The 57094-nt window shown below is 71.6% G+C and carries 51 protein-coding genes and 3 pseudogenes; 33 read left to right on the forward strand and 21 right to left on the reverse strand.

Annotated elements, in window-relative coordinates; all coding sequences use genetic code 11:
- Positions 1-179: 179 nt before the first annotated feature.
- The 3 genes and pseudogenes from ACWC2T_RS15360 (at position 180) to argS (ending at position 3052) form a co-directional block, all read left to right on the forward strand.
- The gene (locus tag ACWC2T_RS15360; protein ID WP_450670855.1) at positions 180-827 is read left to right on the forward strand and encodes a helix-turn-helix transcriptional regulator; all 648 of its coding nucleotides are present in this window, start codon (positions 180-182) and stop codon (positions 825-827) included.
- A 149-nt stretch (positions 828-976) separates the two neighbouring features.
- A pseudogene (locus ACWC2T_RS15365) lies at positions 977-1331 on the forward strand (DSD1 family PLP-dependent enzyme); the annotation flags it as partial.
- A 59-nt stretch (positions 1332-1390) separates the two neighbouring features.
- Positions 1391-3052, forward strand: a complete 1662-nt coding sequence (gene argS / locus ACWC2T_RS15370) for an arginine--tRNA ligase (protein WP_450670856.1) — start codon at positions 1391-1393, stop codon at positions 3050-3052.
- A 110-nt stretch (positions 3053-3162) separates the two neighbouring features.
- Here the strand turns inward: argS and ACWC2T_RS15375 are convergent, their stop codons facing one another.
- On the reverse strand, positions 3163-3957 hold the full coding sequence (locus tag ACWC2T_RS15375; protein WP_450670857.1) for a PIG-L deacetylase family protein: 795 nt from the start codon (positions 3955-3957) through the stop codon (positions 3163-3165).
- A 102-nt stretch (positions 3958-4059) separates the two neighbouring features.
- Between ACWC2T_RS15375 and ACWC2T_RS15380 the strand changes: the two genes are divergently transcribed.
- The 10 genes and pseudogenes from ACWC2T_RS15380 to ACWC2T_RS15425 form a co-directional block, all read left to right on the forward strand.
- Positions 4060-4611: a YciI family protein gene (locus ACWC2T_RS15380; RefSeq protein ID WP_450670858.1), complete on the forward strand. Its 552-nt coding sequence runs from the start codon at positions 4060-4062 to the stop codon at positions 4609-4611.
- 238 nt (positions 4612-4849) lie between these two features.
- The gene (locus ACWC2T_RS15385; protein ID WP_450670859.1) at positions 4850-6514 is read left to right on the forward strand and encodes an alkaline phosphatase family protein; all 1665 of its coding nucleotides are present in this window, start codon (positions 4850-4852) and stop codon (positions 6512-6514) included.
- A 229-nt stretch (positions 6515-6743) separates the two neighbouring features.
- Positions 6744-7316 (forward strand): lamin tail domain-containing protein, encoded by a 573-nt coding sequence (locus ACWC2T_RS15390; protein WP_450670860.1) that lies wholly within the window; start codon positions 6744-6746, stop codon positions 7314-7316.
- 262 nt (positions 7317-7578) lie between these two features.
- Positions 7579-11718, forward strand: a complete 4140-nt coding sequence (locus tag ACWC2T_RS15395; RefSeq protein WP_450670861.1) for a molybdopterin-dependent oxidoreductase — start codon at positions 7579-7581, stop codon at positions 11716-11718.
- Positions 11719-11872: 154 nt separating this feature from the next.
- Positions 11873-12895 carry a cytochrome c oxidase assembly protein gene (locus ACWC2T_RS15400; RefSeq protein WP_450670862.1) on the forward strand — a complete coding sequence of 341 codons (1023 nt, stop codon included), beginning with the start codon at positions 11873-11875 and terminating at the stop codon, positions 12893-12895.
- A 66-nt stretch (positions 12896-12961) separates the two neighbouring features.
- Positions 12962-13621 carry a flavin reductase family protein gene (locus ACWC2T_RS15405; RefSeq protein WP_450670863.1) on the forward strand — a complete coding sequence of 220 codons (660 nt, stop codon included), beginning with the start codon at positions 12962-12964 and terminating at the stop codon, positions 13619-13621.
- 56 nt (positions 13622-13677) lie between these two features.
- Positions 13678-14973, forward strand: coding sequence for an FAD-dependent oxidoreductase (locus ACWC2T_RS15410; protein ID WP_450670864.1), 1296 nt, complete (start codon positions 13678-13680; stop codon positions 14971-14973).
- Between the two features lie 89 nt (positions 14974-15062).
- Positions 15063-15404 (forward strand): YciI family protein, encoded by a 342-nt coding sequence (locus tag ACWC2T_RS15415; protein ID WP_450670865.1) that lies wholly within the window; start codon positions 15063-15065, stop codon positions 15402-15404.
- Positions 15391-16629, forward strand: coding sequence for an RNA polymerase sigma factor (locus ACWC2T_RS15420; RefSeq protein ID WP_450670866.1), 1239 nt, complete (start codon positions 15391-15393; stop codon positions 16627-16629). Before ACWC2T_RS15415 ends, ACWC2T_RS15420 begins: the two co-directional genes overlap by 14 nt.
- 125 nt (positions 16630-16754) lie before the next feature.
- Positions 16755-17753: pseudogene (locus ACWC2T_RS15425) on the forward strand (glycoside hydrolase family 127 protein); the annotation flags it as partial.
- A 39-nt stretch (positions 17754-17792) separates the two neighbouring features.
- On the opposite strand, the gene ACWC2T_RS15430 reads toward ACWC2T_RS15425, so the two are convergent.
- The gene (locus ACWC2T_RS15430) at positions 17793-18377 is read right to left on the reverse strand and encodes a helix-turn-helix domain-containing protein (protein ID WP_450670867.1); all 585 of its coding nucleotides are present in this window, start codon (positions 18375-18377) and stop codon (positions 17793-17795) included.
- A gap of 119 nt (positions 18378-18496) precedes the next feature.
- On the opposite strand from ACWC2T_RS15430, the pseudogene ACWC2T_RS15435 reads away from it, so the two are divergent.
- A pseudogene (locus ACWC2T_RS15435) lies at positions 18497-19334 on the forward strand (EamA family transporter).
- Between the two features lie 226 nt (positions 19335-19560).
- On the forward strand, positions 19561-20268 hold the full coding sequence (locus ACWC2T_RS15440) for a B3/B4 domain-containing protein (RefSeq protein ID WP_450670868.1): 708 nt from the start codon (positions 19561-19563) through the stop codon (positions 20266-20268).
- Positions 20269-20437: 169 nt separating this feature from the next.
- On the opposite strand, the gene ACWC2T_RS15445 is transcribed toward ACWC2T_RS15440, so the two are convergent.
- The gene (locus ACWC2T_RS15445) at positions 20438-20596 is read right to left on the reverse strand and encodes a hypothetical protein (protein ID WP_450670869.1); all 159 of its coding nucleotides are present in this window, start codon (positions 20594-20596) and stop codon (positions 20438-20440) included.
- Positions 20597-21189: 593 nt separating this feature from the next.
- Between ACWC2T_RS15445 and ACWC2T_RS15450 the strand changes: the two genes are divergently transcribed.
- Genes ACWC2T_RS15450 through ACWC2T_RS15460 form a run of 3 tightly spaced genes read left to right on the forward strand, consistent with a single transcriptional unit; the run spans position 21190 to position 24192 of the window.
- Positions 21190-23259, forward strand: a complete 2070-nt coding sequence (locus ACWC2T_RS15450; protein WP_450670870.1) for a SpoIIE family protein phosphatase — start codon at positions 21190-21192, stop codon at positions 23257-23259.
- Positions 23260-23316: 57 nt separating this feature from the next.
- Positions 23317-23769 carry a MarR family winged helix-turn-helix transcriptional regulator gene (locus ACWC2T_RS15455; RefSeq protein WP_450670871.1) on the forward strand — a complete coding sequence of 151 codons (453 nt, stop codon included), beginning with the start codon at positions 23317-23319 and terminating at the stop codon, positions 23767-23769.
- 12 nt (positions 23770-23781) lie between these two features.
- Positions 23782-24192: an SRPBCC family protein gene (locus tag ACWC2T_RS15460; RefSeq protein WP_450670872.1), complete on the forward strand. Its 411-nt coding sequence runs from the start codon at positions 23782-23784 to the stop codon at positions 24190-24192.
- Between the two features lie 25 nt (positions 24193-24217).
- Here the strand turns inward: ACWC2T_RS15460 and ACWC2T_RS15465 are convergent, their stop codons facing one another.
- The 9 genes from ACWC2T_RS15465 to ACWC2T_RS15505 form a co-directional block, all read right to left on the reverse strand.
- The gene (locus tag ACWC2T_RS15465) at positions 24218-24484 is read right to left on the reverse strand and encodes a hypothetical protein (RefSeq protein WP_450670873.1); all 267 of its coding nucleotides are present in this window, start codon (positions 24482-24484) and stop codon (positions 24218-24220) included.
- A 94-nt stretch (positions 24485-24578) separates the two neighbouring features.
- Positions 24579-24917: an STAS domain-containing protein gene (locus ACWC2T_RS15470; RefSeq protein ID WP_450670874.1), complete on the reverse strand. Its 339-nt coding sequence runs from the start codon at positions 24915-24917 to the stop codon at positions 24579-24581.
- A 188-nt stretch (positions 24918-25105) separates the two neighbouring features.
- Positions 25106-26539 (reverse strand): aminobutyraldehyde dehydrogenase, encoded by a 1434-nt coding sequence (locus ACWC2T_RS15475; protein ID WP_450670875.1) that lies wholly within the window; start codon positions 26537-26539, stop codon positions 25106-25108.
- The gene (locus tag ACWC2T_RS15480) at positions 26532-27863 is read right to left on the reverse strand and encodes a flavin monoamine oxidase family protein (RefSeq protein WP_450670876.1); all 1332 of its coding nucleotides are present in this window, start codon (positions 27861-27863) and stop codon (positions 26532-26534) included. The genes ACWC2T_RS15475 and ACWC2T_RS15480 overlap by 8 nt, the downstream gene beginning before the upstream one ends.
- Positions 27864-27879: 16 nt before the next feature.
- Positions 27880-28959, reverse strand: a complete 1080-nt coding sequence (locus tag ACWC2T_RS15485; RefSeq protein ID WP_450670877.1) for an ABC transporter ATP-binding protein — start codon at positions 28957-28959, stop codon at positions 27880-27882.
- 3 nt (positions 28960-28962) lie between these two features.
- Positions 28963-29853, reverse strand: a complete 891-nt coding sequence (locus ACWC2T_RS15490) for an ABC transporter permease (protein ID WP_450670878.1) — start codon at positions 29851-29853, stop codon at positions 28963-28965.
- Positions 29850-30743, reverse strand: a complete 894-nt coding sequence (locus ACWC2T_RS15495) for an ABC transporter permease (protein WP_450670879.1) — start codon at positions 30741-30743, stop codon at positions 29850-29852. Before ACWC2T_RS15495 ends, ACWC2T_RS15490 begins: the two co-directional genes overlap by 4 nt.
- A 1-nt stretch (position 30744) precedes the next feature.
- The gene (locus ACWC2T_RS15500) at positions 30745-31869 is read right to left on the reverse strand and encodes a polyamine ABC transporter substrate-binding protein (protein WP_450670880.1); all 1125 of its coding nucleotides are present in this window, start codon (positions 31867-31869) and stop codon (positions 30745-30747) included.
- 173 nt (positions 31870-32042) lie between these two features.
- Positions 32043-33221 carry an aromatic ring-hydroxylating oxygenase subunit alpha gene (locus tag ACWC2T_RS15505; RefSeq protein ID WP_450670881.1) on the reverse strand — a complete coding sequence of 393 codons (1179 nt, stop codon included), beginning with the start codon at positions 33219-33221 and terminating at the stop codon, positions 32043-32045.
- 398 nt (positions 33222-33619) lie between these two features.
- On the opposite strand from ACWC2T_RS15505, the gene ACWC2T_RS15510 reads away from it, so the two are divergent.
- The 8 genes from ACWC2T_RS15510 to ACWC2T_RS15545 all read left to right on the forward strand — a co-directional run bounded on the left by ACWC2T_RS15510 (position 33620) and on the right by ACWC2T_RS15545 (position 41678).
- Positions 33620-34084, forward strand: a complete 465-nt coding sequence (locus tag ACWC2T_RS15510) for a hypothetical protein (protein WP_450670882.1) — start codon at positions 33620-33622, stop codon at positions 34082-34084.
- Entirely contained in the window at positions 34081-35337 is a 1257-nt protein-coding gene (locus tag ACWC2T_RS15515; RefSeq protein WP_450670883.1) for an NADH-ubiquinone oxidoreductase-F iron-sulfur binding region domain-containing protein, read from the forward strand. Before ACWC2T_RS15510 ends, ACWC2T_RS15515 begins: the two co-directional genes overlap by 4 nt.
- A gap of 67 nt (positions 35338-35404) precedes the next feature.
- The gene (locus ACWC2T_RS15520; RefSeq protein ID WP_450670884.1) at positions 35405-35596 is read left to right on the forward strand and encodes a ferredoxin; all 192 of its coding nucleotides are present in this window, start codon (positions 35405-35407) and stop codon (positions 35594-35596) included.
- A gap of 1 nt (position 35597) precedes the next feature.
- Positions 35598-37655, forward strand: a complete 2058-nt coding sequence (locus ACWC2T_RS15525) for an acetate--CoA ligase family protein (protein WP_450670885.1) — start codon at positions 35598-35600, stop codon at positions 37653-37655.
- 36 nt (positions 37656-37691) lie between these two features.
- On the forward strand, positions 37692-38864 hold the full coding sequence (locus ACWC2T_RS15530; protein WP_450670886.1) for an acyl-CoA dehydrogenase family protein: 1173 nt from the start codon (positions 37692-37694) through the stop codon (positions 38862-38864).
- 36 nt (positions 38865-38900) lie between these two features.
- Positions 38901-40073, forward strand: a complete 1173-nt coding sequence (locus tag ACWC2T_RS15535; protein WP_450670887.1) for an acyl-CoA dehydrogenase family protein — start codon at positions 38901-38903, stop codon at positions 40071-40073.
- Positions 40074-40108: 35 nt separating this feature from the next.
- Positions 40109-41002, forward strand: coding sequence for a 3-hydroxybutyryl-CoA dehydrogenase (locus ACWC2T_RS15540; RefSeq protein ID WP_450670888.1), 894 nt, complete (start codon positions 40109-40111; stop codon positions 41000-41002).
- A gap of 58 nt (positions 41003-41060) precedes the next feature.
- The gene (locus ACWC2T_RS15545; RefSeq protein ID WP_450670889.1) at positions 41061-41678 is read left to right on the forward strand and encodes a TetR/AcrR family transcriptional regulator; all 618 of its coding nucleotides are present in this window, start codon (positions 41061-41063) and stop codon (positions 41676-41678) included.
- Between the two features lie 66 nt (positions 41679-41744).
- Here the strand turns inward: ACWC2T_RS15545 and ACWC2T_RS15550 are convergent, their stop codons facing one another.
- Positions 41745-42452: a TetR/AcrR family transcriptional regulator gene (locus ACWC2T_RS15550; RefSeq protein WP_450670890.1), complete on the reverse strand. Its 708-nt coding sequence runs from the start codon at positions 42450-42452 to the stop codon at positions 41745-41747.
- A gap of 135 nt (positions 42453-42587) precedes the next feature.
- Between ACWC2T_RS15550 and ACWC2T_RS15555 the strand changes: the two genes are divergently transcribed.
- Positions 42588-43811: a saccharopine dehydrogenase family protein gene (locus ACWC2T_RS15555; protein WP_450670891.1), complete on the forward strand. Its 1224-nt coding sequence runs from the start codon at positions 42588-42590 to the stop codon at positions 43809-43811.
- Between the two features lie 53 nt (positions 43812-43864).
- On the opposite strand, the gene ACWC2T_RS15560 is transcribed toward ACWC2T_RS15555, so the two are convergent.
- Both ACWC2T_RS15560 and ACWC2T_RS15565 read right to left on the reverse strand, forming a co-directional pair.
- Positions 43865-45151 (reverse strand): ATP-binding protein, encoded by a 1287-nt coding sequence (locus tag ACWC2T_RS15560; RefSeq protein WP_450670892.1) that lies wholly within the window; start codon positions 45149-45151, stop codon positions 43865-43867.
- A 107-nt stretch (positions 45152-45258) separates the two neighbouring features.
- Positions 45259-45738: a MarR family winged helix-turn-helix transcriptional regulator gene (locus tag ACWC2T_RS15565; protein ID WP_450670893.1), complete on the reverse strand. Its 480-nt coding sequence runs from the start codon at positions 45736-45738 to the stop codon at positions 45259-45261.
- Between the two features lie 57 nt (positions 45739-45795).
- On the opposite strand from ACWC2T_RS15565, the gene ACWC2T_RS15570 reads away from it, so the two are divergent.
- Positions 45796-46737, forward strand: coding sequence for an amidohydrolase family protein (locus ACWC2T_RS15570; protein WP_450670894.1), 942 nt, complete (start codon positions 45796-45798; stop codon positions 46735-46737).
- A gap of 102 nt (positions 46738-46839) precedes the next feature.
- Here the strand turns inward: ACWC2T_RS15570 and ACWC2T_RS15575 are convergent, their stop codons facing one another.
- A complete protein-coding gene (locus ACWC2T_RS15575) occupies positions 46840-48084 on the reverse strand; it encodes an LmeA family phospholipid-binding protein (RefSeq protein WP_450670895.1) in 1245 nt (414 codons plus the stop codon).
- 255 nt (positions 48085-48339) lie between these two features.
- A complete protein-coding gene (locus tag ACWC2T_RS15580) occupies positions 48340-49206 on the reverse strand; it encodes a hypothetical protein (protein WP_450670896.1) in 867 nt (288 codons plus the stop codon).
- A gap of 848 nt (positions 49207-50054) precedes the next feature.
- Here ACWC2T_RS15580 and ACWC2T_RS15585 point away from each other — a divergent pair.
- The 3 genes from ACWC2T_RS15585 (at position 50055) to ACWC2T_RS15595 (ending at position 52508) form a co-directional block, all read left to right on the forward strand.
- Positions 50055-50342, forward strand: coding sequence for a hypothetical protein (locus ACWC2T_RS15585; RefSeq protein WP_450670897.1), 288 nt, complete (start codon positions 50055-50057; stop codon positions 50340-50342).
- Positions 50343-50912: 570 nt separating this feature from the next.
- Positions 50913-52061 (forward strand): carboxylate-amine ligase, encoded by a 1149-nt coding sequence (locus ACWC2T_RS15590; protein WP_450670898.1) that lies wholly within the window; start codon positions 50913-50915, stop codon positions 52059-52061.
- A 246-nt stretch (positions 52062-52307) separates the two neighbouring features.
- Entirely contained in the window at positions 52308-52508 is a 201-nt protein-coding gene (locus ACWC2T_RS15595; RefSeq protein ID WP_450670899.1) for a hypothetical protein, read from the forward strand.
- A gap of 33 nt (positions 52509-52541) precedes the next feature.
- Here the strand turns inward: ACWC2T_RS15595 and ACWC2T_RS15600 are convergent, their stop codons facing one another.
- Positions 52542-52736: a hypothetical protein gene (locus tag ACWC2T_RS15600; protein WP_450670900.1), complete on the reverse strand. Its 195-nt coding sequence runs from the start codon at positions 52734-52736 to the stop codon at positions 52542-52544.
- A gap of 213 nt (positions 52737-52949) precedes the next feature.
- Here ACWC2T_RS15600 and ACWC2T_RS15605 point away from each other — a divergent pair, with 213 nt between their 5' ends.
- Positions 52950-53345: a nuclear transport factor 2 family protein gene (locus ACWC2T_RS15605; RefSeq protein ID WP_450670901.1), complete on the forward strand. Its 396-nt coding sequence runs from the start codon at positions 52950-52952 to the stop codon at positions 53343-53345.
- Positions 53346-53458: 113 nt separating this feature from the next.
- Here ACWC2T_RS15605 and ACWC2T_RS15610 read toward each other — a convergent pair whose 3' ends face one another.
- Positions 53459-54646 (reverse strand): permease, encoded by a 1188-nt coding sequence (locus tag ACWC2T_RS15610; RefSeq protein ID WP_450670902.1) that lies wholly within the window; start codon positions 54644-54646, stop codon positions 53459-53461.
- A gap of 325 nt (positions 54647-54971) precedes the next feature.
- Between ACWC2T_RS15610 and ACWC2T_RS15615 the strand changes: the two genes are divergently transcribed.
- Complete coding sequence (locus ACWC2T_RS15615) at positions 54972-56144, forward strand: DNA gyrase subunit B (protein ID WP_450670903.1); 1173 nt, start codon at positions 54972-54974, stop codon at positions 56142-56144.
- Between the two features lie 55 nt (positions 56145-56199).
- On the opposite strand, the gene ACWC2T_RS15620 is transcribed toward ACWC2T_RS15615, so the two are convergent.
- Together ACWC2T_RS15620 and ACWC2T_RS15625 are read right to left on the reverse strand one after the other, a co-directional pair.
- The gene (locus ACWC2T_RS15620) at positions 56200-56622 is read right to left on the reverse strand and encodes a hypothetical protein (RefSeq protein WP_450670904.1); all 423 of its coding nucleotides are present in this window, start codon (positions 56620-56622) and stop codon (positions 56200-56202) included.
- Between the two features lie 87 nt (positions 56623-56709).
- Positions 56710-56865, reverse strand: a complete 156-nt coding sequence (locus ACWC2T_RS15625) for a hypothetical protein (protein ID WP_450670905.1) — start codon at positions 56863-56865, stop codon at positions 56710-56712.
- Between the last annotated feature and the right edge of the window lie 229 nt (positions 56866-57094).

Genomic DNA, 57094 nt, shown 5'->3' on the forward strand with positions numbered 1-57094 from the left:
CGCCCGGGACGGCGCAGGACCACCGGGTCCGGACGGACGGGTCCATACCTCATCCATGGCACAGACGATCAGCGCCCTGGCCGACACCTACCGTTGGGCCGTTGGACAAACACGGAGCCTTACCTAGACTGGGCATCCAGAGATGGAAAATCAGTCTAAGAACTGTTGGAGAGGCTCCCGTGGGCGAGGCGGAGGCTGACGAGCACCTCATCCGTGAGGCCGAGAAGATCGCCGTGGCGCTGGGGCGCATGTTCCCGGGCCTGTGCGAGGTGGTGCTGCACGACCTGCGGAATCCGGAGCACGCGATCCGGGCGATCGAGAACAACCTCTCCGGCCGTCAGGTCGGCGACTCCGCGACGGAGCTGGGCCTGGCCCGCATCGAGGACCCCGACTACCCCAGCGTCATCCAGAACTACCCCAATCAGTTCCCCGACGGCCGCCCCGCGAAGAGCACGTCCATCGGCATCAAGAACGCAGCGGGGGAGTACATCGCGGCTCTCTGCCTGAACCTGGACGTGTCCGTGCTGTCGCCGGTGACCCTCACCCTGTCCAACCTGGTGGCCACGGAGACCGAGCACCACGAGCAGCCCCTGGAGACGCTGCGCGACCGCACCGCCCGCGAGCTGCGTCAGGCGGTGGAGGCCCATGCGGCGGAGCGCGCCGCGACTCCCCGGTCGCTGAGCCGACAGGACAAGAAGGCGCTCGTACGGCAGTTGCAGCGGGACGGCTACTTCGACTCGCGCGATGCCGCGCAGACCATCGCGGACCTGCTGGGCGTGTCCCGGGCGACGGTCTACAACTACGCCAAACAGCAAGGCAGTTCATGATGAGTGCTGCCGCACCCCTCAGAAGAGACATGTCTCTGTGAACCCCCACGCCTCAAGGCCAGGGCCGACCGGCTCGAGGTCACGCTGCGCCCGCACGTGAAGACCGCCAAGAGCCTCGACGCCGCCGCACTCCTGCACTCCGGCACCGCATCGGTCACCGGCTCGAGCACGGGTGGACCATGACCGACGGCGGCTGGATGGCCATGTCGCGCGACCGCGGGACGGCCTCACAGGCCCCAGGACCAGGGCTACGGCCTGGTCACCGACCTCGCAGGAAACCGTATACCAGGCCTGGTCATGACGGCCGCCAGCCAGGAGCACGGCACGCTCACGGCCCGCGACGGCGCCGACCTGCCGCGGGGCACCCGCCTGCGCATCCTGCCCAACCACGCCTGCGCCACCGCCGCCCAGCACCGCGGTTAACACGTCGTCGACGGCACCCCGCCCACCGACGGCCCGGCACCGGCGCTCGAGACCTTCCGGGAACATGTCACCGGCTGGTGAGCACCGGAGCCCGGAAAACCGATGTCGGGAGCGTCGTCGGCTCCGCTAGCGTCGGCCCTGTGACCCCAGCTGATCTCGCGGCCGTCATCTCCGACGGCATCCACACAGCCATCCAGTCCGGACGCATCTCGGCAGAGGTGCCCGAGGACATCCGGGTGGAGCGCCCCCGGCACCGCGGACACGGTGACTACGCGACCAACGTCGCCCTGCAACTCGCCAAGTCCGCGGGCATGCCCGCCCGCGCCGTGGCCGAGGTGCTGGCGCCGCTGGTGAGTGCGGCCGCCGGGATCGCGAAGGCAGAGGTCGCGGGCCCCGGGTTTCTGAACATCACCCTGGAGAGCGCGGCGATCGGCGCGCTGGCCCGGGACATCGTCCTGGCCGGCGACGCCTACGGCCGCACCGACCGGCTGGGCGGCCTGCGGCTCAACCTGGAGTTCGTCTCCGCCAATCCCACCGGACCGGTGCACATCGGCGGAGCCCGCTGGGCGGTCGTGGGCGATGTCCTCGCCCGGCTGCTCGAGGCCGCGGGTGCGGACGTGTCCCGGGAGTACTACTTCAACGACGCCGGCGTGCAGATCGACCGCTTCGTCCACTCCCTGCGCGCCGCCGCGCAGGGCCTGCCGGTGCCCGAAGACGGCTACAGCGGCGCGTACATCGAGGAGATCGCCGACGCCGTGCTGCGTCGGCACCCCGGCGCCCTGGACCTGCCGGAGAGCGAGTGCGCCGCCGTGTTCCGGGCGGTGGGCACGGAGCTGATGTTCGCGGAGATCAAGACGTCGCTCGCCGCGTTCGGAACCCACTTCGACACCTACTTCAACGAGAAGGACCTGCACGACCGGGGGGACCTGGACGCCGCGGTCACCCGGCTGCGCGACGGCGGCCATGTCTACGAGGCCGAGGGCGCCGTCTGGCTGCGCACCACGGACTTCGGCGACGACAAGGACCGGGTCCTGCTGAAGAGCGACGGCACCTGGACGTACTTCACCGCGGACTGCGCCTACTACCTGAACAAGCGCTCCCGGGGCTTCGAACGGGTCGTCATCATGCTCGGCGCCGACCACGCCGGCTATGTCGGCCGGATGCGGGCCATGGCGGCCTGTTTCGGCGACGACCCGGACCGGCACCTGGAGGTCCTGATCGGCCAACTGGTCAACCTGGTCAAGGACGGCAGGCCGGTCCGGATGAGCAAGCGGGCGGGTACGGTCCTCACCCTCGACGACCTGACCGGGGCGGTCGGTGTCGACGCCGCGCGGTACGCGCTGGCGCGGGCCAGCGTGGACACGATGATCGACCTCGACATCGACCTGCTGACCCGGAAGTCGAACGACAACCCGGTCTATTACGTCCAGTACGCGCACACCAGGCCCTGCTCCGTGCTGCGCAAAGCGAAGGAAGCCGGCATCGACAAGGGCGCGCCGGAGGACTTCGACCCCACCCGGCTCACCCATGAACGGGAGGTGGACCTGCTGGGCATGCTGGCCGAGTTCCCGCAGGTCGTCGCCACCGCGGCCACGCTGCGCGAGCCGCACCGGGTGGCGCACTACCTGGAGGCGCTGGCCGGCACGTACCACCGCTTCTACGACGCCTGCCGGGTCCTGCCGCGGGCCGGCGAGGCCCCGGACGACCGTACCGGAGCCCGGCTGTGGCTGACGGAGGCCTGCAGACTGGTGCTGCGCAACGGACTGCACCTGCTCGGCGTCTCGGCACCGGAACGGATGTGAGCCCACCCGGCAACAGGCTCTCGAGCCACGGGCCGAGACCGACGTGACGAGGCCGGCCGGAAGGCGCCGCGTGGTCGGTCGGCAGACTCCGGAGGACAGGCCGGCACGCGCTACGAGGCTGGTCGGAAGATGTCGGCGACGGCGCCGGACGGCGCCGTCGCATGCGCCTCGACGAACCACTCCCGGCCGAACAGCCACCCGAACACAGGGGCCGGAACCCGCACCAGCACCCTCATCACCGGAGCGACCCGGCCCGCACCCGACACCTGTGAACGATGAGCGGCGAGAGCCGCCTGCTTCCGCGCCACGAACCGCCGGACGTCCACGGTGTGGGTGATGGCCGCGCGCGGGGTGTAGGCGGTGCGCACCAGGTCCGCGTCGAACCGGAACGGGATCCTGAGCACACGCACCAGCTTCACCAGGCGCGCCACCACATCGCGTGGGATGGTCGCCTCCAGCACACGGGGCACGCCCGCGAGGTCGGCGGCACGCCTGCCGACCTCGTGCACCCTGACGTGGTCGCGGTGGCCGTACCCGCCGCGCGCGTCGTAGCTGAGGAGCAGGCTCACCTTTTCCTCGCGGAGGATGGCGGCCAGCCGCTCGGCCGCCTCCTCCGCGTCCGCCCGCACGAAACGTGTCCGGTCCGGCGGATCCGGATAGAGCACCGCACCGTGGCCGCTGTCCGCGTATCCCAGATGCGCCACGCGCTGCACGCCCAGCACGGCAGCGCTCGCCCGAAGCTCGTCCAGCCGTGGCGCCCCGCCTTCCGGCACGGCACCCATGAGTCCGTCCGTCGCCACCACGATCACCACGCGGTGCCCCTCGGCCACGGCTCGCGCGAGCGTGCCTCCCGTCAGGAACACCTCGTCGTCCGGATGGGCATGAAAAGCCAACACGGTTGCCATGACCCCATCCTGGACCACCAGCCCGGTTCGTCTTCGACGCACTCATCGCCGAGCAGTGAAAACAGATGTGCTGCCGCCCCCCGGAACCGACACACTGCGGGCATGGAGTTCTTCTGCTACCACCGCGATCGGCAAGGCTCCCTGGCGCTGCGCAGGGAACTGCTGGAAGCGCACTGGTCGTACATGGACCGGTTCGACAAAGAGATGATCGCCCGCGGCCCGACCCTCACCGGCGACGGTGAAGTGCCCACCGGCAGCGTGCACATCGTCGACCTGCCGGATCCCGCCGCCGCCCGCGCCTTCGCCTTCGACGAGCCCGGCTACCAGGCCGGTGTGTACCGTGACGTCCTGCTGCGCCGATGGCGCAACATGCTGGGGCGCACCATGTGGGACTTCCCCGGAGGGCGGACCGGCGGCCGGCGGTATCTCGTGCTCGGCCTTGGTCAGGGCCAGGCCGCCGACCTCGCCGTGCCACCGGACCGGAACGAGCTGATCGCATACGGGCCCCTGCTGTCCGACGACGGCACCAGCTGGCTGGGTACGGCAGCGCTGGTCAGGGCACCGGATCCGGAGGCGGCACGTGCCGTGCTGACCGTGGGCCGGTACACCGACATCGAGGTCCACCACTGGCAGTTCGGCGGACGGCCGTCATGAACCGCCGTTGAGGCGGTGACCACCGCGCGCCCGGCAGACACCGCCCGGCGCACAGCTCGATCCCCGCGCGGCGGCTGTGGCCTGAGCGAAGGTCAGAGGGCGGAAGACTTTGCCTGGCCCGATGCGTTTCTTGGGCTGAACGCGGTATGACGGTCCGATTGCGTACATGTTCCGGCTCTCGGATGTCGGTGCACCCCCCGCAGCCTGTCGCCGACTCGACACAGTCCGAGGAGAAGTCATGTCCCGACGCCCGGCCCACCCCGCACGATCCGCCACCGCGGCCGCCGCCGCGCTGGCCGCGGTCGGCGCGCTCACCGCCGCGGCCGCGCCCGGCCCGGCGTACGCCTCCGCCCACCCGCACCGGGCTGCCCGGCACGTCCTGCTGCTGTCCGTCGACGGTCTGCACCAGTCCGACCTCGCCTGGTACATCGCCCGCCACCCCCACTCGGCGCTCGCCCGGCTCACCGCCGGCGGCGTGCAGTACACCCACGCGGCGACCACCAACCCCTCCGACTCCTTCCCCGGCATGGTCGGCCAGCTCACGGGCGGCGACCCGGGCACCACGGGCGTCTACTACGACGACACCTACAGCTCCGCCCTCCTGCCGGCCGGTACGACGAAGTGCACCGGCGCCAAGCCCGGCGCCGAGGTCGACCTCACCGAGGACCTGGACAAGAACCCCGACTCTCTCGACGCCGGCCAGGGGCTGAGCGGCCTGCCCGGCAGCATCCTGCAGATGACCGGCGACCCCGCCCGCCTCCTCGACCCGTCGAAGCTGCCGGTCGACCCCAAGACCTGCAAACCGCTCTACCCGCACTCCTACCTGCGCGTGAACACCGTCTTCGACGTGGTCCGCACGGGCGGCCTGCGCACCGCGTGGTCCGACAAGCACGCCGCCTACGACATCCTCAACGGCCCCTCCGGCAAGGGCATCCAGGACCTGTTCACGCCCGAGATCAACAGCAAGGCCATCGGGTACGCCGCGGGTGACTGGACGAAGGACAACGCCGCGACCGAGCAGTACGACGGGTACAAGGCGCAGGCCGTGCTCAACGAGATCGACGGCTACGACCACGGCCGTACCCACAAGGTCGGCACCCCTGCGGTCTTCGGCATGAACTTCCAGTCCGTCTCGACGGCACAGAAGCTGCCCAACTCCGATGGCATGACGGGCGGTTACGCAGCCAAGGGGGTGCCCGGCCCGCTTCTGGTGAAGAACCTCGACTACGTGGACCAGCAGGTCGGCGCCTTCCTCACCGAACTGCGCAAGCAGCACCTCGCCGACAGCACCACCGTCATCCTGTCCTCCAAGCACGGACAGTCGCCCACCGACCCCAGGGCACTGACCCGCATCGACGACGGCCCGCTGCTCGACGGCCTCAACTCCGCCTGGAAGGCCGCCCACCCGGGCTCCGGCGACCTGGTCGCCCACGCGGTGGACGACGACGCCATGCTGATCTGGCTCACCGACCGCTCCCGCGCCGCCACCGACTTCGCCAAGGCCTATCTGCTCGCCCAGTCCGGCACGGGCAACGACATCGACGGCAAGGCCAGGCCCTTCACCGCGAGCGGTCTGCAGACGCTCCACGCGGGTGCGGACGCCGCCCGGTACTTCCACGCCGCGCCGGGCGACTCCCGCGTGCCCGACCTGGTCGGCGTCACCCAGTACGGCGTCGTCTACACCGGCGGCAAGGGCAAGATCGCCGAACACGGCGGCGCCCACGCCGACGACCTCGACGTGCCGCTCGTGGTCTTCGGCGCCGCCACCCCGCACGGCGTCCGCGTCGACGGTCCGGTGCACACCACGCAGATCGCCCCGACCATCCTGCGGCTGCTGGGCTTCGACCCGCGGGACCTGGACGCGGTCCGCATCGAACACACCCGGGCCCTGCCCGTGCGCTGACCCCGCTGTTGGCCACATACGGCTGATACGGCACGAAAATTCCTTATTCAGGATGTAAACGGTCACTACGGCGGAAGTTATGGATTGCTGCTGGATCCGTAATGCCGTGCGCGTTACCCGCGCAAAACGGGGCGAAGGTTGCAGGGTGGGGCTGGGCGGCCGACCGGTCGCCGACTCGCGCATCCTCGCGAAGGGGGACTTTGTGTCCGCTTCTTCTTCCGTCCGCCGTATGACCGCTGCCGCTGCCGTGGCCGCTGCCGTGGTCGGCGCCGTGGCGCTCCCGGCCGCGGCCGCCGGCCACCAGCCGGGCCGTACGCAGCAGGCAGTGGTCCGCATCAGCGGCGTACAGCATGCCTGGCAGGGCCGGGACGACCGTTCCAACCGCTCGCTGAACAAGCAGTGGGTGGACATCACGAACAACTCCCGCCGGGCGGTGAACCTGGACAGCTGGACGCTGTCGGACCGGGACGGCCACACCTACACCTTCCGTCACGTGCAGCTCGCGGGCCGGGCCACCGTCCGTGTGCACACCGGGGTCGGCCGGGACACCAGGACCGACCTCTACCAGGACCGCCGTACGCGCGAGTGGGACGTCAACGCCGACACCGCGACCCTGCGTGACGCCCGCGGCCGCGTCGTCGACGCCTTCTCCTGGGGGCGCAGCCACCGCGCCGCGGACATGGGCCACCATGACGGGGCCGGCCGGCAGCACACCGGATTCCGTCACCACCGCGGCGTCGGCCACTTCCTCCACACCGTCGTCGACCACCACGCCGAGCACGTCGTCAGCCACCGCCACTGACCCGTCGGCCCGCGGCCCGCGCCCCGGGTCCACTCCCGCCGGCACATCTGCGCGGTTCCAGCCCCGGACGGCCGCCCGACCGACCGACCGGGGCTGTCCCCTGCCCGGCCGGCATCCCCCGGCTCCGCGCTCACACCCTGCTCCCGAGCCCTGTGCGCCGGGTGTAACCCCTGCTGATCAGGCGCGGAGACACCTCCGTAATGAGCGGTTCGTACGGTCACGAGGAGTCAGATCAGATCGAGCACAGCAGAGGGAGGCGCCCGTGACCGCGCCGGGCTCGCGGAGCGAGGGCACGACGAAGGTGCGGACGGTCTGCTCGTACTGCGGTGTGGGCTGCGGCATGGTCCTCGACGTCGGCAGGGGACCGGACGGGCGGCGTACGGTCCTGAAGGCGACGGGAGACAAGGAACACCCGGCGAACTTCGGCCGGCTGTGCACCAAGGGCGCGACCACCGCGGACATGCTCGCCGCCCCGGGCCGGCTCACCACCGCCCTCGTCCGGCCGGACCGCGGCGAGGAGCCACAGCAGGCGGCCCTGGCGGCCGCCGTCGCCGAGACCGCCCGTCGGCTGCGCACGATCATCGCCGAGCACGGCCCCGACGCCGTCGCCCTCTACGTCTCCGGGCAGCTGAGCCTGGAGGCGCAGTACCTGGCGAACAAGCTGGCGAAGGGCTTCATCCGCACCAACCAGATCGAGTCGAACTCCCGGCTGTGCATGGCGAGCGCCGGCACGGGTTACAAGCTGTCGCTCGGAGCGGACGGGCCGCCCGGCTCGTACCAGGACTTCGACAAGGCCGACGTGTTCCTCGTCATCGGCTCCAACATGGCCGACTGCCACCCGATCCTCTTCCTGCGGATGATGGACCGGGTGAAGTCGGCGGGCGCCAGGCTGATCGTCGTGGACCCGCGGCGCACCGCCACGGCGGACAAGGCCGACCTGTTCCTGCAGATCAGGCCCGGCACCGACCTCGCCCTGCTCAACGGGCTGCTGCACCTGCTGCACGCAAACGGCCACACCGATCCCGACTTCATCGCCGCGCGTACCGAGGGCTGGGAGGAGATGCCCGCCTTCCTCGCCGACTACCCGCCCGCCACCGTCGCCGGGATCACGGGGATCCCGGAGGACGACATCCGCGAGGCCGCCCGGCTGATCGGCGAGGCGGGGGAGTGGACGAGCTGCTGGACGATGGGCCTGAACCAGTCTACGCACGGCACCTGGAACACCAACGCCCTGGTCAACCTGCACCTCGCCACCGGCGCGATCTGCCGCCCGGGCTCCGGCCCCTTCTCCCTCACCGGCCAGCCCAACGCCATGGGCGGCCGGGAAATGGGCTACATGGGCCCTGGGCTGCCCGGGCAGCGCTCGGTCCTCGTCGACGCCGACCGCGCCATCGTCGAGGAGCTGTGGGAGCTTGAGCCGGGCGCCCTGCGGGCCGACGGCGTCGGCAGGGGCACGGTCGAGATGTTCCGGAAGATGGCCGACGGGGACATCAAGGCGTGCTGGATCATCTGCACCAACCCGGTCGCCTCCGTCGCGAACCGCAAGACGGTCATCGAGGGCCTGGAGGCCGCCGAATTCGTCGTCACCCAGGACGTGTTCGCCGAGACGGAGACGAACGCGTACGCCGATGTCGTCCTGCCCGGCGCGCTGTGGACCGAGACCGAGGGCGTCCTGGTCAACAGCGAGCGCAACCTCACCCTGGCCCGGCCGGCCGCCGATCCGCCCGGTGAGGCGACGGCGGACTGGCGGATCATCGCCGCCGTGGCCCGGGAGATGGGGTACGAGAAGGGATTCGCGTACGACAGCGCCGAGGAGGTCTTCGAGGAGATCAAACGCGCCTGGAACCCGGCCACCGGCTGGGACCTGCGCGGGGTGAGCTACGCGCGGCTGCGGCAGGCGCCCGTGCAGTGGCCGGCGGCGAGCGCCGACGGCCCCGACCGCAACCCGATCCGGTATGCCGGCGAGGACGGAACGGCCGGTTCGCCCACCTTCCCGACCGCGAGCGGCCGCGCGGTCTTCTATGCCCGCCCGCACATCCCGGCGGCGGAGATGCCCGACGACGACTACCCGTACGTGCTCAACACCGGCCGCCTCCAGCACCAGTGGCACACCCTGACCAAGACGGCCAGGGTGGCCAAGCTGAACAAGCTCAACCTCGGCCCCTTCGTGGAGATCCACCCGCAGGACGCGGCCCAACTGGGCCTGGCCGAGGGGGACTCGGTGGAGGTCGCCTCACGGCGCGGGCGAGCCGTGCTGCCCGCGGTCGTCACCGACCGGGTGCGGCCGGGCTGCTGTTTCGCACCGTTCCACTGGAACGACCTGTTCGGCGAGTACCTCAGTGTCAACGCCGTGACGAACGACGCGGTCGACCCGCTGTCGTTCCAGCCCGGGTTCAAGATGTGCGCGGTGTCGCTGACCAAGGCGGCCACCGCGGTCACGGTGAGGACTCCCGCCCCGGTGGGCGCTCTCGCCACCGCCTCCACCGCGGACACCCCGCCTCCCGCGACCCTGTCCACGGCCCCCGCAGCCGCCCCGTTCGGGCTGGACCCCGCGCCGCCACCGGTCCTGGACGAACACGAACGCCCCTATCTGAGAGGCTTCCTCGCCGGCATCCCGTCCGGCGCACCGGGCGTACCGGTCCTGCCGCCGGACGCCCCGTTCAGCCCGGAGCACGCCCTGTGGGTGAACGGCGTACTGGCCGGGATGTACTCCAGGACCGAGGCCACGCCGGCCCCCGCCCGCGGCACCGGCGGCACCGCGCAGCCGGTCACCGACTCCGCCCGCCGCCAGGTCGTGATCCTGTGGGCCTCCCAGACCGGGAACGCGGAGGACTTCGCGACCGCCGCAGTGGAGCGGCTGACCGCCCGCGGCCATACCGCCACCCTCCTGCCCATGGAGCAGGCGGACCCCACCGCGCTGCCGTCCGACTCCGACCTGCTGCTCATCACCAGCACCTTCGGCGACGGCGACGCCCCGGACAACGGCGTCGGCTTCTGGCACGCCCTGGCCTCGTCCGACGCCCCGCGCCTCAAGGGCAGGCGCTACGCCGTGCTGGCCTTCGGCGACTCCTCCTACGACGACTTCTGCGGCCACGGCCGCCGCCTCGACCGGCGCATGGAAGAGCTGGACGCGACCCGGCTGACCCCGCGCACCGACTGCGAACCCGACTACGAGACCGCGGCCGAAGCCTGGCTCGACCAGGTGCTCACCGCGCTGAAGAGCGGCGAGCAGCCGACGCCCGCCCCGGTACCCACCGCCCCCACGGCACCCCGGCCGGGCCGTCCCGCCCCCGTCACCGCCCGGCTCACCGGCAACCGCCTGCTCAGCCTGCCCGGCGCGGGCAAGGAAGTCCGCCGCTTCACCTTCGACACCCGCGACAGCGACACCCCGCTGGTCTACGAGGCCGGGGACGCGCTGGCCGTACACCCGGTGAACGGCCCGGACCTGGTGACGGAGTGGCTCGCCGTGACCGGCCTGGACGCGGACGCGGCCGTTGAGGTCAAGCACGCCGGGCAGGTGCCGTTCGCCGAGGCCCTGCGGCGCCACCTGGACATCACCCGCATCACTCCCGGCCTGCTGCGCTTCGCCGCCGACCGGGCCCGTGACCCGCGCGAGCTGCGCAAGCTCCTACGGCCGGACAACAAGGGCGAACTGGCGCAGTGGTCCTGGGGACGCCAGGCCGTCGACGTGGTCGCCGAGTTCGGGATCCGGGCGGGGGCACAGGAGTGGGCCGAGCTGCTGGGGTGCCTGCAGCCCCGCCTGTACTCCATATCCTCCAGTCCCCTCACGGACCCCCATCTGGTCTCGCTGACCGTCTCCGTCGTCCGGTACGAAAACTTGGCCGGTCGGCCCCGCCAGGGCGTCTGCTCGCCCTTCCTCGCCGACGCCGCGCCCGGCGCCCCGGTGCCGGTCCGCGTCCAGCCGGCACCGCACTTCCGTCCGCCCGCCGACCCCGCCACACCGGCGGTCATGGTGGGCCCCGGCACGGGCATCGCGCCGTTCATCGGCTTCCTTCAGGAGCGCCGGGCCCGCGGCCACCGCGCCCCGAACTGGCTCTTCTTCGGCGAACAGCACCGCGCGACGGACTTCTACTACGAGGAGGAGCTGACCGCGTTCCTGGCCGAGGGCACGCTCACCCGCCTGGACACCGCCTTCTCCCGCGACCAGCGGACCAAGGTCTACGTCCAGGACCGGATGCGCGAGCACGGGCCGCTGCTGTGGTCCTGGCTCCGCGACGGCGCCCACGTCTACGTCTGCGGCGACGCCTCGCGCATGGCCAAGGACGTCGACCAGGCTCTCCGCGAGATCGCCGTCGTCCATGGCGGCCTGGACGAGGCGGAGGCCGCGGCCTACGTCAAGCAGCTCGCGACCGAGAAGCGGTACGTACGGGACGTGTACTGACCCGGCCCGTACGAGCGCGGGTCCCCGTCGCTTCCCGGATTTCATCCCGGCGTGCGGCACCCCGATGCCTACCTTCGAGCCGCGGGGGACTAGCGTCGTGCCGTCATGGATCCGAGCCGGTTCTTCCCTGTCGAGCCGAAGGAGGACGATCTGCATGGATGGTCACGCGATGACCGAACTGCCGGCCGGCCAGCTCCCCGAGCTGACCACGGGACGTCTGCTGTCCACGTGGCACCTGGACGTCCCCGCGCTGCTGCTGGTCATCGCCCTGGGCGCCCTCTACGGCTGGGGCGTCGCGCGGCTGCGCGGGCGCGGCGCGCCCTGGCCGCCCGCCCGGGTCCTCGCGTTCGCGCTGCTCGGCCTGGGCGCGCTGGTGGTGGCCACGATGTCCGCCCTGGCTGTCTACGATCATGTGCTGTTCTGGCCCGCCGCCGTGCAGAACATCCTGCTCGACCTCGTCGCACCCCTGGGCCTGGCCCTCGGAGATCCGCTGCGGCTCGCCTTCGAGGCACTGCCGGAGGGCGCCGCCGGACGAGTGCGCCGGGCCATGTCCGGCCGCCTGGTACGCGTGCTGACCTTCCCGCTGGTCAGCACGGCCCTGGTGCTCGGCACCGAGCTGACGGTGTACTTCACGCCGTACTTCGAGACCGCCCTGCGCGTGGGCTGGCTGCACGAGCTGATGTATCTGCACCTGCTCGTGGCCGGCTGTCTGTTCGTCGTACCGGTACTGACCCACGAAGAGGCGCTGCCCGCCTGGTGCACCCACCCGGTGCGAGCGGCGCTGGTGTTCGTGGACGGCATCGTCGACGCCGTCCCGGGGGTCGTGGTGATGACGCACAGTACGCTGATCGCGGGCGCCTGGTACCTGCACCACGCGCCGAGCTGGTCCCCCGACGTCCAGCACGACCAGCAGATCGGCGGCGGTGCGATGCTGAGCATCGCCGAGCTGGTCGCGTTGCCCTTCCTGCTGGCGCTCCTGTTCCAGTGGGCGCGGGCGGAGCGGGCCCACGCCGCGGTCCTCGACCGCCGCCTCGACGCGGAACTGGCCCCTGTCGCGGCACCGTCCCCGTCCCCGGACCAGGGGCAGGCGGCCGCTGCCGAACGGGTACGCCCCTGGTGGGAGACCGAGCAGAACGAGGTGGCCGCGAGGATCCGGAACCAGCACCGGGAGCACTGAGCCTGCCATGATCGCGTGTGCACCGTTCGGCGCCCGCCGAACGGCCGGCACTCTACGGTCGGCCGTATGGACACCGCACCGCGCCGGGCCGGTCACCACGCCGGCCACCTGACCATCACCCCGAGCATCCTCTACTTCGGCACCCCCGTCGTGCTGCTGACCACGGAGAACGCCGACGGCACGGCCAACCTGGCGCCGATCTCGTCGGCCTGGGCGCTGGGGCAGGTGGTGGTGCTGGGGCTCGGACGGCAGGGCCAGACCGGTGCGAACCTGGCGGCCCGGCCCGAGCTGGTGATCAGTCTGCCCGAACCCGGGCAATGGGCGGCCGTCGAGCGCCTGGGGGAGCTCACCGGCCGGCCTGAGGCGGCCGGGCACGGCCCCCGCCGCGCCCGTTATGAGCCGGACAAGTTCGCCGCAGCGGGCTTCCGGGCCCAGGCCTCGCAGACGGTCCGGCCGCCGCGGGTGGCCGAGTGCCCGATCCAGCTGGAGGCGCGGGCGGTCCGCGTGGGAACCGACGTCGCCGGGGACTTCCTGATCGTCGAGGCCCGGGTGCTGAAGGTCCACGCCGACCCCCGCCTGGTGGTCCCCGGAACCCAGCACATCGACCCTGCGTCCTGGAGCCCGCTGATCTACAACTTCCGGCACTACTTCGGTCTCGGCCCCGAGCTCGGCCACAGCCGCGTCTCCGACACGCCCGGCAGGAGCGCCGTGCCCTCCGCCCGCTGAGGAGTAAAATATTCAGCGAGTGGTGAATTAATGGTCTCGTGAAGGGCAGGACTGCCATGGAACAGACCACGTGCTGCGTCGTCGGAGGCGGCCCCGCGGGCATGGTGCTCGCGCTGCTGCTGGCCCGGTCCGGTGTCCCGGTCACGGTGCTGGAGAAGCACGGCGACTTCCTGCGCGACTTTCGCGGCGACACCGTCCACCCCTCGACCCTGGCGCTGCTGGACGAGCTCGGTCTTGCCGAACGCTTCGCCGAGCTGCCGCAACGCCGGGTCCGCACCGTCCAGCTGCCGATCGGGACCGGCGGCTCGGCGGTCACGGTCGGGGACCTCTCGGTCCTGCGCGGTCCCTACAACTACGTGGCGATGGTGCCCCAGTGGGACCTGCTGGACCTGCTCGCGGACGAGGCCCGGCGCGAGCCGTCCTTCGAACTGCGGATGAACACGGAGGCCACCGACTTCCTGATCGAATCCGGACGGGTCAACGGAGTGCGCTACCGCACCGCCGACGGCCGCACCGGCGAACTGCGTGCCCTGCTCACCGTCGCCTGCGACGGCCGCGGATCACTGGCCCGCTCCCGCCCGGAACTCCGCCTGCGCCGCTTCCCCTGCCCGATGGACGCCTGGTGGTTCCGGCTGCCGCGCCGCGAGAGCGACCCGCAGGGGCTCTACGGCAGCGCCGGTGACCGCTTCCTGACCGCGATGATCGACCGCGGCGACTACTGGCAGTGCGCCGGCATCATCCCCAAGGGCACCGACACCCAGCGCCGCGCCGCCGGTCTCGACCGCTTCCTGGCCGATCTCACCGCCGCCGTCCCCTGGATCGCCGACCGCGCCCACGCCCTGCGCTCGTGGGACGAGGTCAAGCTCCTCGACGTACGCCTGGACCGCTTGCGCCGCTGGCACCGCCCAGGCCTGTTGTGCATCGGCGACGCCGCGCACGCGATGTCCCCGATCTTCGGCATCGGCATCAACCTCGCCGTCCAGGACGCCGTGGCCGCCGCCCGCTACCTCACCGAGCCACTGCTCCGCGGGAGAGTGGAACCACGTGACGTGCGCCGTCTGCAGCGCCGTCGGCGTCCCACCACGGTCGCCACACAGGCCCTCCAGCGGGTGGCCCACGCCCGGATCATCGCTCCGGTCCTGCAGGGCCGGCCACCCCTCGGACGTGAGAAGAGGGCCCGGCGCGCGGCACGCCTGCTCGCCGAGTCCCGGTGGCTGCGCAGGGTGCCCGCGTACTTCATCGGCTACGGCGCCCTCAGGGAACGGCCGCCGGACTCGGCCCTCCGCCGGGCACGGCCGGGCTCCGCGGCGCCGCCCGACGAGACGGAGACCGCCGCCGAGGTGTCTCCTTGAAATTGCCGGGACGTCCCTGTCCCGTCGGCGTCGGCTCGTTCGTCGTGAAGGTAAACACGCAGACAGGCAGGACGACCGAGGAGGACACCATGAAGTACGTACTGCTGCTGACCCGCGGCTCCTGGCAGGAGGAGAGCTCCGACCAGGAGCAGGCGGAGGTGTTCGGCGGGATCGTGGAATGGTTCACGAAGTACCGTGCCGACGGGACGATCGTGGAGGCGAACCAGCTGCAGGAACCCGGCACCGCCACGACGGTCGTGGTCGAGCGGGGCCGCTCCACCATGATCGACCGCCCGCTGCTGGAGGCCAAGGAGGCGATCGGCGGGTACGCGATCGTCGAGGTGCCCGACCTGGACGCCGCCCTGAAACTGGCGGCGAGCTTCCCGGTGCCCGACGGCAAGGTGGAGGTGCGGCCGATTGTCGAGCGCTGACCCGGCAGGCGCCCGGGAGACCCGGTCGCTGATCGAGCGGGTCTTCCGCGAGGAGGCGGGCCGGCTGACCGCCGCCCTGGTCCGCCTCGTGGGCGACTTCGACCTGGCCGAGGAGATGGTCGGCGAAGCCGTCGTCGAGGCGCTGCGGCGCTGGCCGGACAGCGGCCCGCCCGAGCGGCCCGGAGCCTGGCTGCTGACCTGCGCGCGCAACAAGGCCCTCGACCGCATCCGCCGCGAGGCCCGCTTCCATGACCGGCTCCCGCAACTCGCGGCCCGGATCGAGGCGCTGCCCGAGACGGCCGTGCGCGAGCCCGACGACCGCCTGCGGCTCATCTTCACCTGCTGCCACCCGGCACTGGACCCGGACGCCCAGGTCGCGCTGACCCTGCGGGCCGTCGTGGGCCTGACCACCACCGAGATCGCGCGGGCGTTCATGGTGCCCGAAGCCACCCTCGCCAAGCGGGTGACCCGGGCCAAACGGAAGATCGCCACGGCCGGCATCCCCTACCGCGCGCCCGAGCCCGAGGAGCGGGCCGCACGACTGCCCCAGGTCATGCGCGTGGTCTACCTCGTCTTCAACGAGGGCTGCTTCACCACCGGGGGAGACCTGGGAGTACGGCGGGAACTGGTCGACGACGCCGAATGGCTCGCCGCCCTGCTCGCCGGCTCACTGCCCAACGAGCCTGAACCTCTCGGCCTGCTCGCCCTCATCCGCCTGTACGCGGCCCGCTGGCCCGCCCGCCTGGACACCGAGGGGCGGCTGATCCCGCTCGCCGATCAGGACCGTACCCGATGGGACACCGGGCGCATCCGCAGCGCCACCGCCCTCATCGAGCGGGCGGCCAGGCTCGGCAGGCCGGGCCCGTACCAGATCGAGGCCGCGATCGCCGCCGTACACTGCGAGGCACCTGGCTGGAAGGACACCGACTGGCCCCAACTCCTCCGGCTGTACGACATGTTGCTGGCCGTCGACCCCTCACCGGTCGTGCGCCTGAACCGCGCCGTAGTGCTCAGCCACACCGCCGGACCGGCCACCGCGCTGGCCCAAGTGGACGCTCTGGCCGACCAGTTGGACCGCTACCACCTGTTCCACGCCACCCGCGCCGCACTCCTGCGCGACCTTGGCCGCGACACAGAGGCCACCGAGGCCGACCGCCAGGCCCTCCACCTCACCACCAACCCCGCCGAACGCTCCCTGCTCACCGCCCGCCTGGGGTATCGATGAAGGGGAGGGCCTTGGCCTCGCGTTCGTCGGAGGCCCAGCCGGAAGCCCACCGCAGCTGTCCGCCCAGGCGGCCCTCACCTCCGGTGGGAGTCCGATCACCGAACACCCAGCGCTGCCTTGGCCGGGAGGACTTCGGCGACCCGTACGAACTGCCCAACGAGCGCGCTTACTGCGAGACCTTTGCCGCCATCGCCTCCGTCCAGTGGAGCTGGCGCATGGCCCTGCTCACCGGCGAGGCCCGTTACTCTGGCCTGATCGAACGCACCCTCTACAACGGCTTCCTGGCCGGGGTGTCGCTGGACGTGGAGCGCTGGCTGTACGTGAACCTGCTCCACGTCCGCGACGGCCACACCGACCCCGGCGGCGACCAGTCGGTCCGCCGCACCCGCTGGTTCCGCTGCGCCTGCTGTCCGCCCAACGTCATGCGCCTGCTGGCGAGCCTGGAGCCCAACCTCGCCACGAGCGACGAGGCCGGCCTGCAGATCCACCAGTACGTCAGCGGCCGGTACCACGCCGGTCCGTACGCCGTCCGAGCCGAGACCGACTACCCGTGGCACGGCACCATCGCCCTCACCGTCGACCGGAGTCCGGCCGACCGTCCCTGGACGCTCTCGCTGCGCATTCCGCAGTGGTGCCAGGATGTCCGGATCCGGTGCGGGGACCGGACGTACGACCGGACCGACGCTCCCGTCACCGAAGGCTGGCTGCGCCTGGAGCGCACCTGGGAGCCCGGCGACCGGATCGTCCTGGAGCTCGGCCTCGAGCCCAGGCTCACCTCGGCCGACCCCCGGGTGGACGCCGTACGCGGCTGCCTCGCGATCGAGCGCGGCCCGCTCGTGTACTGCGTGGAGCAGGCCGACCACCCCGGCGGCGGACTGGACGCCATCGTCCTCGACACCAGCCGGCCCCTCGCCGTGAAGCACCGCCCGGACCTGCTCGGCGGCATCACCACGGTCGTGGCCGCGGGCCGGCGGCGGCATATTCCCGACGCGGGCTGGTGGCCGCACACCCCCGCCGCCCCCGGCCCGCAGGGTGGCGACCCCGTCGAACTCATCGCCATCCCCTACTACGCCTGGGCCAACCGCGAGGACGGCAGCATGCTTGTCTGGCTGCCCACCTCCTGAACGACGAGTACGCCCCCGGATGCCGGCCGGGGGCGTACTTCACATGGTGGTGGCGGGGCCGGGCGGCAGGTGGACCGTCATGATCAGATGGCAGGTCTCGGTGCCGGCGCCGCGGTAGGTGTGCGCGGTGTCGCCGTCGAACGTGGCGGTCTGGCCGGCGGTGACGGTGTGTTCCGCGCCGCCGACGATCAGGGTCATACGGCCCGAGGTGACGCTGACGGTTTCCACGACACCGGCCTGGTGGGGGTGGCTGGGATACTCCTCGTCCGGTTCCAGCCGCCAGCGCCAGACCTCGACCGGGGCGGGGCCGGAGGTCGTCAGCATGAGGCGGGCCTCACCCCCGCGGTCCCCGGTCCACAAGGGAGCCACGTCGTCGCTGGACACGACACGGACGCGCCCTTCGGGCGGGCCCTGCATCAGCGCGGACACCGAGATGCCGAGGGTGTCGGCCAGCCGGACCAGGGTGGCCAGGTTGGGGTTGCCCTGGGCCTTCTCCAGTCCCACGAGGGCGCCCTTGCTGACCTGGGCGCGCCGGCTGAGTTCGTCCAGGGACAGCCCGGCGCGGAGGCGGGCCGCCCGGACGTTGTGCGCGACCGACCGCAGGGCGGCGGCTGTCTCGGCCACCTGATCACCGTCCTTACCTATGCCTTGAGTACTGGAATGTACTGCACGGTCGTTTGATTGACACGAGATGGTCGATCCGTTGTACCGTGTGGTCGTTCCACTGACTCAAAGGATGTGCTGTGATCGCTCTGCTGCTGGCCCTGGGCAGCTCACTCGCGTACGGATGCGCCGACTTCCTCGGCGGCCTCGGCGCCCGCAAGGCCCATGTGCTGCGGACCGTGATGGTCGCGGCCCCGGCCAGTCTCGCGGTCGAGCTGCTGCTGTGGCCGGTGCTCGGTGCCTCGTTCAGCTTCGGTGCCCTCGCCTGGGGCGCCGCGTCCGGGGTCGCCTCGGCCGCCGCGTTCGCCCTGCTCTACCGCACCCTGGCGATCGGCCCGATGAACGTCCTGTCCCCGGTGACCGCGCTGGTCTCCGCCGCACTGCCCGTCGCCGTCGGCCTGCTGCAGGGCGAGCACCTGACCGTCGCCGGCCTGGTGGGACTCCCGCTCGCCCTGCTCGCGGTGGTGCTGGTCAGCGCCGGCCACGGCGCGGGCTCGGCCCGTCCCTCCCGTACGGCGCTCCTGCTGGCCTTCGGCGCGGGCGCCGCCATCGCCCTCCAGCTGGTCTTCCTGCACCAGACACCGTCCGACAGCGGCGTGGCCCCCCCTGATCACCGGCCGGGCCGTCTCCTCCGCGGTCACGCTCGCCGCAGCCGGCGTGCTGCGCCGCAGGCTCGGTCCGGAACGGCCGGCGTACGCGATGTCGGCGGCCGCAGGCGTGCTGGACTCGGTGGCCAACCTGCTGTTCCTGCTCGCCGCCCGCAGCGGGGACCTGACCGTCGTCGCAGTGATCACCGCCCTCTACCCGGCCGGCACCGTCCTGCTGGCCCGCGGCGTGCTCGCCGAACGCATCCACCGCGGCCAGCTCATCGGCCTGGGCACCGCCGCCGTGGCCGTCAGCTTCCTGGCCCTGACCTGAGCCCCGCCCCCGCCGCAGCAGCCGCGGCCACGCAAGGAGAACCGGAGGTGCGTCCAGCCGGAGGCCGACCGACCTGCTGCGCCGTAAGCCCGCCCCGGCCGCAGGGCCCTGGACGTACCCGCCGCGCGCCCGGAACCCCGCCGCCCGCACCGCATCGGCCCCTGAAAGCCCTGACCTCACGTACCCCACGCTCGCACGCTCGCCTTCAGGAAACGGAACCCCGCCCATGACCGACTTCCGTCTCGCCCCCGCCGTCGCAGAAGCCTTCCCCGACACCCTCATCGCGCTGGTCACCGCCACCGGCGTGCGCGGCCGCGAGCCCTGGCCCCACACCGCCACCGCGCTGGAGGAACTGGAGCAGCAGCTCGCCGAGGGCGCCTGGCATCCCGCCGACGATACCGACCCCCGCATCGGGGCGTGGCACACCGCCTACCGCTCCTTCGGCACCAACCCCCGCCGCATCCGCCCCAGCGTCGACGCGCTCGGCCGCCGCCTCGCCAAGAGGGGGAGCCTGCCGCGCATCAACCCCGCCGTCGACTCCTACAACTCCGTCTCCGTACGGCACGCTTTGCCCGCCGGTGCCTTCGACCTGGCCCATGTCACCGGCGACGTGGACATTCGCTACGCGGACGGCACCGAGTCCTTCACGCCGCTCGGCGAACCCGACACCGTCGAGAACCCCAAGCCGGGTGAGGTCATCTACGCGGACACCACCGGCGTCCTGACTCGCCACTGGAACCACCGGGATGCCCATCGCACCCGCGTCACCGAGGACTCCGCGCACATCGCCTTCCTCCTCGAAACCCTCCATGCGGACCGGGACGGCGACCTCCTCAAGGTCGCGGCCGACGAGTTGCAGGGCCTGCTGGCCCCGCACGCCGACCGCACCGCCGTGCACTACCTCAGCCCTGCCCAACCCCGTGCCACGGCCTGACCTCGCGCCTGACGCGCCGACCAACGGAGCGAGGGGGCCCGAGCAGGACCTCCTCGGCGACCCCCCTGACAGGGCCGGATCAGCCGCGAGGCGGCCGGGCCCGACTTCATGACCCGGTCGATGGAACAGCGTTACGGGGGCATGGACCGGGAGACCGGGAAAGGGGCGGTCACGCGAGACTCGGCTTGCGGGCCAACTCGTAGGCGTAGCTGACCGTTTCGACGAGGTGGTCGTCGGCCATGGACGGGCTGAGTGCCGCGGCGAGGTCTGCGTCGAACGCCCGCTGCCACGTCCGGGGGCCCGTCCAGGGGCCGGTCGACCAGGGCACGGGGGAGGCGGTGGAAGGCGTTGCCGATGACGATCAGCTTGAAGCTGCCGGTTCGGCGCCCGCTACCTGTGCGACTTCAGACGGCCGCCGCCCCTGTGCCGACGGGGGCGACGGCCGTGGCGCGAGCGTCGTGCCTCCCCCGACACGGGACTCGCGCGGATGTCCTCACGGTTCATGGGGCCGACGGGAGAACCACCCCATCTCGAACGAACCACAAGGACATGGCAGCGTCGGCCGGTTGACACCGCCTCTGAAGGATCCGGCCGCAGCTCCTGCTGTCGCATTGTCGGGGGGACCGCGCCGAGCCGACCACGGGGCTGAGCGGCCCCTGCCGAGGCCGAACGGCCCATGCCCACGCAGAGGGAAGTCCTTCCGTACCGGTCTCCGGCGGGCAGGCGGGCGTGGACCGTGGCCGCGGGGAGCGGGCGTGACGCCTCCGGCCCGGGCGGACGGGGGCCGGTGGCCGAAGCCGTGCAGCACCCTGCGGCGGCCCGTCCAGGTGTGTCCTGCCTCGTCTGGGACGACCATGGATGGAGGCAGCACGCCCGCCGGTACGGCACGAGCCGAGGCGCCGAGCGGGAGGGAAACGAGGCATGGGCACGACGGACTCCTCCGGAGCTCGCGACGAGTGGTCGGCGGCAGGCTTCGCCGCGCCGCCCAGTGGCCTGCTCGATCTGCTCAGCGTCGCCGCGGTGGTGCTGGATGCGCAGGGCCGGGTGGTCTTCTGGAGTGCGAAGGCCGAGGAGCTGTTCGGCTACACCGCATCGGAAGCGCTGGGGCAGTACGCGGCGCCGCTGACGGTCCACGAGGAGCACCGGGACGAGGTGATCAAGCTCTTTGCCGAGGTCATGGAGTCCGGCACCGACTGGGCCGGAGCCTTCCCGATCCGCCACAAGGACGGCAGCACCCGCTTGGTGGAGTTCCGCAACATGCGGTTGCTGGACGACCTCGGCGACACCTATGCGCTGGGCCTTGCCGCGGACCAGGCCGCAGTGGAGCGGGTCGAGCGAGATGCCGCCCTGGCCATGCGCCTGGTGTCCCAGTCCCCGGTCGGGCTCGCCATTCTGGATCCGGACCTGCGCTACGTGGCCGTCAACCCTGCCCTCGAACGCATCACCGGTCAGTCCGCCGCCGACCGCCTGGGCCGGCCGGTCGGCGAGATCCTGACCTACCTGGACACGGACCCCGAGGCACGTCTGCGCCGCGTCCTGGAGACGGGCGAGTCGGTCGTGGACCGGGACATCGTCTGTCGTCCCCCCGCCGATCCGGACCACGAGCACGCCTGGTCCGTCTCGTACTACCGGCTGGAGGATTCCGGTGGGCGGGTGCTGGGCCTGGCCTACTCCGTCATCGACGTCACCGAGCGTCATCGATCCGCTCTCGAGGCGGCACAGGCCCGGCAACGCCTGGCATTGATCGCCAGGGCTTCCGCCTCCGTGGGCACCACCCTCGATCTGGAGACGACGGCGCGCGAGCTCGCCGAGATCGTCGTACCGGTCCTGGCCGATGTGGCCGCCGTGGACATACTCGAAAGCGCCCTCGACGGCCGGACCGCCCCCGGTGAGGGCCCGGCCCTCTTCCACGCCCTCGCCGTCAGCGCGGCCCACTCCACCGAGGCGGTCCGCGCGGCCGCCCCGCCAGGAGGCGTCGCCCCCTACGACAGCGACCGCCTGATCACCCAGTGCGTGCGCACCTGCCAACCGATACTGGTGCCCCGCACCACCCGCGGGGACCTGGAGCGCATCGCCTGCCACGGCGAGGCCGCCTCCCTCCTCGAGGCGGCCGGGGTGCACTCCTACCTGGCCGTACCGCTGATGGCCCGGGGCCAGGTCCTCGGCGCTCTCGACCTCAAACGCACCCTGAACCCCGCACCGTTCGATGACGACGACGCCTTCCTCGCGTGCGAGCTGGCCGCTCGGGCCGCGGTCTGCATCGACAACGCCCGCGGCTACCAGGCCCAGCGTCATGCGGCCCTCACCCTCCAGCGCAGCCTGCTCCCCGAGCCCCCGTCGCACCTGGCCGGCCTGGAGGTCGCCTGCCGCTACCAGCCCGCCGGCGTCACGAGCGAGATCGGCGGCGACTGGTACGACGCCATGCCGCTGCAGGGGGACAGAACCGCCCTGGTCGTCGGGGACGTCATGGGCAGCGGCATCAAGGCCGCCGCCACCATGGGTCAACTCCGCAGCGCCGCCCGGGCCTTCGCCGAACTCGCCCTCGCCCCCGCCGAGGCCCTGAGCCACCTCGATCACCTGACCGAAGGTGTCGAGCAGGCCATCACCACCTGCATCTACTGCGTCTACGACCCTCACCGGGGCCAGTGCGAGATCAGCCTTGCCGGTCACCTGCCCCCGGCCCTGATGAGACTCGGCCACGCGGCGCAGCTGCTCGACCTCCCCACCGGCGCGCCGCTGGGCGTCGGCGGGGTGCCCTTCGAGACCACCACCATCGCCTTCCGCCCCGGCGACGAGCTGGTCCTCTACACCGACGGCCTGGTCGAAACGCGAAGCGAACCGATCGACGCCCGCCTGGACACCCTTCTCGACGCTCTCACCGCGTCACGTGGCCACGATCTGGACGACGCCTGCGACCGCATCCTGGACATTCTGCGCTCGCCCGGTGGAGAGGACGACGTGGCGCTGCTCATCGCCCGAGCCCGCTCCTGAGCGAACACAGCACTCGATTGCCTTGACAAGAGTTGTCGTGACAACGATGCTGGACGGGTGAGCAACACCAGTGGACTCCACGACCACCTCGGATACTGGCTCCGCCGTCTCTCCGACGAGGTGCACAGCCGGTTCGAGGCCGAGCTCGGCCGGCATGACGTCACCGTCTCCCAGTGGGGCGTGATGATCAGCGTCTTCCATGGGCACGACACGACCAAGGCCGTGGCCGCGCACATGGACATCGATCCCGGAGCCGTCTCCCGCCTGGTGGACCGCCTCGTGGCCAAGGACCTGGTCCGCCGCGAGCCGGACCCCGCGTCCCGGCGCACGGTCCGGCTCGTGCTGACCGACGCAGGCCGGGCCCTCGTGCCGGTACTGGCCGGGATCGCCGACCGCAATGACGCCCACTACTTCGGCTCGCTCGACGCCGCTCAGCGCCGACAGCTGGAGGAGTGGATCCGCAGCCTCGTGGGCGCGGCCCACCCTGCGGCGCCGCACCACACTCCCTGAAGGAAGCGCACGATGAGCACCCATCCCTCGATCACCAAGACCGTCAGCATCGACCGCCCCTGTGAGGAGGTCTTCGCCTTCCTCGCCGACCCCGCGAACTGGCCCGAGTGGGCCGTGGTCAACGTGCGGTCCATCGAGCCCACGGACGATCCCGACTGGTGGCTGATGTCCACCCCGGTGGGACCGGCCAGGCTGCGTCTGCGGGCCCATGCCGAGTTCGGCATCCTCGACCACGACTACGTCGACGAGGTCGCCTCCTGGAGCGTGCCGGCCCGTGTGATCCCCAACGGCGACGGCGCCGAGTTCATGATCACGTTCCACCGGCCGCCGTCCTTCACCGAGGCCTTCTTCAAGGAACAGACCGATCTGGTGGACACCGAGCTGGCCGCCCTCAAGCGGGTTCTCGAAAACGGCCGGGCGTGAGCCCGCGCGGCCCGGGCCGCCCACGTCACGCCGGGCGGACGAAACCGCGGTCGGTCAGGCACCGCTCGAGTGCCGTGCGCTCGGCGACGAGGCGGGTCCGCAGCGCGTCGGATCCGCCCGGGGCGAAGGCCGCGAGGGTGCGGTTGGCCATCCAGACGCGGATCTGGCTGACCGTGGTCCGGTCGAGCTCTCCGCCCGCGCGCCAATGGTCGACGGCCTCCCCGGCGAGGGACAGGCCCTGGGCGAAGAACCCGTCGATGAGGGCATGTGCCTGGACATCGCGGTCCTGCACGCAGCCCTTCCTCCGCGGCCTGTCCGTGCCGGGGCCCGGCGTGAGGCGGCACAGCCCGATGGTTGCCTCAAGAGCCTGGTCCGTCATGGCTTCCTCACAGTGTGCCGAGCGTGACCGCGTCGCTCAGCGTCCTGTGCACCTCGAGGTCATGCGTCGGCCTTGCGAGGCGCAGCAGCCTGCGCATGCTCCCCTCGGGGACGACCACGCGCATCGTGCCCCCGCGCCGGGCCGCCGTGTGGTGGGCTCCGATGAGCGCACCCAGCCCGTGCGCGTCGCAGAAGGTGACGGCGCCGAGATCGATGATCAGTCGGGGCATTCGGCCGTGGTCGGCCACGAGCACCGCCAGATGCCTGCTCAGTCCCGGCGCGGTGAAGATGTCGATCTCGCCCGTCAGGCGGGCGACCGTCCAGCCGTCGAGGCGGACCACAGACACCTTCAGCTCCCTGTTTCCATGCCCCCGTCGGTTCTCGCTGTCCATGGGGCACCTCCAGTCACGCCTCACCTGGAGCGTCAGCCTCCCGGCCGGGGACCGACAGGGGCGAGCGGTCCCCGCTGGGGGGAGCCGTCCGGCCCTGGTGCGATGGGCCGGTCGGCCCATGCCGCCGCAGTGGAACGCGCCCGTCACAGCATGACGTGCTTGGCCTGGGTGTACTCCAGCAGGCCGGTGAGGGAGAGGTCGCTGCCGTAGCCGGAGTGGCGCACTCCGCCGTGCGGCATCTCCGAGACCGTGGTGCCGTGGGTGTTGACCCAGACGATGCCGGTGCGCAGCTCGCGGCAGGCGCGCATGGCGCGGTCGTGGTCGCGCGTCCAGACGCTCGCCGCCAGCCCCTGGGGTACGGCGTTCGCCATCCGGAGCGCTTCGGACTCCTCGGCGAACGGCTGGACGGTGACGACCGGGCCGAACACCTCGCTCTGCACGATCTCGTCCTCCTGGCGAGCCCCGGCGATCACCGTGGCGGGGTGGAAGAAGCCGGGGCGGCCCAGGGGCGTGCCGCCGGTGACGATCTCACAGTGATCCGGGAGGCGGTCCAACAGGCCGGTCACGGAGCCGAGTTGGGCCATACTGACAAGGGGGCCGAAGTCGGCGTGCGCCTCGTGGGGGGCTCCGGGCAGCAGCCGTGCGGCCCGCTCGGCGAACGCGGCCAGGAAGGTGTCGTGGATCCGGCGGTGGACGAGGATCCTGGTGGCGGCCGTGCAGTCCTGGCCCGCGTTGTAGAAGGCGAGCGACGACAACTGCTCGACCGCGTCGTCGAGATCGGCGTCCTCGTGAACCAGTACGGGTGCGTTTCCGCCGAGTTCCAGGTGCAGCCGCTTGAGGTCGGCGGCCGCCGCCGCGGCGATCTGCTGCCCGGCGCGGACGCTGCCGGTGACGGCCACCAGCCGGACGTACGGGTGGGCGACGAGCGAGCGTCCGGTGTCCCGGTCGCCGCACACGACGTTGAGCACGCCCGGCGGGAGGTGTTCGGCGGCCAGCCGGGCCAGCAGCACGGCGGAGGACGGAGTCGTGTCGGACGGCTTCAGCACGACGGTGTTGCCGGCGGCGAGGGCGGGGGCGACCTTCCACACGGCCATCATCAGCGGATAGTTCCACGGGGTGATCTGGGCGCACACGCCGACCGGCTCGCGGCGCAGGAGGGAGGTGCGGCCCGGGGTGTACTCGGCGGCCACGGCACCCGGCAGGTTCCGCGCGGCTCCGGCGAAGAACCGCAGGACGTCCACGATCGCGGGCACTTCGTCCGTCACGAACCGGGCGCGCGGCTTGCCCGTGTCGGCCACCTCGGCGCACGCCAGCGCGTCGGCCTGCCGCTCCAGAGCGTCGGCGATCCGCAGCAGTGCGGTCTGCCGCTGCGCCGGCGTCGTGCCGGACCAGCCTTCGAAGGCGTCCTGCGCGGCCCGGCAGGCGGTGTCCACGTCCTCGGGGCCGCAGAGCGGCGCCAGTCCGTGGGGGAGCCCGGTGGCGGGGTCGATGAGCTGGAGGGTGGCTCCGGATGCGGCGGGCACGTCCTTGCCGCCTATGTGGTTCAGCACCGTCGTGAGCTCGGGGGTGTCAGCCACGGCGCAGTGCCTCCTCGGCGGCGGCGCGACCGGTGCGTACGGCGCCCTCCATGTATCCGGCGACCCACTGGTCGGAACCGCAGACGTAGAACGGCGGTTCGTGCGTGCCGTGCAGGGGACCGACGGCCATCACCTCGCCGGGCGGCCACTGGGTGACGTAGCCCTGCGTCCATGGGTCGGTGCCCCACAGCCGAAGGTGGCAGGCGGTCGGCGTCAGCGCCTCGTCGCCGAACAGGGCGGCGATCTCGGCGAGCAGTTCGGGGGCGCGCATCTGCGGCGGGGTGCCCAGCAGGACGCCGTAGCGCTCGGGCGGGACCAGCGCCGAGAGCACACCCTCGTTCTGCGGCCAGGTGCTGCCGAGGACACCCTCGCTCTCGGACAGGCCGTTCAGTCCGTCGGCGCGCCAGAAGGGACGGTTGTATACGGCCGCGAACTTCGCCGCCACGGCGTTGCGTTGCCGGTGCAGGCAGGCCAGCCGGGCGTCGCTCACCCCGGTCACCGTGACCGACCTCAGCGGACCCACCGGCAGGGCGCTCACGACGGCCGCCGAGGTGAGGACCTCCCCGGTGACCAGGCGTACGGTGCAGCGGTCGGGGCGTACGCCGACCGCGGCGACGGGCGAGCCGAGGCGGATGCGCGGGCCGAGCTCCCGGCCCATGACCTCGGCGAGCGTGGCCGACCCCGCCGCCAGCCGCAGTCCCTCCCAGTCGGCGTAGTCGTAGTCGCCCGTGCCGGGCACCGCGGCGCTCTTGCGCAGCGCGGCCAGCAGCGAGATCCGCTCGTACGAGCCTCCCGCCAGGCCCAGCTGGCCGATCTCCCACAGCCGTGTCACCGCGGGCGTGGCGTGGCGGGAGCGCAGCCAGGCGGCCACGGACAGCCGGTCCAGGGCCGCGGCCTGCGGATGCGACCAGGGGTCGTCGGGGTCGACCGTGGCGGCGAGAGCGCTGAACTCCCCGCCGAGCTTCTCGTGCTGGGCCGCGTCGCCGGGCCCGAACCAGTGGGGCGGGTCGCCGGCCGACCGGCCCTCGGGCGTGGCACGGGTGATACGGCCGGGTTCGGCGACATAGCTGGGAACCAGCTCCAGGCCGAGTTCCGCGGCGAGTTCGAGGTAGGCGGTGTGGGCACGGCCGACCACCTCGCCGCCCAGTTGGACGGTACGGCCGTCGGGCGTACGGGTCTGCTCGACCCGGCCGCCGACGCGGTCCCGGGCCTCCAGGACGAGCACGTCGGTGCCGGCGGTCGCCAGGTCCCGGGCGGCGGCGAGTCCGGCGAGACCCGCGCCGAGCACGATCACGTCGTGATGCATCGCATTCGCTTTCGTCATCCGGTCATGCAGTGGATCAGGCCAGGACCAGGCAGTGTTCGGGGCGCCAGCCGAACTCCACGGTCTCGCCGCCGCTCCAGCGGTCCTCCATGCGGGCGCGCGCCGTGTTCTGCTCCAGCACGGACAGCGTGACGCCCGGGGCGAGTTCGATGAGGTAGGTGGTCGTCGGGCCGCTGTAGACCGTCTCGCGAATCACCCCGGACAGGATCGACATGCCCGGTTCGAAGTCGGACAGCCAGATCTTCTCGGGACGCACGGACACGCTGACGGCACTGCCGTCCACGATGCCGGTCCGGGGCCCGACGGGCAGGGCGGGGCCCTGGTCGAGGGCGACCTCACCGCCGCGGTAGGTGCCGGTCATCAGGTTGGACGTGCCCATGAAGGAGGCCACGAACCGGCTGGCGGGGTGCTCGTAGACGTCCTCGGGGGTGCCGCACTGCTCGATGCGCCCCTCGTTCAGCACCGCGATCCGGTCGGACATGGTCAGCGCCTCGTCCTGGTCGTGGGTGACGAAGACGAACGTGATGCCGACCTCGCGCTGGATCTGCTTCAGCTCCACCTGCATCTGCCGGCGCAGCTTCAGGTCCAGGGCCGCCAGCGGCTCGTCCAGGAGCAGCACGGCCGGACGGTTGACCAGCGCGCGGGCCAGGGCGACGCGCTGGCGCTGGCCACCGGAGAGCGTCCGGGGCTTGCGGCCGGCGAGCCCGGTGAGCTGGACCAGCTCCAGCATCTCCCCGACGCGCCGGCGTATCTCCGCCTTGTCGACCCCCTTGCGTTTGAGGCCGAAGGCGATGTTGTCGGCGACGCCGAGGTGGTCGAACAGCGCGTAACTCTGGAAGACCGTGTTGACGTTGCGCAGATTCGGCGGCAGCGCGGTGACGTCCTCGCCGGCGAGCAGCACCGAGCCCTCGGTGGGATCACTGAACCCGCCGATCATGCGCAGCGTGGTCGTCTTGCCGCAGCCGGAGGGGCCCAGCAGCGAGAAGAACTGGCCGGCCTCGATGTCCAGATCGAGGCGGTGGACGGCGTAAGAGTCCGCGAACTGCTTGGAGATGCCGTCGAGCCGGACGGCCGGGGTCGTGTCGGTCGCGTCCATGGGTCACTCTCCGGAGAGGATGTCGAGGCCGCCGCGGCGGCCGAAGAGGCGCGGGATGAAAAGGGCCAGGGCGATCAGGACGATGGAGCCCGCGAGCATCAGCGTGCCGACGGCGTTGATGGTGGGCTGCACGCCGAAGCGGATCGCCGAGTAGATCCGGACCGACAGCGGCTGCGGGTCGACACCGGTGGTGAAGTAGGCCAGGACGAAGTCGTCGAAGACGAGCGCGAAGATCAGTACGGAGCTGGCCAGGACGGCGGGCAGCAGCGCGGGCAGGGTGACCAGGCGCACCGCCTGCCAGCGGGTGGCACCGAGGTCCATGGCCGCCTCCTCCACCTCCGGGTTCAGCGCGGCGACCCGGGAGCGGAGGATGACGGTGACGTAGGAGATGGAGAAGGTGATCTCGGCGAGCATCACCGTGCTGGTGGACAGCGCTATGCCCAGGCCCTTGAACAGCAGCATCGACGCGACCCCGGTGACGATCTCCGGGGTGATCAGCGGCACCAGCATGATCAGTCCGGCCAGTGAGCCGAGCCGGGTGCGGCAGCGCACCAGGCCGAGGGCGAGCGCCACGCCGAGGACGACCGAACCGGCCATAGCCACCAGCGAGATGCGCAGGCTGGTGCTCAAGGAGGAGATCAGGACGTCGTCGTGGCCGAAGGCGCGGTACCAGCGCAGGCTGAACCCGCCGAAGACGGTCAGCGACTTCTTGGAGTTGAAGGAGAACAGGGCGACGACGGCGATGGGCAGGTAGAGCAGTGCGAAGAACAGCGCGGTGACGGTGACGAGGATCCGCGGCCTGCGCTCGGCGTGGCCGCGTCGGGTGCGCGAGCGGGTGCGGCCGGCCGGCCTGGCGGGGGCGACTGCGGACGGGGTGCGGGGCAGGGTGGTCATCGGCGGGCCTCCGCCTCGTCCTTGCGGGTGCGCCGCAGGTAGCCGAACATCCCGAACAGCAGCACCAGCATCAGCAGCATGGTGAGCGCTGAGCCCAGCGGCCAGTTCTGGCCCTGGAAGAACTTGTCCTGGATGAGGTTGCCGATCATGATCTGGTCCGGGCCTCCCATGAGCTGTGCGCTGACGAAGTCGCCCATGGCGGGCAGGAACACCAGGACGAGCCCGGCCGCCGCGCCCTGCCGGGTGGCGGGCAGGGTGACGAAGAAGAAGGTGCGGACCGGGCCGCCGTACAGGTCGCGGCCGGCCTCGATGAGCGAGACGTCGAGCCGCTCCAGGGCCGCGTACAACGGGATGATCATGAAGACGACGAAGCCGTAGACGAGTCCGGCGATCACACCGGCGCTCGTGTTGAGGATCTTCGTGTTCCCGTCGGCGAGTCCCACCGCGCGCAGGGCGCGCAGCACGGGTCCGCCGTCGGAGAGGACCACCGACCAGCCGTACATGCGGACCAGGTAGTTCGCGAAGAACGGCACCACGATCGCCGCGATCAGCGCGTGCTTGTACCGCCCGCCGTGCAGGGCGATGGTGTACGCCACCGGGTAGGCGATGACCAGGCAGATCAGGCAGGTCAGCACGGCGTAGCCCAGGGAACGGACCATGACCTGCGTGTAGGCGGGGTCGGCGAGAGCGCGGACGCCGGACAGGTCGAAGCCGAAGCGCGGGTTGCCGAGGTCGTCGGTGGTGCCCACGGCGAGGACGGCGACGAGAACGAGCGAGGCGATCAGGAACCCGGTCATCCACACGGTGCCCGGCAGCATGAACCAGGTCCACATACGGTTGCCGTCGGCATCGCCTCGCTGGGCGCGCGAGGAGGAGCGGAGCAGTGCCATGTCAGCCCGCCTTCACATGGGTCCAGGCGGTGTCGCGGGCATCCTCCGCCGCGCGGCTGCCGTTGCGGAAGAACAGGTCCGCCTTCAGGTCGTCCTCGGTGACCATGCATGCGGGGAAGGGCTTGACCAGTTCGGCGTACGTCTTCTCGGTGCCGGCCACCGGCATCGGGTAGCCGATGTACTCGATGTTCTTCTTCACGTTCTCCGGCCGCAGCATGTAGTCGATGAACAGCATCGCGGTGCCGGGATGGGGGGCGTTCCAGGGGATGGCGTAGCAGTCGGAGTTGATCGGCGTGCCCTCCTTGGGGGCCTCGAAGCCGAACACCGAGGGATCCTTGGCCTGGTTGAGCATGGCGGCCATGTCGCCGCTCCAGGCCTGCGTCATGAGCGCGTTGCCGTTGAGCAGGTTGTTGTAGCTGTCGCTGGAGAAGCCGCGCAACCGGGGTCGCAGGGTGCCCAGCAGGGACGTGATGCGGTCGAGGTCATGGCGATCGCCGGTGCTGACGCCCAGGCCGAGTTCGAGGGCGCCCATGCCGAGCACCTCGTCCCGGTCGTCCAGCAGGAAGACCTTGCCCCTGACCTTGTCGCTCCACAAGTCCCGCCAGGAACCGCTCAGTTCGCCGATCCTGTCGCGGCGCCAGCCGATGCCGGTCTTGTACGCGGTGAAGGGGACGGTGTGGGCGGAGCCGGGGTCGTACCAGGGATCGGCGAAGTAGCTGTACGTGCCGAATATCGCCTGGGAGTTCGTCAGCTGGGAGTGGTCGATACGGCGCAGCCGGCCGGCCCGGACCAGACGCTGGGCCCACTTGGCGGAGGGGAAGACGACGTCGTAGCGATTGCCCGCGTTGAGCTTGGCGACCATGCCTTCCATCGAGTCGAAGTTCGACTGGATGACCTTGACGCCGTACTCCTTCTCGAAGCCCTTGAACACGGACGGGTCGACGTAGTCGGCCCAGTTGAAGTAGACGAGATCGCCGTCGACACGCGCCTTGACCGGGGCGAGCTGCTGGGCGCTGGGTGTTTTCGCGGGCATGAATCCGCAGCCGCCGACCGCGGCGCCGAGCAGGCCACAGGCTCCTGCCCGCAGCACGCCGCGTCGGGTCGGTGGAAGTACCTCGGGAGACACGGAACGTCCTCTTTCGTCGAGGAACGGCACAACTCCAGGGCTGGACCGGCTGGTCGGCTCACGGAGGCCCTGACTCCGCAGGAAAGACCGGTCTGGGGAGGGTGCGAGCGTGCGTCAGCGGGGGAGGGGTAAGCCGCTTTGGAGGCGTACGGCGTACGCGATGCGGGAGGACGTCACCGCCCGTCCCCCTCCAGGTCGTCCCGGACCCGGCGGGCGAACCAGCCGACGGCGGCCTCGCGCTGAGAGAGCGGACCGGGCTCGAAACCCGGCGTGGCCAGGCCGGCCTGCACGCGCTCCACCAGCTCGGCGTCCTCGTCGTTGGTGACCCAGCCGATGTGGATGTTCAGCCGGCGGGCCAGCCGGGTGCGGATCCCCTCCCCGTGTTTCGTGTAGAAGGCGCCGGGGATCGCCGCCCGGTCCTGGGCGGTGGGCAGGGCGGTCCACGCGAGCACGTGGTCAGGGTAGAAGTCGATCAGCGTGTTCGGATAGATCACGGCGTACCGCCACACCCGCCGGTCGGCCTCGGTCAGGCCCGGCATGGGGGTCGCCAGCCGCTGGTAGAGCCGCTCCGTCCAGTTCGAGGAGGGCTTGTCGCGCAGCGGAGACTCGAACAGGACGTAGTTCTCCCGTACGTCCACCGTGTACGCCTGGTAGTCCAGCAGCCGCATGAGCGCCGGGTGGGCGACGGGAACGTGGTATCCCTCCAGGTAGTTGTCGACGATCACCTTCCAGTTGGCGTTCTGCTCCTCGCCGCCCGCCAGGTCGTGGATGCGGTGCCTGCCGACGGGGACCAGGTCGGGCCCGGCATAGCGGCCGACCGCCTCGGCGAGCCCGGCACAGCTCTCGGTGAGCGGGGTCGCCTCCATGTCGAGGTTGACGAAGACGAAGCCCAGGAACGACTCCACGTTCACCGGGTGCAGGCCGAGCCGGGGCTTGTCCAGGCAGGGGATGCGGCGCGCCTCGGGGGCGCCGACGAGCCGTCCGTCCAGCTTGTAGGTCCAGCCGTGGTACGGGCAGCGGATCGCCTTTCCGGCGGGCTCGGGCCCGGTGACCAGGCGGGTGCCGCGGTGCCGGCAGACGTTGAGGTGGGCGGCGAGACCGCCGTCCTCGGTCCGGACGACCAGCACCTCACGGCCGGCGGCGGTCGCGGTCAGCCGGGCGCCCGGGCCGGGCAGGTCGGACTCGTGGCAGACCAGCTGCCAGGACCTGGCGAAGACGCGGTCGGTCTCGGCGGCGGCGATGGCCGGATCCGTGTAGAAGCGGGCGGGCAGCGCGTCCCCGGGGTGGTCGGGGGGCGGCGGCCCCGGCGAGGCGGGGCGTTCGGCGGCTGCCCGCGTGGTCGAGGCGTTCATGGGAGTCCTCCTCCGCGCCGCGGCGGCGGCGATGGGCGGTGAGGCCGGGCCGGCCTGGCACGGCGGGGCCGGCAGCGGTTTCCCGCGCCGGACCTGCCGTCCTTTCGGCTGACTGATTGGTTAGTCAGAGTGGGGATGGTGCGCGAGCAAGTCAAGACTTGTGGGCTGACTAATTAGTTAGTTAGTCTCGGTCGCAGGCGGACGGTCAGGGAGGTCCCGTTCCCTTCCGCGCCCCTCGCACCGGTTCGGACGTCACCGTCCCCGCGCCCGGCCACGGGCACTGAGCACAGCTCCCCGCCCTCGATCGTCCGGGCGCCGGAGGATCTCCCCTTCCCAGCCAACGCCACGCCGCCCCGCTTTCCCGGCCCTGCCGGAACCGGGTGGCCCCGGAGGCACGTATGAGCGCTCGCCGAAGTCTGCAATGGCTCGGCCTCACGCCGGAGCCCGAGCAGGAGCTGCCCGCAGCGGTGGCCGCCCTGCGGGCGCCGTCGGCCGGTCCACCGCCGTCGGCCCTGATCACGGCCGAGCGGCGGCGGATCGAGCGCCTGGTGCTGCGCGGCACGCAGCGCGGCTGGCTGCGCTACCTCCGCGAGGTCGCCGACCTGGTCGTCGAGGCCGCGGACCGGCCCTCGACCGCCGACCCCGGACCGGCCCTGCTGGCCGGCCAGGTCCTCCTCGACCACCACCGCATGCTGATCGGCCTGTCCGGCCCGGGCTACGTCGGCACCGCCACCCAACGGCGGGACCTGGAGCGGGCCCTGGCCCACCTGAGAGCCCGCCGTCCCCCCACCCTCTCCGGCCGCTGCGGCTCCTCCACCGCCCTTGGCCCCTCCGGCCCCTTTGAGCCCAGGAGCACCGTATGACCGGCGTCTTCTCCCTCCTTCCTCAAGGACAGCTCGGCCTGCTCCTGTCCCCGCTGTCCGGTGCGGAGCCGTACGGCGACACCGAGGACCTACCCCGGTACCTCGCCGTGGGCGGATACGCGCCGGTGCCCGCACCCGGCCGGCTGCTCGACTGGATCGCCGACGTCGGGCTCCGTGGCCGCGGAGGCGCCGGCTTCCCCGCCGCCGTCAAGCTGCGCGCCGTCCGCGACGCACCCGGCCGGCCCGTCGTCGTCGCCAACGGCGAGGAGGGCGAGCCCGGCTCGGTCAAGGACCGATGGCTGCTGCGCCACCGGCCGCACCTGGTCCTGGACGGACTGCGGCTCGCCGCGGCCATGACGGGCGCGGAACGCGGCTTCGTCTACCTCTCCGACGCTCCCTCCGAGCGGGCCGTCCGCCGGGCGCTCGCCGAGCGTCGCACGGGCCTGCGCGTCGACGTCGTACGGACGCAGCCCGCGTACGTGGCGGGGGAGGAGACGGCGGTCGTCCGGCGCATCGACGGCGGCCCCGCCCTGCCCACGCCGAAGCCCCCGCGCCCCTTCGAGAAGGGGGTAGGCGGCGCACCCACCCTGGTCGCCAACGTGGAGACGCTGGCTCGCATCGCGGTGCTGCACGCGTGCCCCGACGTGGCCGCCGCCGTCGCCGGTGCCCACCTGGTGACCGTCTCGGGCGGAGCCGGTACCGCCGCCGCGCTGGTCGAGGTGCCCGCCGGCACGCACCTGAAGCTTCCGGCCGACCTGTGCGGGCACGGCACGGCCGAGGCGGTGCTCCTGGGCGGCCTGTTCGGCGGGCTGTACGGCTCGCGCTGGACGGACCTGCCGCTCGACCGCGACCGGATGACGGCGGCCGGCGTCGCGCTCGGCTGCGGCGCGCTGCACTTCCTGCACCCCGGTGACTGCCCCGTCGCCGTGGCCGCCGAGGCCACCGCCTACCTCGCCGCACAGAGCGCCCGGCAGTGCGGGGTCTGCGTCTCCGGAACCGGGGCGCTGGCCGGCACCCTCACGGCGGTCGGGCGCGGTGAGACGGACGACGACGCGTGCGACCGGCTGCGCCGCTGGTCGGGGCAACTGCCGGGCCGGGGGGCCTGCGGGCTGCTCGACGCCGCCGCCCGCATCGTCGCCACCCTCCTCGTCCACTTCCCGGACCGGATCGCCGCACACCGCCGCGCCGCCTGCCCCGCGTGCGAGGCCGAGCGATCCGACGACGGCGGCCGCTTCACGGTGCCGGTGCCCTGACCCCGCCCTCCCCGATCTCCGCGCCCTCCGCGCCCACCGAACCCCCGTGCACCGAAAGGACCGCACCATGAAACTCCTGCTGGACTCCACCCGCTGCCAGGGTTACGGCCTCTGCCGGGAACCCGCCCCCGAACTGATCGACCTCGACGACTGGGGTTACGCGCGGGTGCGGGAGCAGAACGTGCCGCCCGCCGCCGAGGGTGCCGCCCAGGCCGCCGCAGCCGTCTGCCCCAACTCCGCCCTGAAGCTGGTGAAGTGAGATGGGACGCGACCTGACGGCCCTCTTCGACCCCGTCTCCGTCGCCGTCGTGGGAGCCAGCGACGACCCGGCCAAGTACGGCCACGCCATCGCCGCCCAGGCCCTCCGCGCGCCCGGCCGCCGCCCCGTCCACCTGGTCAACCGCCGCGGTGGCACGGTACTCGGCCGGCCCGCCGCGCCCAGCCTCGGCGCGATCGGCGAACCCGTCGATCTGGCGGTGATCTCCGTGCCCGCCGACGGCTTCGAGGCCGCCGTCGACGAGGCCCTGCGGTGCGGGGCCCGGGCGATCGTCGCGATCAGCGCCGGCTTCGCGGAGACCGGCGACGCGGGGCGCACCCGCCAGCAGGCCGTCGCCGAACGGGTGCGCGCCGCAGGGGCCGTGCTCGTCGGGCCCAACTGCCTCGGGCTGACGGACAACACCACCGACCTCTTCCTGGCCTCCGACACCTTCACCCCCGGCGGTGTCGCCCTGCTCAGCCAGAGCGGCAACCTCGCCCTGGAGCTCCAGCTCCGCCTCCAACCGCACGGCCTCGGCTTCTCCCGCTTCGTGTCCCTGGGCAACCAGGCCGACGTCACTCTGGTCGACCTGCTCGCCGACTGCGCCCGGCACGAGGGCACCCAGGCCATCGCGGTCTACGCGGAGGACTTCGCCGACGGACGCGCCTTCGCCGAGGCGGCGTCCGCCGCGGACAAACCCGTGGTGCTGCTCACGGGCGGGCGCGGCGACGCCTCCGCACGCAGTGCCCAGTCGCACACCGGGGCCCTGACCACCCCGGCCGACGTGGTGACCGCGGCGTGCCGGGACGCCGGAGTGGAACTGGTCGCCACACCCCGCGAACTGGCCGTCGTACTGGCCGCGTTGAACGGCGGACGACGCGCGGCCGGCCGCCGGGTCGCCGTGCTGACGGACGGCGGCGGCCACGGGGTCGTCGCCGCCGACGCAGCCGAGGCTGCCGGGCTGACCGTGCCCGAACTCCACGAGCCGACCCGGCAACGCCTCCGGGAGGCCCTGTGGGAACAGTCCGCCGTCGCCAACCCGGTCGACCTCGCCGGGATGGGCGAGCAGAACCCGGGCTCGTACGCGCAGACGGTCTCCGCGTTGCTGGCGGCCGAGGAGGCCGACGCCGTCCTGATGACCGGCTACTTCGGCGGCTACGCGGCCACCGACGGCGGGCTCGGGGGAGGGGGTACGGCACTCGCGGACGGGGAACAGCAGGCCGCGCGCCTCATCGCGGCCCGGCACCGGGCCACCGCGAAACCCCTGGTCGTGCAGTCGATGTATCCCGAGTCGCCCAGCTGCCGCACCCTCGCCGCAGCCGGCATCCCGGTCTTCGCCGCCACCGAGGACGCCGCCCGCGCCCTCGCCGCCACGGCACCCGGCGCACCACGCACCGGCCTGCCGCCCCTGCCCCCCGCCGCGCCACCCCTGCACGACGGCGGCTACCTGCAGACCCGCAGAGCCCTGGAAGCGGCCGGACTGCCCTTCCCCACCGCCCGCGAGGTCCACGACGAGACCGAACTGCTCGCCGCCGCCGGGGAGTTCACCGGCCCCTACGTCCTCAAGGCCCTCCATCTCCTGCACAAGTCCGACGCGGGAGGTGTGGCGCTGGGCCTGGCCGGCCCCGGTGAACTGCTCGCCGCCTTCCGCGACATGGACGCACGGCTCGGCGCCTCCTCGTACTCCGTGGAAGCCATGGCGGAGACGACGGACGGCGTGGAGCTGATCATCGGCGTCCGCCGGGACCCCCGCTTCGGCCCGGTCGCCATGGTGGGGCTGGGCGGAGTGCTGGCCGAGGCCCTGCGCGACGTCGCCTTCGCGCTGGCCCCCGTGCCCGCCGACGGCGGCGCCCTGCGCCTGCTGCGCGGACTGCGCACCGCCGCCCTGCTCGACGGAGTGCGCGGCAGGCCCCCCGTCGACATCGCCGCGGCCGCGGCGGCCGTCGAGACGATCACGGCGTTCGCCGCCGCCCACCCCGAGATCGCCGAGATCGAGGTCAACCCGCTGCTCGTCCGCCCGCACGGGGTCCTCGCCCTCGACTCCCGCGCCGTACTCGCCTGACCCACCCCCCTTGCGACCCGATTCGAAGAGGCCCCCATGGACATGCGCTACACCCCCGAGCAGGCAGACCTCAAGCGCCGCGCCGCCGACTACGCGCGTCTGCTGATGCGCTACGAGGACCAGTCCGAGCGGGCGGGCGGCCCCCTGCCGCAGCCGCTCGTCACCGAACTGACCCGGGCCGCCATGGACGCCGGTGTCTACGCCATCAACATGCCCGCCGAATGGGGCGGAGCCGGCCTCGGCCTGCTCGACCAGGTCATCGTGGAGGAGGAGTTCGGCAAGGTCACCAACTGCCTCTGGGACATCCCCTGGCGCCCCGCCAACGTCCTCGCGTACGGCGACGAGCGGCAGCGCGAGAAGTATCTGCTGCCCGTGATCCGCGGAGAGAAGTTCGACGCGTTCGCCGTCACCGAGCCGGGCGCGGGATCCGACCCCTCCTCCGGCACCTCCACGGCCACCCGCACCGACGGCGGCTGGCTGCTCAACGGGGAGAAGTGGTTCGTCACCTGCGGCGACATCGCCGACTTCCTGCTGGTGCAGGCGGACGCCGGCCCCGAGCGGCTGCCCACTCTCTTCTTCGTCGACAAGGCCGCGCCCGGCGTCGAGATGACCCGTGTGCCGCACTTCATGCACTCCGCGGTCAACGGGCATCCCGAGTTCACCTTCACCGACGTCTTCGTGGCCGACGAGGACGTGCTCGGCGGCGTCGGCAACGGCTACGAGCTGACCAAGGAATGGTTCACCGACGAACGCCTGATGATCGCCGCCCGCACCGTCGGCGCGGCCGAGCGCGCCCTCCAACTCGCCCGTGACTGGGCCGTGGAACGGGAGCAGTTCGGGGCGCCGATCGCCTCGTACCAGCTGATCCAGGGCATGCTCGCGGACTGCGCCGTGGACATCGCCGTGAACCGTGCCTACACCCACCAGGTCGCCTGGGAGGCCGACCAGCCGGACACCGACCGCAAGACGCTGCACGCCAAGGCCTCCACCGCCAAGCTCGCCGCCAGTGAGGCCGCCGGCCGGGTCGCCGACCGCTGTTTGCAGATCTTCGGCGGCCGCGGCTACGACCGCACCTACCCCGTCGAGCGCATGTACCGGGAGCTGCGGGTCGACCGGATCTGGGAGGGCACCTCCGAGATCCAGCGGCTGATCATCGCCAACGAGCTGATCAAGCGCGGCACCCGCGCCCTGGCCCTGCCCACCCCCTGAATCCGCCCCCTTCGTCAGCGAACCGTGAGGACCTCCATGGACTTCCGTCTCACCCCCCGCCAGGCACAGCTCAAGGCCGCCGCACGCGCCCTGACCGACGTCATCGCCGCCCATGAGATCCAGTGCGAGGAGAACAACGGCCTGCCCGCCGACATACACGCCAAGATCCGTGACGCGGTGCTCGACTCCGGCCTCCAGGCCGTCAACATGCCGGCCGAATGGGGCGGCGCCGGACTCACCATTGCCGAACAGGTCACCGTGCAGGAGGAGTTGGGACGCCTCACCGGCGCCCTGTGGGACATGGTGTGGCGACCCGCCAACGCCCTCCGCTTCTGCACCCCGGAGCAGCGCGAGCGCTTCCTCGTCCCGGTGATCAGGGGTGAGCGGCGCGACTGCTACGCCGTCACCGAGCCCGGCGCGGGCTCCGACCCGCAGAACCTCGCCACCACGGCGACCAAGAACGACCAGGGCTGGGTGCTCAACGGCGAGAAGTGGTTCGTGACGGTCGGCGACCACGCCGACTTCATGATCGTGCTCGCCGCGGCGGGACCGGAGCGCGCCCCGACGCTGTTCCTCGTCGACAAGGACACCCCCGGCATCGAGATGACGCGCGTGCCCCGCTTCATGCACACCTTCGTCTACGAGCACCCCGAGTTCACCTTCACCGACGTCCAGGTCGGCGAGGACGCGGTGCTCGGCGGCATCGGCGAGGGATACGACATCACGCGCTCGTGGTTCACCGAGGAGCGGTTGATGATCGCGGCGCGCACCACCGGCGCCGCCGAACGCGCCCTGGAACTGTCCCGTGACTGGGCCGTGGAGCGCGAGCAGTTCGGGGCGCCGATCGCCTCGTACCAGCTGATCCAGGGCATGCTCGCGGACTGCGCCGTGGACATCGCGGTCAACCGCGCCTACACCCACCAGGTCGCCTGGGAGGTCGACCAGGCCGCGGCCGCCGACCGCAAGACGCTGCACGCCAAGGCGGCCATCGCCAAGCTCGCGGCGAGCGAGGCCGCCGGCCGGGTGATCGACCGGTGCCTGCAGATCCACGGCGGCCGGGGCTACGACCGTACCTACGCCGTCGAACGGCTCTACCGCGAGCTGCGGGTCGACCGGATCTGGGAGGGCACCTCCGAGATCCAGCGGCTGATCATCGCGGGCGAGCTGATCAAGCGCGGCCCGGGGGTCCTGGACCTGCCCGCCGCCTGACATCACACCCGACAACGGATCGAAAGGAGGCCCGGATGACCGGCATCGAACGCATCGGAGTCGTCGGCTGCGGACTGATGGGCTTGGGCATCGCCGAGGTCTGTGCGCGGGCCGGCCTGCCGGTCACCGTGGTGGAACGCGACGCGCAGTCGGCCCGTGCCGGCCGCCTGCGCATCACCCGCTCGCTCGACCGGGCCGCCGCGCGCGGCAGGCTCACCGCCCAACGGCGCGAGGCCACCGCCGCCCGGATCACCGTGGTCGACCAGATCGAGGCGCTGCACGACCGCGACCTGGTGATCGAGGCCGTGGCGGAGGACGAGCGCCTCAAGGCCGACGTCTTCGCCCGCCTCGACGCCGCGGTCACGGGCGCCGACACCGTCCTCGCGACGAACACCTCCGCCATCCCGGTCATCCGGCTCGCCGCCGCGACCGGCCGCCCCGAGCACGTCGTCGGCGTGCACTTCTTCAACCCCGTACCGGTCCTGCGGCTGGTCGAACTCGTGCCGTCCCTGCTCACCTCGGCCGACACCGTGGCACGGGCCGAGACCTTCGTGACGGGCCGGCTGGGCAAGGAGGTCGTACGCACCCAGGACCGCGCGGGCTTCGTCGTCAACGCACTCCTCGTCCCGTACCTGCTGGCCGCCGTCCGCATGGCGGAATCGGGCACCGCGAGCGTCGAGGACATCGACCGCGGCATGGTCCTCGGCTGCGCGCACCCGCTCGGTCCGCTGGCCCTGACGGACCTCATCGGCCTGGACACCACGCGGGCCATCGCGGAGTCGCTGTACGCCGAGTTCCGCGAGCCGCAGTACGCGCCGCCCCCGCTGCTGTCCCGGATGGTGGAGGCCGGACTGCTGGGGCGGAAGTCCGGGCGGGGCTTCCACCGGTACGACGAACAGCCACAGCGTGAGACGGCACCACCGGGGTGAGGCCATGGTGAGGGAGAATGGCCACGGCGTACGACCACCGAACGAGGGGAGCGGCAGGGTGTCGACGAAGGTGCGCACGGCAGACACGCGCGAGCGCATCCTGACCGCGGCGTGCGAGGCGATCGCCGAGATCGGTTTCGAGAAGATCCGGATGCGCATGGTCGCCGAGCGGGCCGGCGTGTCCACGGCCCTGCTGCACTACCACTTCGACACGCGCGAGAAGCTGTTCACCGAGGCGATGACCCACTCCTTCGCCAACACGGCCGTCGACGTGGACCGGGACGCGGAGACGGCGCCGCCTGCGGTCACCCTGGCCCGCATCGTGCGCAACCTGCTCCCGACCGATCCCGAACTGCACCAGGACTGGCGACTGTGGCAGGAACTGTGGGTCCGCGCGCTGCGCGACGAGGCCACCCGGGCCTATGCCGTGGACCTGTACGCGCAACTGCACGCCTGGGTGGCCGGCGCCGTACGGCGTGGCATCGCCTCCGGAGAGTTCGCCCCGACGGACGTGGACGACCTGTGCACGCTCGTCCTCTCCCTGAGCGACGGCTACGGCATCCGCCTCATGCTGCGGGATCCCACTGTCACCCAGGACACCGCCCTCAGGTCCATCTGGCGCCATGTCTCTGCCGCGCTCGGCCTGCCGGACACCCTGCCCGAGCCGGCTCCTTGACCCGGCTGGTCCCGGCCCGCCCACTCCGCTCAACGACGGCACGGCACGCCGGCGGAGCCGCACACGTCATGCCCCCGGTGGGGGCAACTGCGCGGCGGTGTGTTCCAGGAGTATCTCCAGGGCGGCCGGATAGGCGCTGTGCGGCATGTACCGGGCGAGCAGGTGTGCCGTCGCGGCGATGTTCGGATGCGACTCGGCGGGCAGGCGGGCATAGGTGGAGTGCCACATCTCCTCGTCGCCCGCACGAGCCTCGTCCGCCAGCGCGAGGGAGCCGGCGTCGAGCGCGGCGAAGGCGAGACTCTGGTCGATGAACGCGTGGTAGACGCGCACCGCCACGGGGTCGGGCAGCCCCGTGCCGCGCAGGATGCCGAGGATGGTCTCGTCCACGGCGATCTCGCGAGGCCTTCCGGTGACCCGGCTGGCGGTGAGGACGGCGGCCTGGGGGTGGGCGAGGTAGGAGGCGTGGATGGCCCGGCCCAGCGCGCGCAGGTCCGTGCGCCAGTCCCCAGTGGCCGTCCAGCTGTCGAGAGCCCTGCCCATGAGCTCGTCCCCGATGGCCCAGGCCAGGTCGTCCATCCCGGCGAAGTAGCGGTACAGGGTGCTGGGATCGGCGCCGAGCGCCGCGCCGAGACGGCGTGCCGTCAGCCCGGTGCTGCCGTGCTCCCTCAGGACACGCAGGGCGGTGTGGACGATGATCTCCTCCGACAGCACGGTGCCGCCGCGCGTGGGCCGCCGCCGCTGACGTGCCGCCTCCGGCACCACCTGCTTCGCCATGTCGGTCGTCCTTCCGTCACCGGCGCCGTGCCGCCTGCTCCACCCTTATGCCAACGGGGTTGACCTTATCTCCCGGCGTCGCGTTGCATCGACCCCGTCCGGAGGCGCTCGCCTCCCGGGAGAAAGGTGTGTGACATGCGCGTACTTCTGGTGGGTGCGGGCGGCGTGGGAACGGCCGTCACCCGGATCGCCGCCCGTCGCGACTTCCTCGCCCACATGGTCGTCGCCGACTACGACCTCGCCCGCGCCGAGGCCGCGGTCGCGGCGCTCGGGGCGCAGGGCGCCCGCTACAGCGCGCGGCGGCTGGACGCCTCGGACCGGGACGCGGTCCGCCGGATGCTCGTGGAGGAGCGGTGCGAGGTGCTGCTCAACGCCACCGACCCCCGGTTCGTGATGCCGCTGTTCCAGGCCGCCCTGGAGGCGGGCGCACACTACCTGGACATGGCGATGTCGCTGTCCGCGCCGCACGGCTCGCGCCCCTACGAGGAGTGCGGTGTCAAGCTCGGCGACGAACAGTTCGCGCTGGCCCGGAGTTGGGAGGAGGCCGGACGGCTGGCACTGGTGGGAATGGGCGTGGAGCCCGGCCTGTCCGATGTCTTCGCCCGGTACGCGGCCGACGAACTCTTCGACGACATCGAGGAGATCGGTGTCCGGGACGGCGCCAACCTGACGGTCGAGGGCCACGGCTTCGCGCCGTCCTTCAGCATCTGGACGACCATCGAGGAATGCCTCAACCCCCCGGTCGTGTATGAGGAGGGCCGCGGCTGGTTCACCACCGTTCCGTTCAGCGAGCCCGAGGCCTTCGACTTCCCCGAGGGCATAGGTCCGGTGGAGTGCGTCAACGTCGAGCACGAAGAGGTGCTGCTGATACCGCGCTGGGTGGATGCCCGTCGTGTCACCTTCAAGTACGGGCTCGGCGACGACTTCATCGCCAAGCTGAAGACCCTCCACGAACTGGGCCTGGACTCGACGGCCTTGGTGAGCGTTCCCGGGCACGACGGCCCCGTACAGGTCTCGCCGCGGGACGTGGTCGCCGCGTGCCTGCCCGACCCGGCCGGCCTGGGGGAGCGGATGACGGGCAAGACGTGCGCCGGCACCTGGGTCAAGGGCAGCAAGGACGGGGCGCCGCGTGAGGTGTACCTGTACCACGTGGTCGACAACCAGTGGTCGATGCGCGAGTACGGCTCGCAGGCCGTCGTCTGGCAGACGGCGGTCAACCCGGTCGTCGCCCTCGAACTGCTGTCCACCGGCGCCTGGTCCGGCAAGGGCGTGCTCGGTCCGGAAGCCCTGCCCCCGCGCCCCTTCCTGGACCTGCTCACGGAGTACGGCTCCCCATGGGGCCTGCGCGACGACAGCTGACCCCGCTGTCCTCCTCCCCTGACGGACAGCCGCTCACCGGGCGCCGTCGTGGCTCAGAGCCGGCTGTACGTGTCGATGTCCTCGGTGAACTCCTCGATGGCCCGCGCGGTGAGCGTCGGCCGTGTGTCGGCGATGGCGGTCATGTAGTCCTCGGTGGTGGCCGGCCGTCCCTGGCGTTGGGTGAGTTCCCGTTCGAACGCCGCCTGCGCTCCCTTGCGGGCGGCGAATTCGATGTCGGCCGGGGTGAACAGCTCGCTGGCCCCGACCAGTTGGTCGAGGTCGACCGAGGCCGCGGCCGCACGGAGATAGCGGTGCCAGATCGCCGCGCGGGCGGTCGGGTCCGGCGGGCCGACGGGAATGACGTAGTCGAACCGGCCCGGCCGCAGGAAGGCCGCGTCGAGCGAGCGCACCGAATTGGTGGCACAGGCCAGCAACCGCGAGTCGAGCTCGCGGAAGACCGGGATGAGTTTGAGCAGCTCGTTGGTCACGCCGTGGCCCGGATCGACGGCCTTTCCGGAACGCACCCCCGCGATCTCCTCGACTTCGTCGATGAAGAGCAGCACCGAGTCCAGTTCCGCCAGGTCCGCGAAGGTTTCGCGCAGCGCGGCGGCCAGGCCCTCACTGGTGTCGGCCGCGAGCCGGGACGGGAAGAGTTCCACGAAGGGCCAGCCGAGCCGCGAGGCCACCGCCTTGGCGAAACTGGTCTTGCCGGTGCCGGGCGGGCCGAACAGGATGATCGCCTTGGGCGGGGTGACACCGTAGCGGTCCGCCAGGGCCGGCTCGGTCAGCGGGAGCACGACGCGGCGCTCGATCACCTCCTTCTCGCGCTCCATGCCGGCCATGGTGTCCCAGAGTCCCTCGGGAAGCACACGGCCGCCCAGCGCGGCGAGGACGTCGGCGTTGGCGGTTCCCGGAGGCTCGAGTTTCTCGTAATAGGTCAGGTCGTCGCGGAACCGGTAGCCGGAGTTCTCCAGTGCCTTCGTCCCGGCGGCACCGGCGGGCAGCAGCGCGCTGATGTGCCGCACGCCCAGTGCGCGCAGGCGCCGTTCCACTTCGGCGAGAAGAGCACTGCCGATCCCGCGCTCGCGCCATCGGGAGGCGAGCGCCACCAGAAGGATCCAGCCCCGCTTGCCATGGACCTGCGCCACGGCCATACCCACCAGTTCGTCGCCGACCACGGCGACGACGGCCGTCTGGCCGGCCTTGGCCGCGGCCATCACCTCCGAGACGGGAAACACCCGGTCCTCGTCGACCCGGCGGCTCTGGTCCCAGATCTGTATGGCCTGGTCAAGATCGTCGTCGTGATAGTCGCGCAGATGCCAAGCGGGCATCGCCACCACCTCGCCCGGTGCGGGTGTCCCATTCTCTCCGCTGCCGGCACCCGGTGACGAACCGGGGCGATCCCGATCTTCCGCGGCGGTACCGCGATCGACTCCCGGAAGCCGGATCAGGCGGATTCCGCGTCGGAGACGAGTTCGGTGAGGCGGCGCAGCAGTGTGACCAGCTGGACCCGCTCGGTAGGTGTGAACGCCTCGTAGGCCCGGGTCTGACGCTCCCGAAGCCGGGCTCGGAGCAGGGCGAGCCGCTCGGCTCCGTCGTCGGTGAGGCTGACCAGGACGCGCCGCTCGTCCTCGGGTGACCGGCGGCGCACCACGACGCCCTTCGTCTCCAGCTGCTGCAGCATCCGCGTGGCGGTGGGGACACTGACATCCGCACTGCTCGCCAGGCGGCCCACCGGGATGTCCGTCTCCGCGGCCAGTGGTTCCAGGAGCGAGACCTGGGCCAGGGAGAGCCCGCCGAAGTGCTCGGCACCCGCCGAACGAGCCCGCCGCATGGCGACGAAGAGCGCGTCGGCCGCCCGAGCGAGTTCCTCCGCCGCCACGTCCCCGTCCGTCGTCGCCCGCTCACCGTTGGTGCTGTTGCTCATGGGTGGTAACTTAGCAGACCAGTAATTAGTGGGCTAAACATTAGGAGGCGATATAATATGTCCTCTCCTCGCCGCATCGACGTCCACCAGCACCTCATCCCGCCGGCCTACCGGAACGTGATGGACCGCCACGGCGCCACGGCCGCCGGCTGGCCCACGCCCGCCTGGGACGCACAGAGCGCGATCGCGATGATGGACCGCCGGTCGATCGCTACGGGCATCCTCTCGATCAGCTCCCCGGGCACCCACTTCGGCGACGACACGGAGGCCCGCGCGGTCGCCCGCGATGCCAACGAGTACGCCGCCGAGCTGGCCAAGGACCGCCCCGACCGCTTCGGGTTCTTCGCCGCCCTCCCGCTGCCGGACGTCGACGGCGCCCTCGCCGAGGCCGCCTACGCGCTGGACGAACTGCACGCCGACGGCGTGGTGCTGCTGTCCAACGTCCGGGGCCACTACCTCGGCGCCAAGGAGTACGAGCCGCTGTGGGCCGAGCTCGACGCCCGCGGCGCAGTGGTCTTCATCCACCCCGACGCGCCGCCGATGCCCATGCTGGAGGGCATGCCCGGCCCGCTGCTGGACTTCCCCTTCGACACCACGCGCACCGCGGTGCACATGACGCTGAACGGCGTGATGAGCCGGCACACCCGGATGAAGGTGATCCTCTCCCACGCGGGCGGTTTCCTGCCCTACGCCGCCTGGCGCTTCACCGCCGGCGCCCAGTTCAACCCCGGCACCACGCCGCTGGGCATCCTGACCCACCTCCAGCGCTTCTACTTCGACACCGCACTGTCGTCGACACCGTCCGCCCTGCCCTCACTCCTCGCCTTCGCCGCTCCCGGGCACATCCTGTACGGCAGCGACTTCCCCTTCGCCCCGGTGGAGACCGGCGCCCTCCTCGACTCCATGCTGGACGGCTACGACGGCTTCCAGCCCGGTCAGCTCGACGCGATCGACTGCGGCAGCGCCGAGGCACTGTTCCCCCGTCTCGCGGACGCCTGAGCACACACCTGGGAACGAGTCGGCCGGCGCTGACGAAGAGGGAGGGCCGGCGGCTCAGCGGCCATCCGTACGTCGACGTCCGCCCCGGCAGCCGTCGAGAGTTCAGCGGCCCAGGAGCACTCCTGTCCCCGACACATCCGCCCGGATTCCGTCCTTGTCCACCGTCACGCGCTGCAGGCGCACGGCGCCTCCGGGTGGTGCCGGCAGCCGGACGGCGAAGGAGAAGCGGTCGGCGATCTGGGGGCGGGTGAGCCTGGGCAGTGCGGTGAGCAACGACAGGTCCAGGCCCAGCCGCTGGAGGAGTTCCGGGTGGGCGAGTGCCACGTCCAGCAGGTTGACGCGGGTCAGATCGTGCAGGAAGCGCGGCGCGCCGGTGAGTTGATGCAGCTTGTCCTCGTCGTGGAGCGCGACGCGCACCGCGCTGTCGGGGACCCCCAGGCGATGCACGATCTCCGTGACCGCCAGCAAGGCCTTGATCTTCTCCGCCTCCCGGGTGAGACGGCGCGCCGAGGCAGGGGTCAGGTGGAGGCCCTCGGTGGGCCCGGTGCCGGGCCGGTACGTGGCGAGGTCGTCGATGTCGACCTGTATGCCGTCCACAAGGGTGGCGATGCCGCGGTCTCCGTCGCGCCGGATGCGGGCGTCGGCCCGCACGCTCAGCGCGCGGCCCGCGACGCGCAGGGTGCCGTGGGCCCGGACACCGCCGGGGCCGTGAGCCGTGAACGCCACCTGGGACGCGCCCAGTTCGCGGTCCATGTCGGCGAAGGACAGCAGGACCTGACCGTGCACCTGCCGAACGAGCGCACCGCGCACCGCGGTCGGTCCGTCGCCGTCCAGGCGTATGTCGTGGGCAGTGGCGGTGACCTCGGTGAGGGTCACCCGGTCGGCGGGGATGCCGGGGACGGTGACGGAGACCGAGTCCAGGCGCTGTGCGGCCAGTTGGGTGAGGAAGGGGAAGCCGCCGATGTGGACCTCGGGTGCGGCGACGAGATGCAGCTTGTCCTTGAGCTGCTGCGAGGCCTTGTGCTCGGCGTAGAGCAGCGCCCAGCGGTCGGCCAGGGTGACGAGGCAGGCGAGGGTGAGCACCCAGACGAGGAGGCGGGCCAGGGTGGGCAGGCCCGTGGCCCGGTTACGACGGCGGCTGCCGCGCCGGTGATTGGGCGGTGTCCAGGGTTCCTCGGCGTCCTCGTCCCGGCTGGTCGCCGGGCCGTCTTCGGTGAGGAAGTCGTCCAGCGGATGGTCTGCCAGCGAGGCGAGTTCGTCGTACGGGTTACGGCGGGGCGGAACCAACTCGGGAGGAGGTCCGTCCGACTGGGCAGGATGATGCGTCTGGTTGTGGGGGGTACGCATCGGTAGATTTGATCATATAGTCACACCTGGGGCGCAAGTCCTCCATGAAGTAAGGAATGAAATCAGCCACTTATCGCCGGTCCGCCGGGGGCGGGCGGTCCGGTGACCTCCACGTGGGCCCCTAGAGGACCGAGACCACCGAGTTCGTCGTTCCCAGGTCGATACGCATTGGACGCGCCATCGGGACTCTCTCCTGCGAGCTGCGCTTTCCGAAGCGAGTTGCCCCACTGCCGGAAAAAACTTGAGTGCCCCTGGTCAAGATGGAGCAGGTCGTGACTCATAGTGCAGGCTGTGGAACCGACCCTCCTCCTCGCGTCCGGCAGGGTCATGGCCCAGTGCCCGCACCGTCGCGATCGCGTACTGCTGCTCCCGGTCGTCGGTGAAGAGCCGCTGGGGATAGGTGCGGGAGGCGTCGAGCGTCGTGTGCAGGCCGTGCTCGGCCAACGTGCGGACGATCGGGTGGTACGGCACCGTCCGCAGCACGAACGCGCTGACCCATACCGGTCGCCGGGTACCGTCGAGCAGGGCCCTGAACGTGCGGTCGGTGATGTAGCTGCCCCCGCCGGTCAGCGTGATGAGCCCGACCTCGGCGAGCGCACCGCTCAGCCCCGGGCCGGGCGGTCCCTGTTCCAGGTCGTCGGTGAAGGCGGCATCCAGGAGGCCCACTTCCAGCGCGTACTCCACGGCAGGGACCGCCACGTCCAGGCCGAACACCGGCACCGCGTCCGGTCGGCGGCGTCCGGCGTAGAACTCCTTGTCCTGCGCCGCCAGTTGTGCCGTCGACAGCTTCTGGCACTCGGGTGAGGTGTACCGCTCGTACATCTCCGCCAGCGTCAGGTCGTGGTTGAGCAGCGCGGCGTTGATCCCGTACGAGCAGCACACGTCCAGCACCGCCGGCCTGCCGGGGATGCCGTCGTCGAGCGCGGCCCGGTCGGCGGCGGCCTGCCGGAAGGCCGGCTGGGCGTGGTGCGGGATCTCGTACTCCAGCGGGGCCAGCCGGCGGAAGTACATGCGGGGGTCCGGCCGGTCGTAGATGTCGTCGAACCGCGACTTGCCGCTCGCCATGCCCCCGGTGTCGCCAGAGCCCGACTCGGCCATGCCGTACTCCTCCTCGCGGAACACATCGGTACCTCCATCATGTCTCGCCCGGTGTGTCCCGGTATGTCTGCCACACCGAGCACTCCGGCGCGGCGGGGTGAAGGCTGGGCGGAGGCTGGGCGGACAGGGAGGCGAGGGCCACGCGGAGGATCGCGGGGATGAGTCAGGGCGCCCCTCCCCAAGATGTCCGTTCCATGCCAAACTTGATGGTCGCTGTGCCACAGATACTCGGGGAGCGGATCGGATGTGAGCGCAGGACGCCGGCGACTGGTCGTACTTCTTGTGACGCTCGGGACGTTCGCCGCCGCGCTGATGGCGCTGTACGCGCTGAGCGGATTATGGGCGGCGCACGATGCGGCCGATCGGTGGGCGGTCGCCATCGCCTTCGCCGTGGCAGCCTCCGGAGCCGCGGACAAGGCGCTGACCCCGTGGGCCGCGGGGACCCCGCCCGCGCCCTCCACCACTCCGAACAACGGCCGACCGGCCGCGCCGACGACGCCTCCCAACACGGATCCGCCTGACGGCCCGGACGCGGATCCGCCCGACCACCCGGACGGGGATCGAGCCGACCCGCCGCCACAGCCGTCCGGCGGACGTCGTCGGCCGACCCGTGATCGCGTGACGACCGCCGTGGTGTCGGCGGCCGTCACAGCCGCGGTGGGCGGAGTGATCTACGGGGTGCTGGCGCCGGAGGCTGGTCACGGGCGTGCGGCAGCCACCGCAGGGCGCCACGACTCGGCCGTCCGGCACCGGAACAGCCGGCCCGGGCGACTACACGCCGGTCTACCGGCACCGCACCCTGTCCTTGAAGAACTACAACTACTACTTCGACTTGCGGGCAGGCGCGGTCAGCGGCTCGGAGGCCGCCTGGAGTGTCGGCACGCGCCGGAGGCGACGGCAACGGAGCCTTCGAACTCCAGCCGCTCACCGACGTCTACGTCGTACCGGGGAAGGCCGTGCCGACGGCCGGACAGTGTGCCGCGAAGGCCACCCGCCACCCTGCCGACGATCGGCTGCACTTCCGTCAGTCGCCGCCCGGCAGTACGTTCTGCCTGCGTGACAGGACAAGCGGCGACATCGCGGTGTTCACCGTCATCGACGTGGACCATGGCAACTACGCGACCACGGACGACATCACCTACTACCGCCGTCACCGGTGACCGGGGGCCACGTCGTACCTCCGCCGACTCGGTCGGCCGGGATTCCGGGTGCACCGGTGCGGCTCGCGAGGTGACCGATCCGCCTGGACATGTGTGAGGTTGGCCCCCGCTGGTCCGCCGCCCCGGGACTTGGCGGACCGGCGCCTGCGAAGGCGCTCTCGCGGGGTAAACGGAACCTACGCCTCCACCGGCCGCGAAGGAACCCCTCCAGATATGTGGTCCAGGTCATACTCTTCGGTGTGACAACGTGACCGCGAAGAGCTTCCCCCTGGCTGGGCGTGGACATGATCAGATCGTTGCTGCCTCGGTGGGTCGCGCGGGGGTCGACGGCCGAGCCCGGCGCCGGCGGGGACCCTGGCGGCCGTCAACCGGCCTCGCGCCCCGCCACGCGCCCGCCACCGCGGCCCCCCGAGGGGACGGGCCGGTGGCCGGTCTGCGCGGTGTGATGGTGGCTTGGTAAACGCTTGCAGCGGCTTGGCCGAGGGCTCAGCATGACGGTTCCCACCACGAGTGGGTGCCGGTGTCCCGTGTCGTACGAAGGGGCTGGATGTGCCAGAGCCGTTTGATGCCGTGACCCCAGCTGCCGCGGGCGGGTCCGGGCGCTCGCCGGAGGCGCCCGCTCCGCCGACGGTCGGTGTGGAGGAGGAGTTCGTGCTGGCCGACCGGCGCACCAGGTCGGCCGTGTGCAGGTCTCTTTCCGTGGTGCCTGCCGCGCGTGCGCGCCTCGGCGGGCCGCATGTCGCCCCCGAGCTGTCGCAGTCCCAGGTGGAGACGGTCAGCGGGGTGTGCCGTACCGGCCTTGAAGTGGAGGCGGAAGTACGCCGATTACGCGCGGGTGCGGCTGCCGCTGCGGCCGAGCACGACTGCCTGCTGGTGCCCAGCGGCGTGGCGGTGCTGGGGCGTTCCGGGCCGCCGCCCGTCCTCGACCAGGCACGGTACCGGGCGCTCGCGCGCCGCTTCGGGCCCGCGATCCACGGGCAGGGCGTGAACTCCTGCCACGTGCACGTCGGCGTGGCCGACCGCGAGGAAGCCGTTCGGGCGGTCAACCACCTGCGGGGCTGGATGCCGTTGCTGCTGGCGCTGACCGCCAACTCCCCTTACAGCGACGGGGCGGACACCGGATACGCGAGTTGGCGCTCGGTGGTCTGGAGCCGGTGGCCCACGGCGGGACCCCCTCCCCACCTGCGCGACGCGGCGCACTACCAATGGCTCGTCGACCAGCTCGTGGCCTCCGGAGCCGCGCTTGATCCGGCCATGGTCTACTGGCACGTCCGGCCGTCGGCGCACCTTCCCACCATCGAGGCACGCATTGCGGACGTGATGCCCGACGCCAGGACCACCACCGCGTACGCGCTGCTCGTCCGGGCCCTCGTCGGGCACGCCGTGGAGACGGTACGCTCCGGCGAACCAGCGCCCGACGTCCCCGACCCGCTGTTGCGGGCGGCGTGCTGGCAGGCCGCCCGGCACGGCCCGGTCGGCACCCTGCCAGGCACGCACACCCGCGACTGCGCTCCCATGGCCGTCGGCCGGCTGATCGAGGAGCTGTGGAAACGGGTCGAGCCGCACCTCAGCCGTCACGGCGACGACCGGTGCGTGAGTGACTGGCTGGGTCATGTCCAGCTCAATGGGTCCGGCTCCGCACGGCAGAGGCGTGTGGCGGAACGCCACGAGGGTGGCCTGCGGGCAGTGGTGGACGACCTCGCGGTCGAGGTTCCCTGAGCCCGGGCGGTGTGACCGATGTGTGGCTGATGTTGGCGTTGTTACAGAAGTGACTTGAGTGGGCACGGATCAGGGACGCCGGCCCACCTGGATCGAACTCGCCGGACAATCGTTGGCATGGATGGGCGCCCGGTGGGTTTACGGTGGTCGTGCGGGCTCTGTTCGGACGTCGAGCGCAGCCCGAAGGACCCGGCTTCGCCGAACCGTGCCGCTCCTGCGCTTCCGGGGGGTGCCATGAAAGTCGAAATGATCCAAACGGCCGCCAACGTTCTCTTCGACGTGCCGGACGAGATGCACGAAGAGATCATCATGCTCATCACCGCGGTCACCGACGATGCCGAGACACGGGCGCCGGACCTCGCGGCCGCGTTCGGGGAGTGGTGCTGGCTCGTGTACACGATCCGCGGGGACGTGGTCGAGGTGCTGGACGTCGGCTGCGCCCGGTGACGCCGGGAGTCACCGCACCTCGCAGTGCGCCTCTCAGAGGAGAAGCGGCAGCCCCAGGATTTCGATTCCGTAGGCACGGGCTACCGACGCCGGCTTCGCCGGATCCGGAGGCAGTTCAACGACGGGCGGGATGTCGGTGGACAGGGCGGGTGTGCCGATCTCGAGCGTGAACCGCTCGAAACCCGCAGGGGAGTGCAGGGTGAGGAACCGGGCCTGCGGGCTGGTCACCACGAAGGCGTGCGGGAGCTGACGGGGCAGAAGCCCCCCGCTGCCTTCAGGACTCCTGGACATCACCCAACCGGGGGAGCAGGGCAAGGCAGTCCCTGAACCGCCTCCAGCCTTACTGGGTAGCGAGAGCACCAGGCTGGCGGCGCGTGCTGCCGTGGCGAACGTCCTGGGGTCGATGGGGAATTGACGACAGCCGGTGGAGAACGGGAGACCATGTCCACGAACAGCGCCGACCCCACGGTCGCAGAGCGCTTCCTCGCCGCGTTCCGGGCACGGGACTGGGAGGGGCTGCGCGGCCTGCTGGCCGACGACATCACCTGGACCATGCCGGGGAGCGGCGCCATCTCGGGCACCATCCACGGCACGGACGCGGTCGTGCGCCGCGCACGTCACATCGCTGACCAGGGACTGCACACCGAATTGCGGAACGTGCTCGTCGGCGCCCACGGCATCGCCCTCTCGCTCCGCAACACGGCAACCGCCCCCGACGGACGCCGGCTCGACGAACACCTCGCGACCGTGCTGGCCATCCGCCACGGCCGTATCACCGCCATCGACAGCTACCTGTCGGACGTTGACGGCATGAGCGCCTTCTTCACCGCGCCCTGAGCCCGTCACCCCGCGCATCGACGGGCAACGCAGCAAGCCGGTGGCACCCCAGCGGACGCCATGGACTGACGTCGGTGTCCGGAAAGCCCTACGAACGGCGACCCCCGAGCGGCTCAGTGATGGTGGTGCTCACCCTGCCCACGTGCGTGGTCGTGGCCGTGTACGCCCCGATCCGGCGAGCCGCCCATCACGCGCAGCATCGCCGGTCCACCGGTGCGCAGGAAACGGACCACGAGGGCGGTGGCCAACAGCAGGAAGGCGATATTGAGCCAGGTCGTGTAGTTCCAGCTGACGCCCTCCTGGGGGACCTTCGCGTCGGCCTGGTCGGGGATGAGGCCCAGACCCCCGAAGGCAAACTCCACGACATAGCCGGCCACGGCCATCGCGGTGAAGAACGTGCCGAGCAGGAAGGCGGTCATCCGGGCGCCGTAGTACTTCCGGTAGATGTTCAGGATCGGCAGGATCAGCAGGTCGGCATAGATGAAGGCGATGACACCACCGAAACTGATGCCGCCCTTCCACAGCACCACGGCCAGCGGCACGTTGCCGATGGAGCAGACGAACGTGGCGATGGCCACCGCCGGCCCGATCAGCGGTCCGATCAGCTTGGCGGTGAGCGGATGCCCGGCCAGGAAGAAGCTGTGCCAGAAGTCGTCCGGCACCCATGCGGCGATCGCCCCGGCGATGAGGAGCCCCGCCACCAGGTCGCGTAGGATCGCCGCCCACTCCATCACGAAGATGTGCGAGACGGAGGTGAGGCCGTCGCGGGAGAGGAGCAGGCGGAGGAAGCCGCCCTCGCCGCGCACGGACATGTCCATCGCCGCGTGCCCCTCCATCGACCCGGACAGCCCGCGCTCGGCCTGCTCCCGGGCCTGCCGCAGCAACCGCTCACGCAGGAGGAGCCGGAACAGCACCGCGAGTACGACGATCATGACCGGGCCGCCGACGAACTCCGCGGCGGTGAACTGCCACCCCATCAACAGCGCCAGGATCACGCCCAGTTCGACCACCAGGTTGGTCGAGGCGATCTCGAAGCCCATCGCCGCCGTGAAATTCGCCCCCTTGCGGAACAGCGAGCGGGCGAGCGCGACGGCGGCGTACGAGCAGGACGACGAGGCCACGCCGAGCCCCGCGGACAGGGCGAGCGTACGAGGCCGGTCGTCCCCCAGCAGTCGCACGACCGTCTCCCGGCGGACCACGGCCTGGACGACGGCGGACAGGGTGAAACCGAGGATCAACGCCCAGGTGATCTCCCAGGTCATGGACCCGGCGATGGACAGTGCGTGCCCGATCGCATGCATGATGCACACCTTTCGCCGTTGGCTGTCCTGGCGAGCTCGAGTGTATACCCCATGGGGGTATATTGCCTCGGCTTCCCGGCAGACCGAACCGAAGCCGTGCGCCGCAGCGGAATTCGGGACCTCGGGGCTGTCCGTATCGGGGGTCTACGGGGCCTCGGCGGACCCCTGGCCGCATTCGTGCCGAGGTGTGCGGACCTGGGTCCGGCTGTCTTCCGACAGGCGCTCACCAGTCCGTCCAGGCCCTGGGCAAACCGGCTCTGACCTGGACTTTTTCGAGAATCCTCTTAGTCTTGGCTCAACTGTCCGCCGGTGAAGGGGGAGTCTCGTGAGCGAGGATGCCGTCAGGTACGACGCCACCCATATCGAGGTGTTGGAGGGGAGGGAAGTCATCCGGAGACGGCCGGGCATGTACGTCGGCTCGACCGGTGAACGCGGCCTGCATCAGCTGGTGTTCGAATCCGTCGACCGGGCGGTGAACGACGTCCTGGCCGACCGCGCGGGCGGCACCGTCGACGTCATCCTCCAGGCCGACGGCGGCGTGTGTGTCGCCGACGACGGACCGGGCCTGCCGGTCGAGGCCGCCGGCGACACCGGCGACGAGCCCGGCCTCGAAGCCCTGTTGACTCGCCTGCACGCCGGGGCTCGCCCCGGCGGCCGCCGTTCCGTGGAAGTGGGCCTCTGCCGCATCGGGCTCTGTGTCACCAACGCCTTGTCGAGCAGCCTGACGGCCGAGGTGCGCCGAGGGGGCGTCCGCTGGGTCCAGGACTACGCGCGCGGTGTAGCGCTCGCACCGCCGACCGCCGCAGGGACGGCTACCGGAAGCGGGACCAGCATTGCCTTTCGGCCCGATGTCGATGTCTTCGGGACGGTCCAGTGCTCGTTCACGGTGCTCGCGGAGCGGTTCAGGGAACTGGCCTTCCTCAACCGGGACCTGGGTATCTCGCTGACCGACGAACGTGGGCCGAGCGGGTCCCGGTCGGAGCACCTGCGGTACCCGGGCGGGGTGCGGGACTTCGTCGCCTTCCTCGACGCGGGAGCGGAGAGGGCCGTACACCCGGACATCGTCGGCATCGAGCGGGAGGACCCGCGGATGGAGGGGGTGATCGAGGTGGCCCTGCGGTGGTCCGACTCCCGTGCGGAGCGGATCCGCAGCTTCGCCAACAGCCGGCCCACACCGGAAGGCGGCACACACACGGCGGGCTTCCGCGACGGGGTGGCGGCCGCCGTCAACGCCTACGCCCGGCAACGGCGGCTGCTGGCGGCGGCGGATCCCGACCTCAGCGCCGACCGGATCTGCGCGGGCCTGACGGCGGTCGTGTCGGTGAAGCTGGACCATCCGGAGTTCCACGGCGCCACACGCGGGTTGTTGGGCGGCGCCGCCGTGCGTGCCTGCGTGGGAGAGGCCGTGCGGGCACACGTCGGCGCATGGCTGGCAGGGCACCCCGAGCAGGCCGCCGCTGTCGTGGGCCGCATTGTCCGGTACGCAGCTCGGGACTGAGCCGTACCAGCCGCCCCTCGACCGGCGGCCGTCAGGGGGCGGAGCGGGCCCGAGGTCAGCCGATGAGCGAGCGGAACTGTTCGATCGTACGGCGCCGCATCGTGAGGAAGGCGAGCCAGGAGCCGTCGGCGTAGTGCAGCCGGAAGCGGGCCATCAGCTGTGTCCGGGGCCGGCGTTCGACCCGGGCCACCCACGCCCGCGGCACCTCCCACACCGGGGTGCCGTCCAGGGGTTGGACCATTCCGATCCGCTGGTCGGTCACGCGCATCAGCAGCGCGCCGGAGGTGGAAGGCATCCCCGCGGCGATGCTGCTCGCTCCACCGGACTGTGCGCCCACGGTGTTGACCAGATGGTTCCCGAGGGACGCCCCGATACCGATGCCCTTGGCGCTCTTGGCGGGGACGACCGTGGCGTACGCCAAGAGACGCTCACCAGGGACCAGTTGACTGTGGGCGGAACGCTCGCGGAGGGCAGACATGCGCATGATCATAGGTGACCGTGTCCGGTTGTATGTGAGTGGGTTGGGTCCGGCCCGCGTGCGGCGGGCCGGACGGGTGGGTGGGAATCAGCGGCCGAGCGTGCTCAGTACGGCGTCTGCCATGGCCTGCTCACCTGTGGCGTTGGGGTGGAGGGGGAGCGTGGGCGAGGTGGGGAAGAGCCCCTCGATCCAGGGTGAGGACGAACAGCTGTCGTGGCCCCGGGTCGGGGTGAGGGTGTCCACATAGGTGGCGTCGGCGGCGTGGGCGGTGGCGGCCAGGGCGTCGTTGAGCTCCCCGAGGACGGAGCGCAGGAACGCGATGTCCCCGGTGGCTCTGCACGCGCCGCGCCTGCTTCCACCTCCGCCGGAGAAGCCTTGAGCAAACCGGTCCCCTTTCGGCGTCGGCGAACGGCCAGGCCCAGGACCGTACGATCCGGAGGAGCAGCCATACGGTGAGCACGCCCTCGACTCA

It is taken from the genome of Streptomyces sp. NPDC001393 (assembly GCF_053597455.1).

Coding starts and splice junctions, on each gene's coding strand:
- ACWC2T_RS15510 (WP_450670882.1), top strand. CDS start 33,620: ATGAGCGCTCGCCGAAGTCTGCAATGGCTCGGCCTCACGCCGGAGCCC.
- ACWC2T_RS15495 (WP_450670879.1), bottom strand. CDS start 30,743: ATGGCACTGCTCCGCTCCTCCTCGCGCGCCCAGCGAGGCGATGCCGAC.
- ACWC2T_RS15570 (WP_450670894.1), top strand. CDS start 45,796: ATGTCCTCTCCTCGCCGCATCGACGTCCACCAGCACCTCATCCCGCCG.
- ACWC2T_RS15390 (WP_450670860.1), top strand. CDS start 6,744: ATGACCGCTGCCGCTGCCGTGGCCGCTGCCGTGGTCGGCGCCGTGGCG.
- ACWC2T_RS15595 (WP_450670899.1), top strand. CDS start 52,308: ATGATCCAAACGGCCGCCAACGTTCTCTTCGACGTGCCGGACGAGATG.
- ACWC2T_RS15505 (WP_450670881.1), bottom strand. CDS start 33,221: ATGAACGCCTCGACCACGCGGGCAGCCGCCGAACGCCCCGCCTCGCCG.
- ACWC2T_RS15535 (WP_450670887.1), top strand. CDS start 38,901: ATGGACTTCCGTCTCACCCCCCGCCAGGCACAGCTCAAGGCCGCCGCA.
- ACWC2T_RS15380 (WP_450670858.1), top strand. CDS start 4,060: ATGGAGTTCTTCTGCTACCACCGCGATCGGCAAGGCTCCCTGGCGCTG.
- ACWC2T_RS15555 (WP_450670891.1), top strand. CDS start 42,588: ATGCGCGTACTTCTGGTGGGTGCGGGCGGCGTGGGAACGGCCGTCACC.
- ACWC2T_RS15440 (WP_450670868.1), top strand. CDS start 19,561: ATGACCGACTTCCGTCTCGCCCCCGCCGTCGCAGAAGCCTTCCCCGAC.
- ACWC2T_RS15550 (WP_450670890.1), bottom strand. CDS start 42,452: ATGGCGAAGCAGGTGGTGCCGGAGGCGGCACGTCAGCGGCGGCGGCCC.
- ACWC2T_RS15450 (WP_450670870.1), top strand. CDS start 21,190: ATGGGCACGACGGACTCCTCCGGAGCTCGCGACGAGTGGTCGGCGGCA.
- ACWC2T_RS15400 (WP_450670862.1), top strand. CDS start 11,873: ATGGATGGTCACGCGATGACCGAACTGCCGGCCGGCCAGCTCCCCGAG.
- ACWC2T_RS15480 (WP_450670876.1), bottom strand. CDS start 27,863: ATGACGAAAGCGAATGCGATGCATCACGACGTGATCGTGCTCGGCGCG.
- ACWC2T_RS15405 (WP_450670863.1), top strand. CDS start 12,962: ATGGACACCGCACCGCGCCGGGCCGGTCACCACGCCGGCCACCTGACC.
- ACWC2T_RS15565 (WP_450670893.1), bottom strand. CDS start 45,738: ATGAGCAACAGCACCAACGGTGAGCGGGCGACGACGGACGGGGACGTG.
- ACWC2T_RS15605 (WP_450670901.1), top strand. CDS start 52,950: ATGTCCACGAACAGCGCCGACCCCACGGTCGCAGAGCGCTTCCTCGCC.
- ACWC2T_RS15530 (WP_450670886.1), top strand. CDS start 37,692: ATGGACATGCGCTACACCCCCGAGCAGGCAGACCTCAAGCGCCGCGCC.
- ACWC2T_RS15520 (WP_450670884.1), top strand. CDS start 35,405: ATGAAACTCCTGCTGGACTCCACCCGCTGCCAGGGTTACGGCCTCTGC.
- ACWC2T_RS15620 (WP_450670904.1), bottom strand. CDS start 56,622: ATGTCTGCCCTCCGCGAGCGTTCCGCCCACAGTCAACTGGTCCCTGGT.
- ACWC2T_RS15490 (WP_450670878.1), bottom strand. CDS start 29,853: ATGACCACCCTGCCCCGCACCCCGTCCGCAGTCGCCCCCGCCAGGCCG.
- ACWC2T_RS15375 (WP_450670857.1), bottom strand. CDS start 3,957: ATGGCAACCGTGTTGGCTTTTCATGCCCATCCGGACGACGAGGTGTTC.
- ACWC2T_RS15410 (WP_450670864.1), top strand. CDS start 13,678: ATGGAACAGACCACGTGCTGCGTCGTCGGAGGCGGCCCCGCGGGCATG.
- ACWC2T_RS15485 (WP_450670877.1), bottom strand. CDS start 28,959: ATGGACGCGACCGACACGACCCCGGCCGTCCGGCTCGACGGCATCTCC.
- ACWC2T_RS15460 (WP_450670872.1), top strand. CDS start 23,782: ATGAGCACCCATCCCTCGATCACCAAGACCGTCAGCATCGACCGCCCC.
- ACWC2T_RS15540 (WP_450670888.1), top strand. CDS start 40,109: ATGACCGGCATCGAACGCATCGGAGTCGTCGGCTGCGGACTGATGGGC.
- ACWC2T_RS15515 (WP_450670883.1), top strand. CDS start 34,081: ATGACCGGCGTCTTCTCCCTCCTTCCTCAAGGACAGCTCGGCCTGCTC.
- ACWC2T_RS15575 (WP_450670895.1), bottom strand. CDS start 48,084: ATGCGTACCCCCCACAACCAGACGCATCATCCTGCCCAGTCGGACGGA.
- ACWC2T_RS15415 (WP_450670865.1), top strand. CDS start 15,063: ATGAAGTACGTACTGCTGCTGACCCGCGGCTCCTGGCAGGAGGAGAGC.
- ACWC2T_RS15525 (WP_450670885.1), top strand. CDS start 35,598: ATGGGACGCGACCTGACGGCCCTCTTCGACCCCGTCTCCGTCGCCGTC.
- ACWC2T_RS15385 (WP_450670859.1), top strand. CDS start 4,850: ATGTCCCGACGCCCGGCCCACCCCGCACGATCCGCCACCGCGGCCGCC.
- ACWC2T_RS15610 (WP_450670902.1), bottom strand. CDS start 54,646: ATGCATGCGATCGGGCACGCACTGTCCATCGCCGGGTCCATGACCTGG.